The sequence below is a fragment of the Vibrio eleionomae genome, from assembly GCF_009874545.1.
Classification (GTDB): domain Bacteria; phylum Pseudomonadota; class Gammaproteobacteria; order Enterobacterales; family Vibrionaceae; genus Vibrio; species Vibrio nitrifigilis.
In genome coordinates this window covers 57672-115342 of sequence record NZ_WEKT01000010.1, presented here as the reverse complement: position 1 = coordinate 115342, position 57671 = coordinate 57672, and the positions used below count along the sequence as shown (strand labels likewise).

Here is a 57671-nt window from a genome sequence, read left to right as displayed (position 1 = left end):
GTCAACCGATTAGTGAATAAACTCTCAGAACCTGTAATTCGCAAAGCGATGCATCAGGCGATGAAAGTAATGGGGCACCAATTTGTACTTGGCAGAAATATGCTAGAAGCACAAAAGAACGGTCGTTCCATGCGTGACAAAGGGTTTACTTACTCGTTTGATATGTTGGGCGAGGCGGCGTTAACGTCGGCCGATTCAGATAAGTATTTTGATGATTATTTGATGGCAATTAAAGCTGTGGGTGAGGATAAATACGGCCTAAGCACCAGTCCTGCCGCATCGGTTTCTATCAAGTTATCGGCAATTCATCCGCGTTATGAGGTTGCGAATAAAGAACGAGTGATGACTGAGCTGTACGAACGCTTGGTTACACTACTTGAACATGCTGTGAAATATGATGTCGCAATTACTATCGATGCGGAAGAAGCGGACCGTTTAGAGCTCTCTCTTGAATTGTTCGAGAAAGTGTATCGCAATGATGTTGTGAAAGGTTGGGGTAAGTTTGGTCTTGTGATTCAAGCTTATTCAAAACGAGCATTACCAGTGTTGGTTTGGTTGACGGCGTTAGCAAAGGAACGAGGAGATTTGATTCCCGTTCGTTTAGTGAAAGGTGCCTACTGGGACAGTGAAATAAAATGGTCTCAGCAAAGTGGTTATGCGGGCTATCCGGTATACACGCGCAAAGAAGCGACGGATGTCTCATACCTGGCTTGTGCTCGGTTTTTACTCAGTGAAGCTGTGCGAGGACATTTGTTCCCACAGTTTGCCAGCCATAATGCACAGACGGTGACTTCAATTTCAGTGATGGCATCGCATCGTGATTTCGAATTCCAACGTTTGCATGGCATGGGTGATGCACTATTTAACTACGCAATCAAAGAATATGGGCAATCTGTACGCATATACGCTCCAGTGGGGAGTCATAAAGACTTGCTGCCTTATTTGGTGCGTCGATTGTTAGAAAATGGCGCAAACAGCTCGTTTGTGCATCGCTTAGTAGATGCTCGTTGCCCTGTGGACATGTTAACTCAACATCCCGTGGAGAGTTTGTTGGCATGTGACTCGCTGAATAATACGAAAATTCCGTTACCGCCGAGTATTTATCCAAATCGTGGTAACTCTCGAGGTGTGAACATTGATATTGAGAGTGAAGCCACTCCTTTTGAACACCAGGTGGAACAATGGATGCAAGCGACTTGGAATGGTTCACCGATCATTGCAGGTGAATCCATTCTTGAAAGCATGATCAAGGGTGATCATGCTTTCGATGAAGTGACTGCACCTTATGATCGACGTGTTAACGTAGGGCGGATCTATTATTCAACCCTTGATCATGTTTCCGTCGCCATCGAGAGTGCTCAGAGCGCATTTAGTGCGTGGAATGATTTAAGTGCGAGTGATAGAGCCGAAAAGTTACAGGTTTTGGTTGACCTTCTTGAAGATAATTTGCCAGAGTTCGTTGCGCTTTGTCATAAAGAAGCAGGCAAAACCATTCACGATAGCATTGATGAAGTGCGTGAGGCAGTTGATTTTTGTCGTTATTACGCCGTTAAAGGCCAAGAATTTGCATCATTGAAAGTAGCAGGGTTTTCTGGACAAGAGTTAAATTATTCGCGTTCTGGCCGTGGAGTAATGGTATGTATTAGCCCTTGGAACTTTCCTTTGGCGATTTTTCTTGGGCAGATTACGGCGGCTTTGGTGTGTGGTAATACCGTCATTGCAAAACCTGCGGAGCAAACATCCTTGATCGCCTACAGAGCGGTAGAGTTGATGTTAGCAGCAGGCTTTCCAAAAGGTGTGATTCAGTTGCTGCCTGGTATTGGTGGTGAAGTTGGTCAGGCTCTGACTTCTCACCCTGCCATTGCTGGTGTTGCATTCACTGGCTCGACAGCAACAGCGCAGCGAATCAATCAAACACTTGCTTTACGAGATACTGCACCGGTCCCTTTTATTGCTGAAACCGGTGGGCAAAATGCGATGATTGTCGATAGTACGGCACTTCCTGAGCAGGTGGTACGTGATGTGCTTCGTTCTGCTTTTGCTTCAGCAGGGCAGCGCTGTTCTGCACTCAGAGTGTTATATGTGCAACATGATATTGCTGATCGTATTGTCGAGTTGATCAATGGCGCAATGCATGAGTTAAAAGTGGGCTTGCCATATTTACATGAAACCGATGTTGGGCCTGTGATTGATGAAAAAGCGAAGAGCAAGTTGCAACAGCACATTGCAGCGATGAAACAATCACAAACATTGGTAACAGAATTAACCTTACCTGCAGAGTGTCAACACGGTGATTTTGTTGCACCGTGTGCGTTCGAAATTGATGATATTTCCACGCTCAAAGAAGAACAGTTTGGCCCTATTTTGCATATTGTGCGATTTAAGGCGAGTCAATTAGCTGAAGTAGTATCGGCCATTAACCAAACAGGTTATGGCTTAACGATGGGGATTCATAGCCGTAACGAAACGACCTATCGCTGGATAGAGCAGCATGCTCGAGTCGGTAACTGTTATATCAACCGCGATCAGGTTGGGGCAGTTGTAGGTGTCCAACCGTTTGGTGGGCAGGGGCTTTCTGGTACAGGCCCTAAAGCCGGTGGACCACACTACTTATACCGTTTTACTCAAGCGCAATACCAGTAGGGATAGGAGAATCGTTATGATGCATCATGTTACTCGAATTACAGATTCCCAAATTGCTTGGGAAAACTGGAATCTAACCGGATTTGAATACAAAAAAGAGTGTTTAACATCTTTGGTTAAAAATATTGAAAGTCAGGCGCCTAATTTGGCGAATGTACTTTCTTATCAGCTTCAACGGGCATGTGATTCTCTTTCTCAATCGTATGAGATGGTGGGTCCAACCGGAGAGACTAATGAGCTTTACACTGCAGGACGAGGGGTCGCTCTTCTTGTTCAGCAAGAGACAGGCGAAAAGGCGCAACAAGCGATAGTGGCGTTTTTAGGGGCAGCGCTTGCTGCTGGTAACAGCGTCATTGTTTGTAGCGATGACAGTGAGTTATTTACCATCCTAAATTCAGCGTTTGAACAGTCTTTACTACCTGCCAACTTGCTGTTAACTGCACCGTTAGACACGTATCAGTCTTTATTAGAAGATGATGTGAGAAGTGTAGGGCTAGTAGGAACATCGTCGATGGAGTTGACGCTCAATCGACGGTTATCTGAGCGAACTGGCGCGATTGTCAGCTTAGTATCTGAAACGGATTTGCAGGCATTACCTATTGCCCATGATCCATTTTTGGTTTTACGTTTTATTACTGAGCGGACTCGTACAATTAATATCACCGCTGTGGGTGGTAATGCGACCTTGCTAGAGCTTGGTCATGAAACCCACTAATTGAAGTTGCGTTATCCCCCTCAGTAGCGAGGGGGACAGGGAAGGCGATCTCAAATAAGAGGAATTATTTTATGGATTCGAATAGCTTTGCTATTACTTCAACCTTTATTGTCTACCTCATTTTGATGTTGGCAATTGGGGTTTATGCTTATCAACGAACGAAGAACTCTTCAGATTATTTTTTGGGGGGCCGATCTTTAGGGCCTTGGCCAGCTGCCCTTTCAGCTGGTGCTTCTGATATGAGTGGCTGGTTGCTATTAGGTTTACCTGGTTACGCTTATGCTTCTGGTTTTGAAGCATTTTGGTTGGCGGGTGGTCTACTTGTTGGTACATGGCTAAACTGGCTTTTAGCCGCAAAACGTTTGAGAACGTATAGTATTACCACGGATTCATTGACTCTACCTGATTACTTTGCCCGTCGTTTTGACGATAATTCAAAGCTTATTCAAACCATTTCAGCATTTTTCATTTTGTTGTTTTTCCTTTTTTACACAAGCTCCGGTTTAGTCGCTGGTGGTAAATTGTTTGAAACAGTATTTGGTCTTGATTATCGGATTGCTGTTGTCATCGGTACACTATGTGTTGTTTCCTATACATTATTTGGTGGTTTCTTAGCTGTAGCCTGGACTGACTTGGTGCAAGGATTGTTGATGTCAGCAGCCTTGGTTGTAGTCCCTATTATTGCTTTAGAGGGGGGCTTCAATGAGCTCTCGACACAGATGAACAACATTAATCCACAATTGTTGGATATGTGGCATTCAATGGATGGCAAACCAATGACTTGGATGGCTATCGTGTCTCTGGTTGCATGGGGCTTAGGTTACTTTGGTCAACCTCATATTTTGGCTCGATTTAAGGCGACTCGTTCAAATAAAGATATTACGACAGCACGCCGTATTGCGGTAATTTGGACGGCAATTTCAATGGTTGGCGCACTATTGATTGGTATGGTAGGTCTAGTCTATGTAACGAATCACCCATCAGTGACGTTAGAAGATGGTGAAAAAGTATTCATGTTACTGGTTAACGTACTTTTCCATCCAGTGGTAGCGGGTATCCTATTAGCCGCCATTCTTGCTGCAATTATGAGTACTGCTGATTCCCAGTTATTGGTATCTTCTTCAGCACTTGCAGAAGATTTGTATAAGCAAGTGATTAATAAAGACGCAACGTCGAACCAAATCGTTAACATGGGACGGTTTGGTGTTATCGTTATTTCTGTTATCGCTTTGATCCTAGCAATGAACCCAGATAGCTCTGTGCTTGGTCTTGTTTCCTACGCTTGGGGGGGCTTTGGTGCTGCATTCGGTCCAGCACTGTTGCTGAGCCTATATTGGTCTAAGATGAACCGTAATGGTGCTTTAGCAGGTATTGTTGTCGGTGGTGTTACCATTGTGGTTTGGAAACAGTTGTCAGGTGGTATTTTTGATTTGTACGAGCTGGTACCTGGTTTTATCTTCTCTACCATTGCTATTATTGTGGTGAGCTTACTTAGCGGTGAGCCGGAAGAAATGGTTCAGGCGCAACATAAAACTTACTTGAATCATTTAGAAGAACTTGACTAACTTCTGACGCAATTTATACAGAAGCTCCGCATTAGCGGGGCTTTTTTTGTGTCTACTTACGTCTCACAAAATTATCTATATTGTTGCTAAATTAACCATATTTTTTGTGAGTAATGTCACTCTAATATCTTCATATTTTGAGAGAATATGGCGTCATGCTTATAAGTTCACCAATTGTTAATGTTACAAGGAGATAACCATGCCTGAGGCATACTGTCACTGCTGCGGTAAAGTAACGGCACATAAGGTCGTTATGGAGCGTTCTCGAAATCGCCAAATTTCAGGTTGGCAAACACTGCAACAGTTAGTGTCTCTTATTTTAAAAGGTGAGCATTACTACCAATTAGAGCAGCAATATTATTGTCGTGTGTGTAATCATCGTTCAGAAACAAATTTCTCTATTCAACCAGGAGAAGAGCAATCTGATTATCATGATGTTAATTCTGATGTGAGAATTATTTAATCATTATTTATTATGTGGTTACTGTGATGTTTTTTCTTATATAAGCTAAAAGTGATATAAATTATTTTCTAAAGCCAAGTCGTTTATGGTAACTATTCGGTTGCCATCACATTTTTCATTTCTTGCTCTCAATAGAAGGCGAATGACGCCGATATAAGTCGTATATTATCCAAATTATCAGCTAATCTTTAGCGAAGTAAGACTAATTATAATATACGTCTATCATTTAGTGGGGAGCATTATCCATGCAGTTGAGCCTAAAGAGAAAGATGGTTATCTCTGTTATCATTGGGATAGCATTGACTACCGCTGCCCTGTTGACCGCGGGTTATCAGGCATTTAAGCAAGAAACGTGGAGGTCCATCGAGAGTGAAAGTGTGAATACCTTAAAAGCACATGCAAAAGGTATTGGCGATTGGATTTATACGAAACAGCAAACAATTGAAGGTCTCAAAGATGAAGTTCAGGCCAACCCTGAACTCGATATTGTGCCCCATCTGCGCCAAGCATTTACTTCTGGCTCTTTCGGTTTGACTTATTATGGAAATGAGAATGGTGATATGTATCGCCAAGATCCTTCCCTCAATAAAGCAGGATATGATCCCCGAGTTCGCGGCTGGTATAAGTTAGCCAAAGAACAAGGTAAAGCGGTCACAACTCCCCCTTACATTAGTGTGACCATGAAAACACTCGTGGTCACTTTAGCCGATCCTGTTTTTGTGAATGGTCAATTTACTGGTGTGGCTGCGTCTAACTTAGCATTGGACAAAATCATTCGTGATGTATTAGCGATCAAAGTTCCTGGTGATGGTTATGCCATCCTTGTTAATCGTGAGGGGACGATAGTCGCTCACCCTAATAAAGAGCTGATACTGAAAAAAATCAGTGAAATTTCTCCAGATTTAAACACCCAAGCATTGATTCAAGCTTCAGATAACAGCTCCCAGTTAGCAATCTCATTGAATGGTAAAGCGCAAATTATGATGGCGCAAAACATTGAAAATACCGACTGGATGTTGGTCATGGTGATGAACAAGGCTGTGTTAGAGCAACCTCTGCACAAAATGCTGATTTCTCAGTTAACGATAGGATTAATCATTCTTGTCATCATCGCGTTGATTACCTCGTGGTTTGTTGCGCGTCAGTTACGCGGTTTAACCAATATCACCAATGCTTTGACTGATATTGCTGAGGGGGATGGTGATCTTACTCGTCGCCTAGATGTATCTAGCCAAGATGAAGTAGGAATATTGGCCGATAAGTTCAACAAGTTTGTTAACCGTCTACACCACATGGTTAAAGAGGTGCACAATGTGACGGTTAAATTGAATGCGGGTGCCAATGAGGCGGCACGCTCTGCGACTCAACGTAGTGAACGAGTACAGCGTCAGCAAGATGAAATTACCATGGTGGCGACTGCTGTCACCGAAATGGCATCTGCAACGGCTGAAATCGCAGGTAATGCGGAGAATACGGCGAAGAACTCTAACCAATCGGTAGAACTTGGTGCGCAAGGCTTCCAACAAATGCAGCAAAGCAAGCAGTCTATTGATCAATTAGCGAAAGAACTGACTAACGCGGTTTCGATCATTAGTGAATTGGAAGTGAATGCGAATGAGATTTCAACGATCCTTTCTACGATTCGTGGTATTGCAGAGCAAACTAACTTGCTAGCCTTGAACGCTGCAATTGAAGCGGCTCGAGCTGGTGAGCAAGGTCGTGGGTTTGCGGTGGTTGCAGACGAAGTTCGTGTATTGTCACAACGCACTCATGCTTCAACCGAAGAGATTCAAACCAAAATTGCAGGCCTCCAAAAAGTGACATCAAACGCTGTTGCGGTAATGACAGAAAGTCATAATTTAGTTGAAACCAGCGTTAATGATGTGAATCAAACTGGAGAAAGCTTACATCAAATCAGTGAAGCGATTCAGTTAATTAGTGATATGGCTACACAAATTGCCTCTGCTGCTGAAGAACAATCTCTCGTGACTTCCGATATCAACACTAATACGGAATCCGTTCGTGAGGTGAGTGATCAGCTAGCATCGGATGCGCATGAAGCTGTGGAACAGGCGAAAGAGCTTCATGGATTAGCTAACCAGCTAAATAATGAGATCTCTCGTTTTAAACTTTAGCTATCGCGCAATATTCAAAAGGGTATCTTCGGATACCCTTTTTCATTTCAGAAACCCATAAAAATAGTCAATACAGGCAGTTATATTTGTCATTGCTTGTTATCGTTTTTGCGTTTTTCCCCTGATAAGATCAAACAAAAGTCATTATTGCCATGTGGTTAGTGGTTTTCTCTTTTCAAGTTGTAGGTAAAGGCATACCATTACTGCAGTTATCCCACGATGAATAAGTGGGGGTAACATACATGTTAGAATTTGTATTTATTCTCAGGGCGGGGTGCAATTCCCCACCGGTGGTATACCTTATAGGTGAGCCCACGAGCGCTCAATAGTGTTCTATTGAGGTCAAGCAGATCTGGTGAGAAGCCAGAGCCGACGGTTATAGTCCGGATGAGAGAGAATGATAGACACATCAGCATTGTGGTGTTCACTTGTGTCATAAACGAGTGAGTATTACGCATTGCTAAGTTTTTGATCTTTATCCCTCATAAGCCCTGATTCTGGTATTCGTTAGGAGTATAACCATGAATCAGTCTTCTTTACTTGCCGAATTTGGCGATCCTATTAGCCGTGTTGAAAATGCTCTTGAAGCATTGCGTGAAGGTCGCGGTGTATTGTTACTTGATGATGAGAGCCGTGAAAATGAAGGTGACCTTATCTATTCTGTTGAGCATTTAACTGACGCTCAAATGGCCCTGATGATTCGCGAATGTAGCGGAATTGTCTGCTTGTGTATGAGTGATGCCCACGCAACTAAACTCAATCTACCCCCTATGGTTGAAGTGAATGACAGTAAAAACCAAACTGCTTTTACTATTTCAATTGAAGCGAAAGAAGGGGTGACCACTGGTGTCTCTGCTAAAGATCGTGTCACCACGATTAAAACGGCAGGTCGCTTTGAAGCAAAAGCAGAAGATTTAGCTCACCCAGGTCACGTATTCCCGTTACGTGCTCGAGCGGGTGGTGTTATGACTCGTCGTGGTCATACAGAAGGTACTGTTGACCTTATGCAAATGGCAGGTTTAACGCCATTTGGCGTATTGTGTGAAGTAACCAACGTTGATGGCACCATGGCAAAGGCACCCGAAATTGTTGCATTTGGTAAGGAGCATCAGCTGCCCGTTCTTACGATTGAAGATATGGTGTCATACCGTATGGAAAAAGATTTAAAACTGGCATAAGTTTTATCTTTGAATCGCAAAAAGGCACTGATGATAGTGCCTTTTTTTATATTTTATGACGAAGTAGATTTGTCAGAATCATCAACTCTTGCTCTAATGGAAAGACTATTTCGCGTCGAAGCAAAGGATTGATAGCGATGACAACTCGGACAGTATCAGAATGGGAAATCGAATTCCCCATAATTAAGCAACTAAGAAGTTATACTCCTCTATATTGGTCTAATCCTAAGTCGACTACTCTCGAACAAGGTTTACCCTATGTTGGCCTAGATCATCAAGATATCCAACAAGCCAGTGATCGCTTAACGAGGTTTGCGAGCTATTTAGTTAAGGCCTTTCCTGAAACGGCTTCAACTAAAGGTATTATTGAATCTCCATTGGTTGCAATCCCTAATATGAAAGGTGCGCTTGAACGGTATTATGATTGTGCAATATCAGGTTCACTATTAATGAAGCTCGATAACGCTTTACCGATTTCAGGATCGATTAAAGCGCGGGGCGGCATTTACGAGGTATTGTTTCATGCTGAGGCTATTGCTTTAAAAGCAGGGGTAATAACCGAACAAGATGATTACAGCCAGTTATTTTCCCCTCAAGTCCGTCAATTATTAGGTCAATACACCATCGTAGTGGGGTCAACTGGAAATCTGGGGTTATCCATTGGAATCATGAGCGCCAAATTAGGTTTTGCAGTCACGGTACATATGTCAGCAGACGCGCGCGAATGGAAAAAAGCCATGTTACGCGATCGTGGTGTTGAAGTGATTGAATATCAAGATGACTACGGTATCGCTGTTGAAAATGGCCGCCAACAAGCTGAACAAGATCCGAGTTGTTTCTTTATTGATGATGAAAATTCGAAGCATCTTTTTCTCGGCTATGCTGTAGCCGGTGAGCGTCTTAAACAACAATTTCAAGAGCAAAAAATACAAGTTGATAGTGAACACCCACTTATCGTGTATTTACCATGTGGTGTTGGTGGTGGACCCGGTGGCGTTGCATTTGGTTTAAAAATGGCTTTTGGTGATCATGTACATTGTGTGTTTGCTGAACCGACTCATTCTCCGTGTATGCTGCTGGGTGTGATGACCGATGAGCATGAACACATTTCGGTCAACGACATCGGAATGGATAACGTGACTGAAGCGGATGGACTGGCAGTTGGCCGACCATCAGGATTTGTAGGGCGTGCAATGGAGCACCTTTTAGATGGATTCTATACCGTTGATGACAACCAACTATTTGAATGGCTTGCTTTATTAAATCAAAGTGAGCAGTTGAAGTTAGAACCTTCAGCGTTAGCGGGGATTGGTGGTCCACTTTGGTTGAGTGAACAACCGCAGCGTTGTAAGCACGTAGAGAATGTGAATCCAGATAATATTACGCATCTGATTTGGGCAACAGGGGGCGGAATGGTTCCTGACAGTGAGATGGATCACTATATGGCAAAGGCTGCTGCTGCATTGAAATAGCGGTTTGTCATTAAACTTAATGGCAAAGATGCGAAGACGTACCTTTGCCATTTTACCGGCTAATCCAATGGTATTGACCCATAAAAAATGAGTGCTTAATCACATCAGGATTATGCTGACGCCTACCAACTCTGCCTATACTTCAATCAATTTATCATCACTTTTGAAGAAGATGTAATGAGTAAGTTGATTGCACTCTGTACCACGACTGTTTTGAGCACTTTGTTATCTCTTATCGCCAACGCACAAGAGTTAAATGCTGATTTTCGTCCTCGTCCTCCGGAAATGGTGATTGATGCGACTACTCACCAGTTAAGTGGTCCTCTCAAAGACATTATTGACCAAGCAGCAAAAGAGCTAGGACATTCGGTAACTTGGAATTCTGTCCCGTTCATTCGCAGTATAAGTAACTTAAAACATGGTACGACTGATATCGTACCGAGAGTTATTCGAACTTCACAACGAGAAGAATTTATTCGCTATGTTGGCCCAATTACCAGACAAGTAAAAAATATAACCTTTGTGACATTAACTTCTGGACCTAAGATCAGCACTTATGACGATCTGTATAATTTGACGATTGGCGTTAAGCGTGGCACCGCCTATTTTAAGCGTTTTGATCAAGATAAACGTATCAACAAAGTGGTAATGAACGATGATTTTAATCTATCACGATTGCTTAAAGCTAAACGCATCGATGCGATCATTGTGTTAGATGAATCTTCATTGGACGCAGAATTTTCATTGATGGGATTTAACGCTTACAAACAAGCGAAGTATATACACGCAAACATTATAAGTAATTATTACGGTATGCCTAAAAACCATCCTTTAGCGCCCGCTTTTAATCAAAAACTCTCTGAGATGGTTGAGAACGGAGAGATTAAACGTATTTATAAACGCTATGGTATTCACCTGTCGGACTAACTGTAGCGGTTACTCAAATCAACATAGTCGCTGGTTCAGCGATTAGCTCCATTCATATCGTCCCTATTTTTGGTTTTTAGACCGAACTTGTAGAGGGTTTTTTACGTGTTTCTAACGCAAAGTTGATTTTAATCAGTGTGATATATCACCTGTCTTGTCATGTTAATGCTTACTTCACTATTAATAAAGATGTGTTTTTCTTGACTCATATTTTTATTAATGGAACTATCTGTGAAATGTTATAACATAACAATATTGGAACATATGTCTTATAAATTACTTAGCTCAACACTTTTTTCGGCAGCAGCTCTTACTGCTAGTACTTCCGCTTTTGCAACTCACTATCCTTTTACTATTGATAATTGCGGTCAGAAAAATACCTATGAACATGCGCCTGAGCGCGTGGTCACTATTGGCCAGCATGAAACCGAATTGATGCTAGCTCTTGGCCTGAAAGACAAAATTGTTGGTACTTCGGTTTGGTTTGGTCCTTTGCCAAAAGCCTATTCGCAAGATGAAAACTCTCTAAAGCGTTTATCTGATAACTCACCAAGTTTTGAAGCCGTTCTTGGTCAGAAACCTGATTTAGTCGAAGCTCAATACACGTATCATGTGGGTAAACAGGGTGAAGTGGCGACTCGTGTCAGTTTGAAGATCTAGGTGTGCACACTTGGATTTCGCCAAGCGACTGTGTTGGTAAAGGTTTAACCGATAGTTCAAACAGTGATGGTGCGCGTAGCGTGCCTTTCAGCGTAGATTTGCTGTATCGAGAAATTACAGATTTGGCAAAAATCTTTAATGTTGAAGCTCAAGGTAAAACACTTAACGCCCAGCTAGCACAACGTATCGAAAAAGCGCAGAAGGCGGCGAATAGCTCAGCCCTGAAGGCTAAAGACACCAAAGTCGTTTTCTGGTTCTCAAGTTCACGTTTAAAAGGAGATGCTTGGGTGGCAGGTAATTCTGGTGCTCCAGAGTGGATCGCTGATGCCCTTGGTCTTGATAACGTAGTGGATTCTAACCAAGAGTGGCCTGCGGTAAGTTGGGAAACCATTGCTGCTGACAATCCAGATTACATTGTATTGGCTAAAATGGACCGTCGTTTATATCCAGCTGACGATATCAAAAAGAAAATAGCCTTCTTGAAAAACGATCCTGTGACTAAACAGATGACGGCGATTAAACAGAATCACATTATTGTGGTTCCAGCAATGTCGCTTAACCCATCACTTCGTAATGTCGATGCAGTAGAACAGATTGGCCAAAAGATTGGTCAAATGAAATAAGGTATTTTCGTGGTTGTAAAATCAAAGTTTTTCACCGCGCTACTTATGACACTGAGCTTGCTCAGTGTCTTTGTTCTTATGGTCTTGGCTGCGCGAATCGGTGATGTTCCAGTATCCTTTTCTCACACTTGGATGGCCATTACAAATGGGTTGGGCTTTACGCATTATTCATTACCCGCTCTGGAGCAAGGGATCATTTGGCAATATCGAATGAGCCGTGCACTGATGGCTGCATGCAGCGGAGCTGGCCTAGCACTATGCGGGGTGATCTTACAGGCTCTATTACGTAACTCCTTGGCAGAACCTTATCTTCTAGGAATTTCAGCTGGCGCATCTACTGGAGCGGTATTGGTGATGTTGCTTGGAGTCGGTGGTGGAATCATCTCGGTTTCAGGTGGGGCGTTTCTGGGAGCATGTGCTTCATTTTTGGTGATTATGTTACTGGCGCGTGGATTATCGTTTGAGCCCAGTCGCATTATTCTCGCGGGTATTGCCGGAACGCAATTATTTAATGCATTAACGGCTTATTTGGTCAGCACCTCCGCCAATGCTGAGCAATCACGTAGCGTAATGTTCTGGCTACTCGGCAGTTTGAGCAGTGTTCGCTGGCCAGATGCGGTTATGGCACTAGTGATTGTGATTCCTGTTTTTTTGTTATTGCTCGCTTTTGCACGACGGTTAGATACGTTATCGTTAGGTGAAGATATTGCCCGCACATTAGGGACTAATGTGACATTACTGCGCGTCGTGTTATTGGTGATTACGGCATTAATTACAGCGGTTATGGTCAGCACCATTGGTGCTGTTGGGTTTATCGGTTTGGTTATCCCTCACATTGCTCGTTTTATCGTTGGTCATCAGCACCTTAAACTGCTTCCTGCTGCGGCTCTTATTGGGGCCCAGTTTATGATTTTGGCTGATATCACCTCACGAATTTTAGTGGCACATCAGGTATTGCCTATTGGTGTGATAACCGCACTGGTGGGTTCTCCGGTATTTGCTTTTATTCTCTATCGTAGCCGAGGAAAAGTGGCATGAGGATTGATGGCGAACATTTAACCATTTCTCGTGAAGGGAACACCATACTGCATGATGTGCAATTTCACCTTGATTCTGGCTGTAAGCTGGCACTTATCGGACCAAATGGCTCAGGGAAATCGACATTATTACGTACCTTAGCGGGGCTAGAGAAAGAGGCTGTATCGCATCTAGTGCTTGGTGAAGAGCGGGTGTGCGATCTGTCTAAACATCAAATGGCCACCCGAGTCGCGCTGGTAGCGCAACATTCTCAACTGGATATGGATTTAACCGTTGAAGCGTTAGTGAGGCTAGGGCGCACGCCTTATCGAGGGTTGTTTTCTTCTTGGTCTCAAAAAGACACAGAAGCGATAGAACAGGCCTTAAGACAGACTCAATTAACCGAGTTACGTCACCACCATTGGCATCAACTTTCTGGCGGCTTACAGCAACGTTGTCAGATTGCCAGAGCACTAGCGCAGCAGCCTGATATCTTATTATTGGATGAACCCACCAACCATCTCGATATTCAATATCAGTTAGAGTTAATGTCATTGATTGAATCACTACCTATGACCGTTGTGGTTTCATTGCACGATCTTAACCTTGCAGTGAATTACTGCACGGATGTTTTGCTATTAAATCATGGCAGAGTTGTAGCGTGTGGTCATCCGTTGGATGTTATTACTGCGCAGAGAATCGCTCAGGTCTATGGCGTTAAATCGAGTATTTGTCACCAAAGTGATGGTGATGTTCATATAGCATTTCAAAGACGTTAAACCGCTTTCAAACGGATTTATGAAGATAAGGAAAGGTGTCGTGCTTTTTTTGTTTGCCCAGCAAAGCTGGCAAACCCGTCCACTTGAAAGAAAGTGGAGTCACTCAGACTAAGGGGACGACAATCCGAATGGCAAGGGCGTTATTGGCCAACGATAGGGTCTGAAGGAAGCCATAGGAAGTTAGATGTACACAACTAACCGTAACCTGTTTCGGCAGCATTGGTGTGTAAGCGTGGGAAATAGCGCAAAGCCCAATGCTTAGTCAGGCCAATGCTGTGCTTGAGGGTGGGATATCTAACAGGGAGCTAGTGCAATAATTTGGAAAGCCTGACACCACATCCGGGCAAATGCCGGAAGCGTCCATCAAGAGGAGACTCAAAATGCACGTTGGTGCGAGGTGGCAGATGATAGTGAGTAAGGCTCGGCCAGTGAAGCCCAGTAATGGTGTGGAGGAGAAAACCAAGCCAACCTTTGCCAATATGTGTAAAGGAGCGAGCCATTGCCAAAAGCATGGTAAGTTGCGAAGGGGGGAAAGCATACTTTAAGACTTTGATGAATAGTTAGAATTTATCATTGATACACAAGCCGTCAGATCAACGGGACAAGTCGAATTGGAGCACTAGGAATAGTGAATACTGGTGAGACAGTTCGTATAAGGATTGATGTTGTGCCACCAATCATGGTGATATGGAGTATGCATGAGCCGTATACGAGGCCCGTACGTACGGTTCTGTAAGAGGGGTGAGGTGGTAACGCCTCATCCTACTCGTTGTCTGCTAATTACTCATTTTAGGTGTTTGCTGTTTTATAACCATTTGATCAGAGTAACTAGTCTTAAAGCTAATTTTAATGTTGCCATTTTCGTCGTCAGTCAGAATGCTCTTCGAAAACTCCTCCCTTTTCTCTCTGTGTGGAAACGTTTCTTGAGTTTTTTATTGATATATTGGAACATATCTTGAACTTATACGAACAATTAGGCAAACGATTGCCTATGTTATGGAAAAAGGGCAAGGATTGTGCCGAACGGATTATTTTCAATCGAGCGATTTATCGATGATCTCGCTCGTTTTTCAGAAACATCGGATGGGGTGACTCGGTTTCCTCTTACCGAACAAGCCAAACATGCGCGCCAATACATCGCCGACACCATGGAGCAAATAGGACTCACTGTATTTACTGATGGAGTGGGGAATATCCATGGCCAATTATCGGGAAGCGACCTTTCTAATCATAAGCCTTTAGTTTTGGGATCCCATTTTGATTCTGTGCGACATGCAGGAAAATACGATGGTGTGGCGGGAATTGCTTGCGCTCTTGCTGCCGTTGATATGCTTCTTTCTCAGGGATTATCACCATCGTTTCCTATCGAAATTCTTGCTTTAGAAGGGGAAGAAGGCTGTGAATTCAAAAGCCCATTAATTGGCAGCAAAGCGTTAATTGGGCAACTGAGTCTAGGCGAATTAAAGCAGGTAATGAACTCAAAAGGGCAGAGTTATTATCAGCAATGTGAAGCTTCTGCCCTTAATCCTGCTTCTTTACCACAGCCTTATTATCGATCTGACTCCATTGCTGGTTTTATTGAATTGCATATCGAGCAGGCTGCAACATTAGATAGAGAATCGATTCCCGTTGGTATCGTTACTGCAATCAGTGCTCTGCAACGTATTCGTATTGAGTTTCATGGGCAAGCCAATCACGCCGGAGCAACTCCAATGAATCAGCGCTCTGATGCTTTGGTGACGGCGGCTGAATTTATTCATCAAGTCCCAACTATGCTAGCTGAGTATGGTTCACCAGCAGCGACTATTACGTGCGGTCATATTGAGTGTACTCCTAATCGGGCCAATGTTATCCCCGGCTTCGCTGCCTTGGAAATCGACATTCGCGATACTTCTCAGCCATATATTGAACGCTTATCTAATGGTGTGAAACACACCGTTGAACAGCTGGGAGAATCTCCCGGATTAACCACTGTATTTTCCATTTTAGGAACTGGCGATGCGGTAACAATGGATGAATCGTTACGTCAACAATTGACGCAAAGTTGCCAGCGATTGGGCATTCCACACATGGATATTCACAGTGGTGCCGGACATGATGCGGGCGTTTTTGCGCAAATAACACCTACAGCAATGGTGTTTGTGCCAAGTGTTGATGGTTATAGCCATAACCCTAAAGAGCACACACCACTTCAATTTTTGGAACAAGGAACATCAGTTCTCTTGGACTTTCTTCATCACTATTAATAGGGACTGTTATGGTTGCTCAAGTACTTAGCGGCAAGCTAACACTTAGTGAACGTTTGGATAAGCGTTTTCAACTGGTAAAAAATAAAACCAATGTTAAAACGGAGATCGTTGCCGGACTGACGACGTTTATGGCAATGGCTTACATTTTGATTGTTCATCCTACTTTTATGAAAGCCGCCGGTATGGACGTAGGGGCGGTAACCGCTGCTGTGGCTTTATTCTCGGCTCTCGCCTGTTTTGCGATGGGGTATTTTACTAACTTACCTTTTGCTTTGGCGCCTGCTATGGGGGGGAATGCCTTTTTTGCTTTTACGCTGGTGGCTGATGGGGTGGTTAACTGGCAAACCGGGATGGGCATGGTGTTTATCTCCGGGATGACCTTTGTATTGTTAACCTTACTTGGCTTGCGTGAGTTGGTAGTCCGTATGATGCCAACCAATGTAAAAATAGCTATTGGTGCAGCTATTGGTTTATATATTGCTCAGCTTGGCTTTAAAAGTGGTGGGCTGATGGTGTTTCATGGCCATTCAATTACTCTGGGAAGTATGGACGATTATAAAGTCGTACTCACTTTAGCAGGTTTGGCACTCACCATGGGGTTAACCGCCCGTAAAATTACCGGCGCTCTGTTGTATGCCATGGTTATTATTACGGCTGTTGGTATTCCTCTAGGGCTGACACATGTGCCAAATCAGTTTGTTTCCTTGCCTCCATCATTGAAGCCCATTGCATTTCAGTTGGATATTGGCGATGCACTGAAATTTGGTTATATCTCGTTTATTTTTACCTTCTTTGTGGGCGACTTTTTTTCCACATTAGGAACGTTATTAGGTGTGTCGGATAAGGCTGGTTTGCTGGATAAAGACGGTAATTTGCCAAATATCCATAAACCATTTTGGGTCGATTCGGTTGCGACTGTTGTTGGTTCTCTATTTGGTTTAACCACATTGACCTCTTATATTGAGTCTGCTGCGGGGGTTGAAGCAGGAGGTCGTACGGGGTTAACTGCAATTGTGACAGGTTTTTGTTTCTTGATCTGTTTATTTTTAACACCAATCGCGACGATGATTCCTGGTTTTGCGACCGCACCGATACTGATTATGATCGGTCTGATGATGCTAACGAGTGTGCAGCGTTTAGATTTTTCCGATCCTACAGAACTGATGCCTGCGTTCTCAACCATTGTCTTTTGTGCTTATACGTCAAGCATTGCCAATGGTATCAGCTTTGGCATTTTGTCTTACATCGTCGTGAAACTGTTGGCAGGTCGTTATAAAGATATTCATCCTGGCCTATATATTTTGGCGATTCCTTTAGTGTACTTCTTTGCTATTAAGTGAGTGTGATGAGAATTAATCCAACCAATCCTCAAGCGCTAATTAAAGCTGCTCAGGGACACATTGCGGTCGATATATTGCTGAAAAATGTTCAGGTCGTGAATCTGTTTACTGGCGAAATCGCACCTGGTGCAGTGGGTATTTTTGAGGGCATGATTGCGTTTGTCGATTTTGACCCTGAAAACCTCAATCGTGAAACATTGGCCTATCAAGCAAAGCAGACCATTGATGGACATGGGCAATATCTTATTCCTGGGTTTATTGATGCACACTTGCATATCGAAAGTACCATGATGACGCCACGTCATTTTTCAGCTGCTGTATTGCCTTGGGGAACCACCACTGTAGTGATTGATCCTCATGAAATTGGTAATGTGCTTGGCGCTGAAGGAGTGAAATACATGGCACAATCGGTCAGTGATCTGCCGATTCGTTATTATGTGTTAGCGCCTTCTTGTGTGCCTGCTTTGCCGGGAATGGAATCATCGGGGGCAGACTTTTACGCAACGGATATCCAGCAGCTGACTGAAGCAGAGGGTATTTTTGGTATTGGTGAAGTGATGGACTTCCATGGCGTGCTAAATAACGATGCGCGTATGGTCGATATTCTTAAACAAGCCAATCAACAGCATCAGTATATTCAAGGCCATGCTCCAGGAATGTTTGGTCGCCGCTTAAATGCTTATTTATGTAGCGGCCCAACCAACGATCACGAAAGCCGTAGCGGTCAAGAAGCAAAAGATAAAATGCGACTTGGTATGTACGTAGATGCGCGTGAAAGTTCTGCCTCGCAAAATGTGCGTGATATTGTCGAGGCTGTAAAAGACTTTCGCTATCACGACTTATTGTGTTTATGTACGGACGATCGCGAAGCGTCGGATATCCTTGAAAGTGGTCATATGAACTATGTGGTAAAAACGGCGATTGATGCTGGGCTAGATCCGATAACCGCCATTCGTTGCGCCACCTTACATACTGCGCGAGATTTGGGGGTTCGTAACCTCGGTGCCGTCGCGCCGGGATATGTTGCGGATGTTCAATTTATTGAATCATTGACCGAACCAAGGCCATCATTGGTGATCAGTCATGGGCAGATTGTTGCTCGCGATAATCAATTAGTCACACCGTTTGCAAGCAAAATGAGCCCTGTTGAGGCGCTCAATACCGTCGATAACATCCCATTACTAAGTGAGTCAGACCTAACAATTACTGCACCTTTGCAAAATGGGACGGTGAACGTCAATGTCATGCACTATTTACGCCCTAATGGGTCATTAACGGAATGGCGACCGACAGATATCACCGTGAAAGATGGCAAATTACAGCTGCCTGAAGGCCATATGTTTGCTTTGGTACAAAACCGTTATGGTTTATTTGATCAGAGGACATTAGCCGTAGTGAGTGGTTTTGGGCTTCGTGAGGGGGCGATAGCATCAACCGTCTCGCATGACAGTCACAATTTGACGGCAATTTTCGACACCCCTGCTAATGCGTTGGTTGCGATTCAGCAAGTGATCGAGCAGCGCGGGGGAATCGCAAGCTGCGCTAATGGTGAAGTAAGCGCTAATATTCCGTTGCAAGTGGCCGGGCTTATGTCGCTTGAACCGTGTGAGGTTGTAGCGCAGCAAAGTGAGCAAATGAAAGCCGTATTGCGTTTTCAGGGATTAACAGAAGCGCCAAATCCGACGATGCGGATCTCTACGATGGCCTTACCTGTGATTCCTAAAGCAAAATTGTCAGATAAAGGGTTAATTGATGTAGCGAATCACTGTTTTGTACCACTGTTCATTGATGAATAATTTGAGAACGGATGAACGTGGCATTTACACTGTAAACAGCGTGAGATAAAAAGAGAGCGACTCACTGAGTCGCTCAATTGACACACTATGCTTCAGACTGATCGACTGGAAGCACAATCTTTACATACTCGCCTGGAGCGGCTGTAATAACAGGATGTTGTTCAGAACCTTGGTTATAAGGCGCAACTTTTTCTTCAGGGTTGAATTGACCCAACCACTGATTCCAGTGCGTCCACCAAGAACCATCAGTATGCGATGCTGCTGATAACCATTCTTCAGGGTTTTCAGTCAGATTATCATTGATGTAGAAGCCATATTTGTTCTTATCTGGGTGATTAATGATCCCAGCAATATGACCAGACTCACCAAGTACGAACGTTTTCTTACCACCGACATGCAATGCACCATTGTAAGTACCTTGCCACAGAGCAATATGGTCTTCTTTGGTTGAAACGAAGTAGGTTGGGATGTTGATCTTACGTAGGTCGATCCAGACTCCACCGATTTTCACACCTTTATCTTGAATCAATTTGTTATTCAAATAGAGTTCACGCAGCATGAAGTTACTGGTTTCAGCACTTAGGTTAGTACCGTCACTGTTCCAGTAAAGTAGGTCGAAGTCGACAGGATTATTCCCTTTCAGGTAATGTTCGACGTAGTAATTCCAATACAATGAATTTTCCCTTAGCAAGCTAAAGGTAACGTTCATCATACGTCCATCCATATAACCACGAACTTGGTTTTGGATTTCCACCGCACTGATAATTGGGTCGTTAATATAAACGCCAATATCCCCAGGGCGAGAGAAGTCGAGTAGAGTTGTGAAGAAAGTCGCTGACTTAATGCGTTTTTTCATGCGTTTTGCTGCGTAATAAGCAACGGTACATGCCAAAACAGTACCACCAATACAGTAACCTGCTGCATTAATTTGTTCTTGGCCTGTGATTTCTTCAATTGCAGTAACCGCTTTGACGACACCGTCAGTAATATAATCACCGAATTCAACTTTACGTTGTTCGTAACCAGGGTTACGCCAAGACATCAAAAATACGGTATGACCTTGTTCTAGCAACCATTTCACCATAGAGTTTTTGGTGCGTAAATCAAGGATATAGTATTTATTGATGTATGGAGGAACGATCAGTAGTGGTGTCGCATTTACCTGCTTGGTCATCGGTTTGTATTGGATGAGTTCAAACAGATCATTTTTATACACCACATCACCAGGTGTAGTTGCAATGTCTTCACCAACACGGAAAGCCTTTTTGTTCGTCATACGAATTTTTAGGATTTCAGCGCTAGATTCTACATCTTCTTGCAACTGCTCTAATCCTGCGATCAAATTAGCGCCATTTTTTTCAATGGTTAGCTTACGTAATTCAGGGTTAGTTGAAATAAAGTTTGATGGCGAAAGCGCATTGATGGTTTGACGAGAAAAGAACATTAAACGTTCTTTTGTTTTATCATCAACGCCTTCAATCGACTCAATCGTTTCTAAATACGTTTTACTAAACAGCAAATAAGATTGTTTAATAAAATTAGAAACCACATCAGCATCCCAAGCTTCACCAGAAAAACGTTTATCCCCTCGATCCGCATCAACAATGCTAGGTTGTGATGGGTTAAAGAATACGTTTTGCCAGATTTCTAACTGCTTTTCCCACCATTGGGTCTGCAGTTTGATCATCGCTTGAGGTTGATTAGCCGCTTGTTCTAGTAGTTTCGCTGTATCATCAAAATTCACTTCTTGTAATGCTTTGTTGACTGGAGAACTAAGAACTTCCTTGTTTGCTTCAACATTTTTCCACCAATGCACATTGGCTTCTTGGAGTTTTACAAGGTAGTCTGAAAAGAAGTTTTGATACATTTTGAGACTCCTGTGATCGGAAACCACGCTGCCGCGCGGTGAAGCGAGGCAGCGTTGTAACTAAATATCCTTACTGAGCGTTTGGAGTTACGGTTTTCAGATTTTCAGTAGTCAAGCTGTCAAAATCATCTTTGAATTCTTTAGCAATAGCTTGAATTTTATTGCTATCAGCAACAAGTTGTTCGGATAATTTTGAGAAAACGGCAAGTTGTTCGCTGTTGAATTTAGTCAATGAAGTGACGTCAGTAATTTCGCTGGCTGCTTTTACTTGGTCAAGGCCCATTTGGCTATAGGTTTGAATAGCTTTCAGTTGCATTTCAGTCAAAGTTTCAACGTTTTTAGCCATCAATTTATTGAATTTGGTGTAAGGTTCGAAACTTTTTTCTGCTTGATCAGTAAATGTTTTAAAAAATTCGGTGTACATGGATATTCTCCTGATAGTGAATAATATTTAATCCGTTAACGTTTAAATTGCTTTGACTACCACTGCTGTGCCCATACCGCCTCCGACACACAGTGAAGCCACACCATATTGATTTGAGCGCTTATGCATCTCGTAAATCAAACTCACAAGAATTCGGTTTCCCGATGCTCCCAGAGGATGACCTAATGCAATGGCTCCTCCATTCACGTTGGATTTATCGAGAATGGTTTTAGGGTCGACTTCATGAATTTTTGAAAGCTGTTTGATAACGCCTAATGCTTGTGCTGCAAACGCTTCATTCAGTTCAAAAAGATCGATGTCCTTAATTGTTAATTGTGCTTTTTTAAGCGCTTTTGTGACTGCTCCAACAGGCCCTAACCCCATGACTTTAGGGTCAACGCCATCTTGAGCGTAGCCGACAACTTCAGCCAATGGCTTCAATTTGTATTCTTTTACGGCTTGCTCAGAAGCAAGTACAACGGCACTTGCACCATCGTTGATACCAGACGCATTCCCTGCGGTAACCGTACCTTCTTTATCAAAGGCAGGACGCAGTCTTGCGAGTGTTTCTTCGGTGGTGTTTGGTTTAGGGTATTCGTCTGTGTCAAATATCACGGTGTCGCGGCGAACTTTGACTTCAACAGGTACAATTTCATCTTTGAACTTGCCTGCTTCAATAGCGGCGACGGCTTTGTTTTGACTCCATGCTGCAAATTCATCTTGCTCTTGACGAGTTAACCCTACTTCTTTGGCAACGTTTTCTGCGGTGACGCCCATATGATATTGGTTGAAAACATCAGTCAAACCATCGTTAATCATTAGGTCTGTCAGTTGGGTATGCCCCATTTTGTGGCCATTACGAATGCTTCCAGAAATCGCGTAAGGAATAGCAGACATGACTTCTACGCCACCTGCGATAACCACGTTAGCATCGCCAGCTTTGATATGAGAGATGCCATCCATTACGGTTTTCATCCCACTGCCACACACCATATTGACGCTATAAGCAGGAACAGAAACTGGAATACCTGCATAAATGGATGCTTGGCGTCCCACATTCATACCTTGGCCTGCACCCACTACGTTACCAATAATCACTTCATCAACGTTGTCGGCGGCGACACCTGATGCTTCGAGTGCCGCTTTAACCGCGACTGCACCAAGTTCACCTGCGGGTGTATTCTTCAACGCTCCGCCAAATGACCCTAGAGCTGTACGTTTCGCTGCTACGATAAATACTTTTTCCATCCAGATATTCCCCTAGTGCATGTACAAACCACCGTTGACAGACAAAGTCTCACCGGTGATATAGGCACCAGCATCGCTGACTAAATAAGCGACGGCATTAGCGATATCTTCTGGAGTAGCAAGACGTTTCATTGGGATTTCAGCTTTGATTGCATCCAGTACGTCTTCACGCATTTTGGCAACCATAGGGGTTGCTGTGTAACCAGGTGCAACTGCGTTGACAGTGACACCATATTTTGCACCCTCAAGAGCCAATGCTTTGGTAAAACCAATCATGCCCGCTTTAGCTGCTGAGTAGTTGGTTTGACCAAATTGGCCTTTGATACCATTCACTGACGTGATGTTAACAATTCGACCTGATTTCTTTTCCAGCATTGAAGGGAAAATAGGGTGAGTCACATTAAACACGCTGTTTAGGTTTGTGTTGATAACGGCTTGCCAATCATCGGCAGTCATTTTTTTAAATTGTGCATCTCGGGTGATACCCGCAGTGTTAACGAGAACATCGACGCTCCCTTCTTCCTCAAGCAGTTTAGTCAAGGTGGCTTGGCACTCATCGACTTTAGTCACATCGAGTTCTAGTAAACGAATTTGATCGTCTGAGAAGCCTTTTTCTTTCACCCATTCAACTGAGTGGTCGTACATAGGTTTGATGTATGTTGCGATGACTTTAAAACCATCGTTAATCAGTTGTGAAGAAATGGCAGAACCGATTCCGCCAGTAGCCCCTGTGATCAAAGCGACCTTTTTCATAAAAGACTCCATTCAAAAGTGTCCGGTATTGGCTGTCATCTCAAAGACTATCGCTAGCAGATGGCGATTGATTTCGCTACCTAACAAAATATTATCTTTAAGATATGACGTTCTAATATCTTTCATTCAAAAATGACAATTTTAAATATAACGTTTTGGATTTATTTAAATTTGCACATCTACTTTAAAATTAAATTTCTTTAGTTACGTTCTTAATACTAGAAGCTAGTTTTGATTCGAATCATGAGCGCACTCTCAAAACTATGAAATGCATTTCGTACTTTTTCAAGTTTTGCCCAAAATCATTTTTCTTTTGCTTATCACGAATATAGATATTCATTAGTGATTGAAGTGTTTTTGTAAGTGTTTGATATGTAGTAGTAAAATTTATTATTAGATCTAGTCGATGTTTGCGTTTTTTAGAAGGGGTAAACTTTTTTTATAAAATAAATAAAAAATAGAATCAGCAGATAATAATATGTTAAGTATCATTAGTGTTTACTTATGTATTTTTAATTAAATGAGATTAATAAACTTCATATAGCAAAATGGAATAAAAATACCTTATTATTCCTTATGTTTAATTTCTCACTTTTGAGAAACGTAACGCTTATGCGTTTATCCAATTTTTAAAATAAAATGCGTCTGAAATTAGAGGGTTGGATATTGTAAGTAACCGAATATTTCTAGTACGAATTATGCACGTAGTGAAAATAGGTATTATCGATTGGTATACAAATATGAGATTAATGGGGATAGGAAAAGCGACGTACTGCATGATTATGCAATTAGGATATAACAAGTCGCTTATTTACAAATTTATTACAGAAAAGAGAGGGTTACAATTATTATGTTAAAACTCAATACTATGTGTATTAATGGCCTATGAAGTCACCCTATGATGAACAGGTTATTGCTGATTTATTTGAGATTTGTTGTTGAAATTGGGGGAGGTAAAGAGGGGAAAGTGATTGCTTTTCGGTCATGAAAAGAGAAAGGCTTAACGAAACAACACACTTTTTTTAATTTATGTAATAAGCGTTTGATCCAACGGGGCTCAATGCTTGCGTTGACTATGATACACTCCTCAACAGTATGAGTGCGTGACATTTTTAGACCAAAGTTCACTAATCAACTTCATCTCTTTTCTCTTTATAGTTAAAGGTCAAATAATGGATTATTTTTCTAGCCCCATTGTGATTTCGATGGTGCTAATTTTTATCGGTTCTTTTGTTCAGACTGCGATTGGTTTTGGATTAGCTGTGGTGGCTGCTCCACTTTTGTTTGCTCTTTCTCCTGATTATGTTCCCGCTCCTGTGACGTTAAGTGCTTTAGTCCTTTCATTCCTTAACGCCATGAAGTTAAGGCATAATATTTCCATTGGTGGGCTTAAGATGGCATTGATTGGTCGTGCTCCTGGGTCTGTCGCTGGCGGAGTTTTACTTGTGTGGGTATCTGCTAAGGTTCTAGAACTTTGGTTAGGACTACTGGTTATGATGGCGGTATTGGTGAGCTTGTTGCCTTTTCGCATTGAACTAACGCCCAAGCGCATGTGTATTGCGGGATTCTTTTCTGGTTTCTTTGGTACCAGTAGTGCGATTGGTGGCCCTCCTATGGCGTTGTTGCTGCAACATCAAGAAGCGAATAAATTACGTGGCAACCTAGCTGCCTTTTTTGTGTTCAGTTCTATCATGTCCCTTATTGTTCAATTATGTGCAGGATTTTTAACGTGGCACCATTTATTGATCTCTTTACCGCTGATGCCAGCTGTAGTGCTTGGGTATTTGGCGGCGATTAAGTTAACAAAAAATTGGCCTAAAGAAACCATCCGCAAGTTTGCTCTCGCACTCTGTTTTATTAGTGGAGCAACCGCCATCGCAAAGGGGCTCGGGATTCTATAGCGATAAAAAAGAGAAGTTCACACTTCTCTTTTTTTGTTGTCGTTAACTCTCTAAACTATCCCACACACCAAGAATATACATGATGCCAAGCGCCCGATCATACAAACCATAGCCGGGTCTGGCCCATTCTTCTTCTCCCCATAAATGACGTCCATGATCCGGTCTCAGGTAACCTGTATACCCATGTTTATGCAGGGTCTTGATTACCTTAACCGTATCGACCGAACCATCACAGGCTCGATGTGAGGTCTCGATAAAATCACCATTAGCAAATCGTTTAACGTTACGCACATGCATAAAGTGTATACGGCTAAAGCATTGGTCAATGATAGCGGGAATATCGTTATTGATTGAGCCTAGAGAACCGGTACATATACTTAACCCGTTATAGGGGCTATCGACTAGGCTTAGTAATCGTTTGATATTAGTTAAATTGGTAATGATTCGTGGCAGGCCAAAAATAGCAAACGCAGGATCATCAGGGTGGATACCAAGTTTAATATCGTACTGCTCACAAACCGGGATCACTTGCTCAAGAAAATACTGTAGATTGGACCAAAGCTGTTCGCTGGTGAAACCTTGGTACTGAACAAACGTGTGTTCCAGTTTAGCTAATCGCTCAGGTTCCCAGCCTGGCATAGTCACATCCACATTTTGTGATAATGTTTTTATTAGCTCCATGGGATCAATATTTTGAATACGGCTTTGTTCAAAGAACAGAGCGTTAGAGCCATCCTTAAGAGGGTGGTAAAGTTCGGTTCGAGTCCAATCAAATACGGGCATAAAGTTATAGCAAACCACTTTCACACCCGCTTTAGCTAACCTTCTGAGTGTTTCTTTATAATTGTCAATGTAGACGTCGCGAGTTGGAAGTCCAAGCTTTATATCTTCATGGACATTAACACTTTCAACGACATCAGCATGAAACCCCGCTTGGCGTATGGTTGCGACTTCTTTAGTGATGCGTTCTTCGCTCCAAAGCTCACCCGCTGGCATATCGTGCAGCGACCAAACGATACCATCAACGCCCGGAATCTGTCGGATTTGGGCAAGGCTAATCTTGTCATTTCCCTCACCATACCAACGAAATGTCATTCTCATGATCATGCTTCCTAGTTTTTAGTTCTTGTGAGTACTAACCCATTGATATACAGCTTGTTTAGAACCCAAGGTCATAATGGTTTCTAATGCTCCGGTGAGTGATTCAATAAATGTATTGTCACGAGCAAATTCAGGGGAGAAAACACTGTCCAGATGCACGAAAGCGTTGACGATCGCTTGAGGTTGATCTTTATGTTGTTCCCAAATAGCAGCAAACTCATCGCGTAAAGGATCTTGTACGTCAATCGCTTGATGTTGTTCGTCGATCCCACTGACATAACGGATCCAACCTGCAAGAGCCAAATACAGTGGTGAGAGATCAACGTGATGATCTAGACCATAGCGCATTGTTTGTAGGAAGCGTTGTGGTACTTTTTGTGAACCGTCCATTGCAATTTGCCAAGTGCGGTGCTGCAGTGCGGTATTTTCATAACGTTCAATGAGTTGTGATTTGTAATCATCGAGATCAACGCCCTGAATATGCACTGCTGGGGTGATGGTGTCATCCATCATACGACGAATGAAATATTTGAATTTAGGATCGCGAATGGTTTCGGCAATGGTTTGATAGCCAGAAAGGTAGCCTAGATAAGCCATGGATGAGTGGGTGCCATTCAACAGGCGTAATTTCATTTCTTCGAATGGGAGCACGTTATCTGTGACTTCAATATTGGCAATCGAAGTGTTTTCCCACAATGGGCGGTCATTGACGAATTTATCTTCCACTACCCACTGTAAGAAAGGTTCGGTGACGACACAGGCTTCATCTCTCAATCCTAAAACTTGCTCGACTCGGTTAATATCATTTTCTGTGGTACGCGGCACAATGCGATCGACCATAGTACAAGGAAATTGAATATGATTTTTAATCCATTGATGCAGTTCTGGATCCCGAGCTTGAGCAAATTGCAGGACTACTTTTTCGAGTACATGACCATTTTCAGGTAAGTTATCACAGGTTAGTGGGGTGAATGGTGCAATGTCTTTTTGACGACGAATATTAAGAGCCTCAACGAGAAAACCCACCGCTGATTGAGGATGGGTTGGATCGGCTAAATCATGTTGGATAAACGGATGATTAAGATCGAGATCGCCTGTCGCTGGGTGATGGCAATAGCCTTTTTCTGTGATAGTAAGAGAGACGATTTTTACGTCAGGGCTGCACATGTAAGCAAAAACTTGATCGGTTTGGGTGCTAGTTAAAATTTCCTCAATGGCGCTGATAAGCTGCACATTGAGCGTGTCGTTATACCCCACGCCGACAGTGTAGAGATTATCTTGCTGTGCCATTTTTTGTGGTAAATCGCTGCTTCCCCATGTCACCCCTACAATTTTCCAATTACCGCCAAATTCTTGCATATAAGTGTCGGTAATTAATGCTTGGTGAGCACGATGGAATGCGCCAAACCCTAAGTGGACAATCCCGACTTGTGCCGCAGAGTGATTGAGTGTTAAGGGAGTATTCGCACTGGTAAGAGTAGAAAGAGATAAATTCATAATAAGACTCTATTTGGTTTGAACGGCCGTTATTGCGGCGTGATAAAGAGTGCACTGGTATTGATTAAATACCAGTGCTTACTGCCATTATTGGGCTTGTATTTCGTCTAACATACCGACTAAATCAGGATTTTCTTTGCGGAACTTGTCATAAACCGGTTTTACGGCGGCTTGGAATTTAGCCACATCACTTTGCACAAACGTAATGTTGTCCGCTTCTAGCGCTTTTTTCGATTTGCTAACGTAGTTATTCCAGTTGGTTTCTTGCTGTTTCACGGTTTCTTTTGCGACTTCGCGGATGATTTTGCGTTGCTCATCAGTCAATGAATCCCAAATACTGGTGGAGACCACTAAAACATCAGGTACCTCGGTATGTTTGTCGTAGGAATAAACTTTCTCTACTTCATAGTGGCGAGAAGAGTAGTAAGACGGGATATTATTTTCAGCACCATCGACAACGCCTTGTTGCATGGCGGAATAGAGTTCGCCGTAAGGTAGAGGAACCGGCGTTGCGCCAAGTGCTTTGATGGTATCAATCGAAACGGAAGAGTTTTGTACGCGAATTTTTAATCCCTTTAGATCGTCAGGAGTTCGAATTGGCTTTGAGGTATAAAAGCTGCGCGAGCCGGCATCTAAGAATGCCAGTCCAATAAATCCAGAATCTCGAGATGAGGCGAGAATTTTTTGACCAATCGGACCTTCGAGTACTTTGTGGTATTGAGCGTCGCTACGATACAAATAAGGCAGTGAGAGCAACTTATAATCTGACGCAAAAGAGTTGAGTGGTGCTGCGCTGACTTTAGTAAAAGCGATTGTGCCGTTTTGCACCATCTGTAATAAGCCCGTTTCATTACCTAGCGTGCCGTTAGGGTAAACTTTTACGCGAATATGAGCGCGTGCTTTAACTTGGTCAGCAAACCAGGTTAATGAGGCATGCACAGGGTGTTCTGTCGGCAATTCGTGGGCCAATTTTAGGGTTCGAGCTTGCGCGGCATTGATGTTTAGAGCGGCTAACGCTGAGATAGCGCAGGTTAGCACAACAGAATTCAGACGTTTCATGGCAGGGTCCTATTGTTATCGTTAATGTTGATATCCGGCTAAGGTTGGTAACCAAAGCGATAAAGATGGGAATAAAGTGATGATGCCTAGCGTAATCACCATAATGGCAAACAGTGGAATTAACTTAGGGACGACTTGACCTAATTTGGTGTCTGATACACTGCAGCCGACAAAAAGTGCTGTGCCTACTGGTGGAGTACAGATACCAATACAAAGGTTAAACACTAAGATGATGCCGAAGTGAATCGGGTCGATACCTAATTGAGTCGCGATGGGCAGAAATATGGGGGTAAAAATAAGTACCGCAGGCGTCATGTCCATAAAGGTGCCAATGACCAGCAAAATCACATTCATTAGCAACACGACAACGATCGGATTAGTCGACGTTTGCATCACGAAATCGGCGATAAAGTTCGGAATATCCGCGTTGGCCATTGCCCAAGACATCGCTGAAGAAGTGGCAACCATGAGTAGAACAATCGATGTGGTAACAACGCTTTCGATTAGCACTGGGAACATGTCTTTCATTTTGAGTTCGCGGTAAGCAATCCCTAACACCAGTGCGTAAACAACGGCAATCGCTGAAGCTTCAGTGGCAGTAAAAATCCCCGCCAAGATACCGCCCATGATAATCACGACCAGGGTTAAACTTGGAATTGCATCTAAAACGACTTTGGTTGCTTTCTCTTTAAAGACAATTTTTTGTTGTGGAATATGGTTGCGTTTACCGAGTAGAAAGATCCCCACCATTACGCCTAGACCCATTAAAATACCGGGAATGTAACCGGCAATGAACAGGTATTGCACTGAAGTACTACTGACTAAGGCAAATAAGATCAAGATGTTGGAGGGGGGAATCAATAAACCGGATGGACATGAAGCTACGTTGACAGCGGTCGAAAAATCAATGGGATAGTGCTGCTTTTCCTGCAGTGGTTTCATGATGCCGCCGACAGCGGCTGCTGAAGCAGTGGCAGAGCCGGATAAAGAACCAAATAGCATGTTGGCAATCACGTTTACATGTGCGAGTGAACCAGGCAGCCGTCCACCGAACAGCATCGCAAAGTTGATTAAACGTGTCGCTAACCCCCCTCGATTCATCAAGTTACCAGCAACGATAAAGAACGGCAGCGCTAATAAGCCAAAGTTATCCAAGCCATTAGCTAGCTTTTGGGATACTAAAATCATGGCTTTATCGAAAGGAAAATCGATAAAGACAGTGAGCATGGCGGCAATACCGATTGAAAAGGCAATCGGTACACCAACAAGCAGTAACACACCTAATACGCAGAATAAGACAATGACAGGAAAAAAGTCGAAAAAAGCATCGGGCGCATTCATCAAAAAATGCTGAGAAAAAAGCAGATCAAGTAAGGTCATTATAATTGTCCTTCTACTGATACGTGACCGGATTTATGAGCGAGTTCAAACCAAGCGCTAGCGATATCAGCCAGACCAAAATAACAGATAAGCAAGCCAGAAATCGGTACAACTAGATAGACGTAACCAATTAATAGGTGGTGACTACCAATCGCAATACCAGGGGAGGTTTGTCCGTGAATTAAGGTGCTATGAACGAGCTCATATCCACCATAAATAAAGGCAATAGCCGAAAAGGCAAAAATGATCAGATTGATAAAAATACTCAATCCTCTTTGGCCTCGTTCTGTGAGCCGAGATGCGAGTAATTCGAGCGCTAAGTGACGCTTAATCACATAGGTATAAGCCCCTCCTAAAATACCAATCCAAATAAGTAAATAACGAGATAACTCGTCAGTAAAACTGGACGGATCTTGTAATACAAAGCGGGTAAATACTTGCCAGACAACTGCTGTAATCATAATGACCATAAAAGCAGTTAATACGAATTGTAGGATTCGAGTTATCAAATGATTCATTGCTTGGATAAACATACCTTTCATCTCTTGTGTAATGAAAATGGGTTGTTGTTCTTTCTGCCCTGACTGCTTGTTTCTTGGCACTGCCGAAATCAAGCTCGACTGCAATTGGAACAATAAACTCAGTATCTCTAACTGGTATACTTTATGGTCTGTTAGATTATATTTGGTATGACACTGGAAATGAGGAAACGATCAAAAAATAGACCATTTAATGAAATGGTGTTTCAAATTTTGAACTTTATAGCAAAATGACAATAAAAGTGGCGAGAAATGACGCTATATAAACTCTGTCTCTCAATTTGACGGTTGGATCTCAGAATTTCATCTCTTTAGATTTAAGTTATAAGTATGACACGTATATATAATTGGTATAACAAATTAGGTTTATAAATCATGACTACTTTTCTATCTGAAGATTTCATGCTCCATTCTGAACTTGCTCGTCGCCTGTATCATGATGTTGCGGCAGATTTACCAATCATTGATTATCATTGCCATCTGCCGCCATACCAAGTCGCTGACAATTATCAATTCACTAATCTGACCGATATCTGGTTACGTGGCGATCACTATAAATGGCGCGCTATGCGCAGTAATGGTGTTGATGAACGTTTTTGTACTGGGGATGCGAGCGATAAAGAAAAATTCCTAGCGTTTGCTGCGACGGTTCCTTTTACCATTGGTAATCCTATCTATCATTGGAGTCACCTAGAGTTAAGACGCCCATTTGGCTTAGAGCACGTTATTGTAAATGCAGACAGTGCTGAGCATATTTGGCAGCAGTGTAATGAAATGTTGGCGACTGATGATTTCAGAGCACGGCGGATTATGGAAAAAATGAATGTTGAGATGGTAGGAACAACCGATGATCCTATTGATAGTCTTGATGCACATAAACAGGTGGCGGAAGACCCGAGTTTTTCTATTCGTATGCTACCGAGTTGGAGACCTGATAAGGCATTTAATATTCATTTAGTGGGATTCAATGATTATATCCATAAACTTGAAGCTGCAGCAGATGTCTCTATTCATTCCTTTACTGATGTTTGTACTGCTTTGGGGAAACGTCTTGACCATTTCCAAGCCCACGGTTGCTGCGTTGCGGATCACGCGTTAGATACGGTCGTCTATGAAGAAGCATCAGAACAAGAATTGGACGCCATTTTGACGCAGCGCCTTGCTGGTAAAGAAGTCTCACCGTATCAGGCCGCTCAGTTTAAGACAGCTATTTTGGTGTATTTAGGCAAAGAGTACGCTAAGCGAAATTGGGTACAGCAGTACCATATTGGCGCGTTACGTAATGCCAATACGCGTATGTTTAATATCTTGGGCCCAGATACGGGGTTTGATTCGATCAATGATGATTTAGTGGCTGCACCGCTTGCAAAATTACTGGATGCTTTGGATAAAGAAGAGGCTTTACCTAAGACCATTTTGTATTGCCTAAACCCAAGAGATAACGAAGTGCTTGGCACTATGTGCGGCAACTTCCAAGGGGGAAATATCCCTGGAAAAATTCAATTTGGCGCTGGCTGGTGGTTTAACGATCAAAAAGATGGAATGGTGCGCCAAATGACCCAATTAGCACAATTAGGTCTGCTGAGTCGATTTGTTGGTATGTTGACCGACAGTCGCAGTTTTATGTCTTACACGCGTCACGAATACTTTCGTCGCATTTTATGTCAGATGATTGCCTCTTGGGTCGAGCACGGGGAAGCTCCCTATGATTTTACTCTGTTGAGCCAAATGGTGCGGGGTATCTGCTACAACAATGCTAAAGATTACTTTGGTGTTTAGCTTTCACTATCACCTAAATTTTTAAGCACTTATACCGAACATGGCAAACGAGAAAGGGGTTGCCCTGATCGGTATAACGTGTCTTCCTGAAGCAAGGAGAACATAGTGAATCGCTTACTACAAATTCATCCCAATGATAACGTTCTGGTTACGCTAGCGCCACTACATCAAGGTGAAGAACTGACCTTTGCCGATACACATTTTGTTATTGAACAAGATATTCCTCAAGCACATAAAATCGCACTCCATGCTCTTGCTATAGGCGATGAGATTATTAAGTATGGTGCGCCTATAGGCCATGCAATACAGGCGATAGAGCAGGGTCAACATGTTGATCATACCAATATAAAAACCAATTTGAGTTCAGTGAGTGACTATCAGTATGCCCCTGCATTTTTTTCTGAACATGTGCAGGTGATGGATCGCCATGTTCAGTTGTACCGAAGAGGTAATGGAGACGTAGGAATACGCAATGAATTGTGGATTATCCCAACGGTTGGGTGTGTTAATGCTCTTGCTCAGCAAATGAAACGCCAAATAGAACGTGAGTTACCAAACGGCTCTATCGATGGAGTGCATGTTTTTACCCATCAGTTTGGCTGCTCTCAACTTGGACAAGATCACTTAAATACGAGGACGTTATTACAAAATTTAGTGAAGCACCCCAATGCAGGTGGGGTTCTTGTGATTGGGTTGGGCTGTGAGAATAATCAAATTACAACGTTTAAAGAGACGTTAGGTGACTTTGCCCCGCAACGTGTTCGGTTTATGACGTGTCAACATCATGATGATGAAGTGGCATTTGGCGTTCAACAGTTACGTGAACTGGCAGAAGTGATGCAACAAGACCAACGTTCAGCTGGGATGCTCAGTGAGGTACGATTTGGTCTTGAATGCGGTGGTTCTGATGGCTTTTCGGGGATTACGGCCAATCCGCTGCTCGGTCGTTTCTCTGATTATGTGATTTCTCATGGTGGCACATCAGTGCTGACAGAAGTGCCAGAGATGTTCGGCGCTGAGCACTTATTGATGGCTCGTTGTGAAAATCAAAAGATCTTTGAGCAAACGGTGCAAATGATTAATAACTTCAAACAGTATTTTATCGATCATAACCAGCCTATTTACGAAAATCCATCGCCAGGTAACAAAGAGGGGGGAATTTCGACACTCGAAGAAAAATCACTTGGTTGCACCCAAAAATCTGGTCATAGCCCTGTGTGTAACGTGCTTCAGTATGGTGAACGTTTAACTCGAACTGGGCTCTCATTATTAAGTGCCCCAGGAAATGATGCAGTGGCGACATCAGCACTTGCAATGGCGGGATGCCATATCGTGTTATTCACCACTGGGCGGGGGACACCTTATGGAGGACCTGTGCCTACGTTTAAAGTGGCGACGAATACTAGCCTTGCTCAAAGAAAACCTCATTGGATTGATTTTAATGCTGGTCAGCTTGTCGAAGGCAGCACTATGGAGGATATGTTGGAAGCGTTGATTGATAACATTGCTTTAGTGGTTAGCGGTCAACAGACATGTAATGAATATAACGATTTTCGCGAAATCGCAGTGTTTAAAAGCGGTGTGACATTATAAACATCATTTTGGGGATACGTATTAGCAGAGCTTTTAGACTGGCTCTGCTTTTTAATGTTTGATTAAGCTGTTCGATCGTTTTTATTGAGAAAAGTCAGTTAAAGGATTTTCGGCAAAAAGAAAGCGGTCATAGTCATCACTTGAAGCGTCAAATAGCATTTGTTTTGTATTTTCGATATGTTGCCAAACCGCTTGTTTTGCAGCTTTACCGTCGCGTTGAATAAGTGCTTTAACAATATGCTCATGTTCGTGATACCAGTTACGTATTTGGTCATCATGAATATGCTCATGAAGCTTTTTCCAATAAGGGTTGTCTTCTCGGTGTCGACAAAGCGTTTCAGCGACATCAACGATAGCCGAATTTTGTGTACACCGTGCAAGCTGAATATGAAACTCACTATCCCAATGAGAGTCACGACTGTACTCGTCATTTTTTGCCTGTTCTTGAATCTTCATTAGCGCCACTAAATCTTGTTTGGTGGCTTGCATTGCCGCAAATTCAGCAATATTGCTCTCAAACAATTGTCGTGCTTGAAGTAGTTCGAACGGGCCATAATTACTATTAGCAAATTGGGATGAGGTTGATTCAGAAATTGTGGTTCTATTTCCTTCAATACTCACAACACGGATACCAGAACCCTTACGTACTTCAATAAATCCTTCGACTTCAAGCATGATCATCGCTTCACGGATGACAGTACGACTGACTTCAAGCTGTTCAGCCAAAATTCTTTCTGCTGGTAGCATATCTCCCACTTTGTAACGGCCGTTACCCATTTGTTCTTTAAAGCGATTGGCTATTTGCTGATATAGCTTGTAATTCGATTCCATAATATAGAGTACTAATTTGTTATACCAATGGTATATATATTACGTCGTGTTGCATAATCGGGAAAGGAAAAACTCAACGTATAATGAAAGGATTTAGTAAAGTATGATGCATGCCGAGAACTCATGTAATGGGGTGTTCTTTGCGCTTAATGAATGTCTACGTGATAAATATAAAGTACTTTCAAATGATAAGGACTGGACAGATCATGAAAATATGGAGTACATTAATGATAATAATTATCATTAATGTTTGTCTGTTTTAAAATGAAGAGAAAGTACGTTAAAGAGTTAGAACGAGCACTTATGCTATTATTCATGAGTGGCTTATGTCTTGTTATGTTTATCTATCAGACTGTAGTTGATTCAAATGAATGGTTATTTTTGATGTCTGGTTCTCTATTTATTATTTTTCTGTTTTTTGCATTAAACGCTTCATTTCGTCTCGTGATTTATCAGCATGCACGATAAATGTAGATGCCTGAACAAAACAGTTATGCACTTCGCTCTCATCGTTACTTTGTTTTATTCTGCAGTTAAACGAATCATATATCGAGTCACCTGCCAATTTTATAATGAATATTCTAAAGCCTGAGGTAAGGACTCTTTCAGTGGATAAGATGAAGATATAAAAACCCGTCGCTCGCAGTTCAACAGAGTGATGTTCATAGCTATACCCAAATGACCTCAAGATGCAGGATTCAGAGCTTCATCAACGAGCCTAGGTCAATCTCAATCACGGCAGGAATGGTCATTCCCTTTTAACGTGATTGGGCGAAGAAATAGGTTTGTTGATGAGCTCCCGAAGGGCGAGTTTTATTCGCTCCTAGGCTGTGTTACTGATTTTCTACGTAGAATGACTATGTCTTCAAATCAGTGCCTTGCCTANCGGCAGGAATGGTCATTCCCTTTTAACGTGATTGGGCGAAGAAATAGGTTTGTTGATGAGCTCCCGAAGGGCGAGTTTTATTCGCTCCTAGGCTGTGTTACTGATTTTCTACGTAGAATGACTATGTCTTCAAATCAGTGCCTTGCCTAACAGCTAATACATTCTCGCTGAAACAGCATCTTGAGGTTACTTGGGTATAAATATAATTCCTTATAGGTATTGCCAAAATAACCCTGATAAAAAAACACAATAAATATGATGTTCTGTATTTAAATTTGTAACTAAATATTTCTTTTAATTATCTGTATATTAGCCGAATCTCAGGTATTTGCTTGCCTCAAATTATTTGTGAAAGTCCTTTTGTCTCAATCTATTAATAAATATGTCAACTTCGTTATTAGTGTCACATTAAAAAGTTTGGAAGTTGACATAACCCTGATAAAATCCTGACATAGATTATTTGAATATCATATCGTGCATGAAAGAAAACGTTATTATTTCAGTTTCATCCGTTAGCGGTACTCGACATTTTCATGTCGGGAAATGGGTTCGTCATGTGCTTCGTGGATTTGGTTATTTGATTCTTACGGCTATTTTGGTCACGGCTGGTGTTATCTATTATTTAGTTCATGAAGTCGATTTTGCGAAACTAAAGCAAAAGCAACTTGAACACCAATCGATGTCACTAAATGAAGAAGTGCTGTCATTAAAAGAGCTGAAAGATAACTTACAAGGTGATCTGCTTGAACGTGAAGAAAGAATGCAAACTGTTTCTGATCGCTTGGGGGATTTAGAAAAAGTGCTAGGGGTTGATGATTCTGATGAGGCATTAGAAACCCGATTGGATGTAGCTGCAATCACGTCTTCTGTGCGTAAAGTGATGCTATCGCAGATTCCAAGTGGAGCACCAGTAAAAGAAGGTCGTATTTCATCAGGGTATGGTAAGCGAGTTCATCCTGTTACAGGTGTGGTGAAATTTCACCGAGGTCAGGATTTTGCGGTCAATATTGGTACGCCAATTTATGCTCCAGCAGATGGAGTGGTAGAAGTGACTCGGCCAAGTAACCAAGACTCAGGTAATTACCTTCGTATTCAACACTCATTTGGTTTTACCAGTTCCTACTCTCACATGAGTAAATTCAGTACTAAAATGGGTGACTTTGTCCACAAAGGTGACCTCATTGGCTACTCAGGCAATACCGGGCTTACTTCTGGTCCACACCTACATTATGAGATTCGTTTTGTTGGGCGATCTCTAGACCCCAAACCTTTTGTTGATTGGGGATTAAACGACTTTGATACAATTTTTACTAAGATACGAGGTGTCCGATGGGAATCTTTAGTCAGCATGGTAGAGCAAAGGGTAAGCGCTCAATTACAACTCTCATCGCAGAAGGTTGTTCAATTACAGGGCACTTTAAAGTAGAGAACAATATCCAAGTAGATGGTTCAATAGATGGCCAGCTTCATATCGATAAGACCTTGGTAATCAGCGAGAGTGGTAAAGTCAGTGGTGAAGTATACGCTGAACATATCGTAGTCAACGGTCAATTCGATGGCACTTGTTATGCAGATAAAATCGAAATTTTGAGTAAAGGCCACGTCAATGGCACGATTTATAGTGATGATTTGAGTATTGAGCACGGTGGGCGCTTTAACGGTGTGACACACCCAACGCCAGAACAGCAAGTGGTTGATCTCAAAGAAGCTAAAGTGTCGTCAGAAAAGCAGGCTGCCGTAAATGAAGTGGTAAAAAATAAGCAGCAAGCCGATAGCGCCAAGTAATGTTAAAGCCTGCTCTCAATTGAAAGCAGGCTTTTATACCCAATCATGCAATGATTAAGGTACTAAATGACACTTAATAGCCTTTAATGTTGTTTGCTTCTAGCTCTGAGAAATACTTGACGGTTTTTACTTTCAATTCTTGAGTTGCTGGTTCATCACATATAATCACAGCTTTAGGATGCAGTTGTAAGGCTGAAACTGTCCACATATGGTTAACTGAACCTTCTACAGCCGCTTGCAGTGCTAGCGCCTTATTATGACCAATAACCAGCGTTAAAATTTCTTCCGCATCGAGTAGCGTTCCGACACCAATCGTTAACGCATATTTAGGCACTTGGGCCACGTCACCATCAAAAAAGCGAGAGTTCGCAATTCGAGTGTCTTCTGTCAGTGTTTTTATCCGAGTGCGAGATGAAAGTGAAGAAGCTGGTTCATTGAATGCGATATGGCCATCTGTCCCCACACCTCCCATAAATAAATGGATTTTACCGTACGATTTTATCTTTGCTTCGTAGCGAGCACATTCTGCATCGTGATCGTCGGTGTTACCATTCAGTAAGTTAATATTTTGCGGTTGAATATCAACATGATCGAAGAAATTCTGATGCATGAAAGAGTGGTAGGATTCTGGATGTGATTCCGCTAATCCTACGTATTCATCCATATTAAATGTCACTACATGAGCGAAACTAACTTTGCCTTGTTGGTAACGTTCTATCAATGCTTTGTAGGTGGTAACAGGCGTTCCTCCTGTGGGAAGTCCGAGTACGAAAGGGCGCTCTGCCGTTGGTTGAAATGCATTAATACGTTTAACGATATGATCGGCAGCCCATTGTCCTACTTGCTCGGCGCTCTGTAGAGGAATTAGTCTCATGTTACTGACCCTATAAATTGATAAATGAAATTAAGTTATTTTTTATTATAAAATAAGTAAAAAAAGTCTGCTAGTTTTTTGTGCTCTTTATCCTTGTTAACTTCTGGTTTATGCGTTTGGTTGCTTCTTCTAGGGTGTTTTTTACTGGTTTTAATTTTTAATGTAAATTAAGTATTTTTGACCTAGTACGTAATTAGTTAATAACAGCAAGCCATACTTAACACAGGTAATTTTTGAGGAACTTTTTATGTGCTGATAGTCAGAATAAAAGATGATGTTACAGGTAATCATTCTTGATTTAAGGAGAGTGGCAGATGAAAAATGAACTAGACCCTAGCCAATTACTCCATGCTTATGAAAATGTCATGGAAAATGGAACACCCACAGAATTCGGCAAAATATACGAAGGCGTGGAAGCTTTCTCGGACTATGATGGGTATAACATCTACATGCGTGGTAATGGTGTAGAGCTCCGAGTTGGTTTTCATAATACCTATCACATCGAGTATGATCAGGAGCATTTGAAAGAGAGCTTTTTGAAAAAGATTTCATTGCTAGCGAAATAGCATAAATAGACAAAGCCCCAGACAGTAAACTGCTCTGGGGCTTTGGGAGAAAGATATCATTGAGCATAGTACAACTAAGTGTTGAATACCATCCAATATAAATACTTATGGATCATAACTCTCAACGTGTCACTACACCTTCTGCTTTCTTAATCCTCTTCTGTAAGGCTAGGCTCATCTTCAGTGTAATCTTCCGACACATCGGGTTTGCTACGGCCATTTAAAGTATGGAAGCGTTTACGGCCTCGAGCTAAACGAACGTACTTCATCCAAACTCGTTCAATTTTGCTTTCTGCTGCTTCTGGGTTTGCTAACACACTTAGAAAGTGCTGTTCTTCGGTATTAGCGGATTGTAATTCACCAGACTCTAGGCCTAGCATGGTTTCTCCATAAAGGGTTAGGAGATTCTCTTCTGCTAAGGTAAAGTCACCCGATTTCGCAAACCCGCGAGGGAATTTTTTATTATCGAAAAAACGTTTTTTTCCTTGACGAAATGCAGTCTCAGACATATCAACCTCGTGTAAGTATATTGTCTTAGCAATAGCCATTGATCAGGGCGAAAGTTAGGCGTAAATTCGCCAAAAGAAAAACAAAACTTTTTTATCGTAACGATAGACTAAGCTAATGAGAAATAAGGGCAGTTTTTGAGGGTTAGATATGGATGTAAAAGTATTCCGTACGTTTCTTGAATTGGCAAAAGTTCGGCATTTTGGACGAGCCGCAGAGAATCTTTATCTTACCCAAGCCGCGGTAAGTGCCAGGATCAAACAATTGGAAAACTATTTCGATGCTCAACTTTTTACTCGGGATAGAAATAACATCAAATTAACCTCTGCCGGAGAGCGGTTGATTAATTACGCAGAAGTCATGGTAACTACGCTACAACAAGCGAAATATGATTTGTCGTTAGATGATGGAAAAGCTTTGCAGTTAACCCTTGGTGGTACTCCTAATATATGGGATGCCTACCTACAAAACTGTTTGAGTGTCGTGACAGATGCATTTGCAGGTTATGGCTTTATGGCTGAGGTGATGGGGAGAGAGCAGCTCAATCGTCACTTACTTGAACGTACACTTGATATGGCGTTTGCATTTGATCCGATTAAATCGGATGAGCTTCAATGTAAGAACGTCGCGGATATGGTGTTGGTGTTAGTTTCAACTCGTGAAGATACGTTAGACACCGTATTTGAAAATCGTTATGTGTATGTTGACTGGGGATCGCGTTTCTCTTCAGAACATGCGGATCGCCATCCTGATGCGCCAGCGCCATTTCTACGTACCTCTACAGTACGTATAGCGCTTGATTTTATATTGGAAAAGGGTGGAAGTGCCTATCTGCCTGCTTCCGTTGTAGAGCCATTTTTAGCGACGAATCAGCTATATCGAGTCAAAGGGGTTGAAGAGTGGTATCGACCTGTTTACCTAAGTTATCGTAAAAATAGTTCCTCACTTGAAGCCATTACACAGGTAGAAGAGCTTGTGAAAAATACCGATCCATTAACCGCTTATAGCTTGAAGATTGCAGGTGAAGCGATGGAGTAATCGCTTGCTAAGTATTAGATAGCGATTGTTTACATAGATGTGAATAAAATAAAGGGCGAAGTGATGACTCACTTCGCCCTTTAATCTTTAAGCTTGGTAACGATTATTTTGTTTGACGAACGATTAAGTTGTCGACAGCGACTTTACCTTGGCCTGAGAATAGAATGGATAGGCTTGCTGCAAATAGTGCTAAGCCATATTCAAAACCGCCATTTGACAAAAATAGGCCGTGGCTGATGTGAACGCTGAAAATAGCTACAATCATAGTAAATGCAGTGACAAATGCAGCAGGGCGAGTATGCAGGCCTAAAAGAAGTAGCAAACCGCCAAAAAACTCACCACTCCCCGCTAAGGTAGCCATTACAATGCCTGGTTCTAATCCAATCGAGTTCATCCATTGTGCTGTACCTGATAACCCGTGGCCACCAAACCAACCGAATAGCTTTTGACTGCCATGCGCCATGTAGATGATACCTACAGGGATACGTAATGCGAGTGGGGCAAAACCTGCATCAGAAGTCATTAGTTTCTTTAAAAACGCTTTCATCGATGATTCCTCTATGTATATCGATTGATTTGTTGTGTTGAATGAAGTGTATTGACTATTCATTAAAATGATAATTAGAGCCGTCTGACATTGATGTTCGAAAATATTGATGATGTTTTAGGGAACTTTTTGTGTCATTAAACATAAAGTTTAAAACGCATTTTTCTAATGTAAGTGCATTAGAAAACGATGAATTTCTATTGTTGAGGAATGTAACAAGCCTCCTCAAGGTAAAGTTTTCGCGAGAATGTCTTCGCTCTTAGGCAAAGTACTGATGAGAAGATAGAGTGATTCTACGTTGGCTATACAGTTTTAGATTGAGTGCCGAATGTGGCGAGTAATGGTTCTAGTAACTTCTACAATATCGGGCATACTCAGTGAATCAAGTGATGTTTATGGAACAAAGACAATTGCTAATTAAATCGCCTTTAATGTTAGATAAAGAGCAGTGCCGCCAAGCTCGGCTGAGTCGAGATGCTCGTTTTGATGGACGATTCTTTATTGCAGTTAAGAGTACTGGGATATTTTGTCGTCCTATTTGCCCGGCTAATTTACCTAAAGAAGAAAATGTCACTTATTATGCGACAGCTGCGGAATCGATGGCAGCAGGATATCGACCATGCTTACGCTGTCATCCAGATAGCGCCCCTCATTCTAACTTGTGGCGAGGAACTGAGACGACATTTTCTCGTGCAATGGCATTAATTGATTTAGGCGCTTTGAGCGAAGGAAGCATTGCCCAACTGGCTGATAGGCTAGGAATAAGTGAACGTTATTTACGTCAGCTATTTACGCAAAATTTAGGAATGTCACCGAAAAAATATGCGTTATATCAACAGCTTTTATTTGCTAAACGGTTATTGCATACGAGTTCTATGGCTATAACAGACATTGGTTTTGCTAGTGGATTTCAAAGTACACGGCGCTTTAATGATGCATTTGTAAAACATTTTCGTTTAACCCCTACGCAAATAAGACGAAGTAACAAACATAAAACAGCAACGCAAAGCGTTTTACTTTCTTACAGAGGGAAGCTGGCGTGGCAAGAAATGTTGGACTTTTATCGCTTGCGTGCGATCAAAGGGATTGAAGTGATTACTGCGGATAGCTATGAAAGAACCGCAGTATTAAACGATTCTACTGTTTGGTATCGGGTCAGTGTGACAAAAGACGCACAGATAAAGTTGGAATTTCGTTTAGACAATATTCGTGATTTACGTTTGTTGGTCAGTCGTGTACGTCGCCAGTTTGATCTCGATGCAGATACTGACTTGATCGAGCAGCATTTAGATGCGATTCAACCGGGCATTGTCGCCACTAAGGGAATCCGTATTCCCGGGATATGGAGTCGTTGGGAAGCGGGTGTTAGGGCTATTTTAGGACAGCAGGTTTCGGTAAAAGCGGCCATTGGACAGCTGAATCTTTTAGTGGCTGCGTTTAATCAGCAAACGAGTGAGTTATGGAATTTCCCGACCCCTGAGCAAGTTAAAGATGCAGATCTATCCTTTTTACGCATGCCTAATGCACGTAAAGACACTCTCGCTAGATTTGCGGTATTTATGAATGAAAACCCTGAATGCGACCCGCGGGACTGGTTAGCATTAAAGGGGGTTGGACCTTGGACAGTGAGCTACGCAAAATTGAGAGCAGATAGTGAAGAAGATTGTTTCCTCGATAATGATCTTATTGTGCGTAAAGTAATGGCTCTTCATCCCGAGCTAACGAAAAATAATGTGTCGCCGTGGGGTAGCTATGCTACGTTTCATTGCTGGCGTTATGAAGGAAACATTGTTAATGACTAATTATTATTGCCAAAATATGAGCCCCTTAGGCGTCATGACCATTCAGTGTAATGATGAAGGTTTAAGCGGAATTTGGTTTGAACAACATACCACCTTACCTGACGACTTGGGGATTGAAAATGCCGCGCATCCGTTACTACAACAGGCAAAAATTGAACTCAAAGAGTATTTTGCTGGTCAACGTCAAACATTCCATTTGCCGTTAAGTGTGCAGGGAACCGCATTTCAGCAAGACGTTTGGCAGGCGTTAAAGTCGATTCCTTACGGACAGACAACGAACTATCAAGCGATTGCTGAGCAGATTGGACGACCTAAAGCTGTGCGTGCTGTTGGGGCGGCGAATGGTAAAAATCCTCTTTCAATTGTGATCCCATGCCATAGAGTGATTGGCAAAAGTGGGAAACTCGTAGGGTATGCTGGTGGAGAAAGCCGCAAGGAAGCATTACTGAAACTAGAAAATAGCCATCTTGGCTGAGATCATATCTAACATGAATAAAGGCGACGGATGTCGCCTTTATCTTAGCTAGATACTATCGTACATAGCTTGATGGGCAGTATCTCCACCTCTTGTTTTCAATAGATAGAGGTGAAAGCAGCTATCGTTTGAATCAGCTAAAATAGGCTGCTATTGATCAGCATATGCACCGCACAACTTGCAAAATATCCCACCAAAATCACTGGCGTCCATTTTAAATGACTGCCGAAGGTATATTGGCCTTTGGTTGCTCCCATCAATGCAACCCCTGCTGCTGAACCGATAGACAGTAAGCTACCACCAACGCCAGCGGTAAGCGTGACTAATAACCAGTTTCCGTGAGACATGATTGGGTCCATAGTGAGCACGGCATACATCACAGGTATATTGTCAACAATCGATGAGAGGATACCCACCATGATATTCGCAGCGACAGGGTTCCATTGGGTGTACATCACGTTGGATGCCATAGATAAGTAACCCAGTAAGCTTAGTCCGCCCACACACATCACAACACCATAAAAGAACAGCAGAGTGTCCCACTCGGCACGGGCAATACGTTGAAATACATCAAAAGGAACAAACGAGCCGATATGGTCTAACTCTTCTTTATCGGCTTTAGCCTTTAAGCGTGCGATAGATTTTGGAAATGCCATTCTCAGGTAAAAACCATAAAACTGCAGGTAAGCTAACCCTAGCATCATGCCTATTACAGGAGGAAAATCGAACAAGGAATGAAAGGTTACCGATGTAAGAATCGTGAGTATAAATAGTGCCACAATAGGCAACCCACCGGGTTTGATATGAATATGCATGTTCATCGATGCTGGCTTTTGCTTCGGTAAGAAAAAGCACATGATGATAGCGGGTACAAGAAAATTGACGACGGAAGGGACGAAAAGGTCAAAGAATTGGGTAAATTCAACTTTCCCTGATTGCCAAACCATTAGCGTTGTAATGTCGCCAAATGGGCTAAACGCTCCACCGGCGTTAGCGGCTACAACGATATTAATACATGAAAGATTGACGAATTTTTTATTATCTCCACCTAATTTCATTACCACGGCACACATTAATAATCCGGTAGTTAGATTATCGGCGACTGGAGAGATAAAAAAAGCGAGAAAACCGGTTAGCCAAAATAAAGTTTGAAAATTGAAACCCTTTTTCAACATCCAAGCTTGCAAACCATCAAATACATTTCTCTCATCCATTGCATTTATATAGGTCATCGCCACTAATAAAAACAAGAGTAATTCTGCATACTCTAAAAGATTATGTTCGATAGCTTGTTCGACAATTTCTGAAGCGCCGTATTGGTGATAAATCCAACCGATTAGAGCCCAGATCAAGCCTGCTGCCAAAAGGACTGGCTTAGATTTATGTAGTTTAAGTTTTTCCTCTAACATTACTGCAGCATAAGCGACCACAAAAATAACAATGGAACTATAGCCTATTAGTGAATGGGTTAAAGGTGGTACTGTATTTGAATTAGAAGACGCGAAACTAAAATTCGGTATTAAATAAAGGAGAAAAGTCACCACTCCATATAGAACTCGCTTCATTGCTTTTTACTCCATTAACATTTCGTTCTAAAGAAATATTAAGGATTATTAGCATATTCATTTGTGAACTAAATCAATTTAGTTTGATCTTTAGGCATAAGAACAGTGAATTTAATTGAATAATAAAAAACATCCCTGTCATTAGTGAAAGGGATGTTTTTTGATTGTTAATTGAGCATTATGATATGCAACTAATCGTTGCTAATTGCAACTTTTTGTTTCTCATTGAGCTCAATATCAGCATTGAAGATCTCTTCGCTAAATGCGTTTTCTGATTTAGCAACGATACAGGTAACACAAGAGTCGCCTGTAATGTTCACTGCGGTACGGATCATATCCAGTAGACGGTCAACACCCATAATCAACGCGACACCTTCAAGAGGTAGACCAACTTGATTTAATACCATTGCTAACATGATAAGACCTACACCTGGTACACCAGCGGTACCGATAGAGGCTAATGTTGCTGTTACAATCACCATCAGGTAATCAGACATAGACAAATCGATGTTAAATGCTTGAGCGATGAATGCTGTAGCAACACCTTGCATTATCGCAGTACCGTCCATGTTCACGGTTGCACCCAAAGGAATCGTAAAGGATGCGACTTTGTTGTGTACACCAAGGCGTTGAGTTGCGGTTTCCATTGTTACTGGAAGCGTTGCATTTGATGATGCGGTTGAGAAAGCAAACATCACAGCATCTTCCATTTTACGGAAGAATGTAAATGGATTTAAACCTGCTAACCCTTTTAGCATCAGGCCATAAGTCACAAAGGCATGAATCAACAACGTACCAACAAGTACCGCAAAGTAGGCGGCTAAGTTCCATATTGCACTTAAACCTAGGCCAGTAAACAGTTTTGCCATTAGGAAGAATACGCCGTAAGGAGCAACCTTCATTAGCAAGGTGACCAGTTTCATCAATACTTCGTTTAAATCGACGAAGAAATCTGCAATACGCTCACCTGGTTTTCCTGCAGAACTGATTGCGATACCAAATAGGAGCGCGAATACAATAACTTGTAGTGTATTACCTTCAGCCATTGCACTGATAGGGTTCGTTGGGAACATATCAATGATAACTTTTGCCAGTGAAGGAGCTTCTGCTGATTTGAAGCTGGTTGCTGCAGTCAGATCTGCACCTGAACCTGGGTGAAAAACATTACCCATGATAAGAGCAAGTGTAATAGCGACAGCTGTTGTTAAAATGTAAAGACCAAGAGTTTTACCGCCCATGCGGCCTAAAGTGGATAGGTCTTTTAATGAGCTTGTGCCACAGACTAAAGACACAAAGACAAGTGGAACGACTAGCATTTTTAAACTAGCGATAAAGATTTTGCCGCCAACTTCAAACAGACCATTGATAATGTATGTATCAACAAAACTTGAGTCTGCAAATAGGGTGCGGATAGCAAATCCCGTTAAGATGCCGGCAATCATACCAAGGATAACTCGTGTGGTTAACGACATTGGTTTTTTGGTATTCATCATGAACACTCCTTATTATTTATTCACTTCGACCTCATTTCAAAGCGAGCGGCAGGTTATCAGGCGCTTTCATAAATCTGAAAATAAAATGAAATATAACCCTGATAAATGTGATCATCGTCACTGAAAAGTGGTATTTTATAANTATTATGAGTGGCTAAAATAAATAATATTAGTGTTTTATGTTAAAAAATGTTCAAAAAATAAAACTCTAACCTAAATATCTACATATTCATAGAAATGATTTCAATAGTATAAAGATTATCTGGTGAATACAAATTCACTTTTAAAGGCTTTTTATTTACAAGGCTGATCAGCGAGAAGTCAATCGATAGGTGTGAGGGTTGATCGTAAAGGCGGCAGCCGAAATGGTTACTGTTTCTTACTGGCTATATTGTTGGTTAATGTTGTACGTAATGTTGCTTAAATTATATTGTTATTCATTTTTTATTTAAAAATAACCCATAAAGAATACCTTTTATTCTGGTTTGGAATAAAAAATCTCCATTTATAAAAAAATATTGCAAAGATTCAAATAAATTGATCTTGAACAAGGTAGGGTGTGAGCGCATCATGGTTATGAAAAACGAGACATAGAGCACAAAATTTGTGGATGATGTCATGCCTATGCCTTTTCTACTACCAATCAATGGAGAGTTGTCTTATGAGTAATTCTACTATTGCCTATTTTATCGCAGAGACGCTACGTCAAGCTGGAGTAGGTCGAATCTGGGGTGTAACAGGTGATTCCCTCAATGGTCTGAGTGACAGCCTAAGAAAAATAGGTGAAATAGAGTGGTTAGGCACTCGTCATGAAGAAGTAGCTGCATTTGCTGCTGGCGCTGAAGCTCATCTGTCGGGAGAGTTGTCAGTATGTGCTGGTTCATGTGGCCCAGGTAATATGCACTTGATTAACGGGCTTTATGATTGTCACCGTAATAGAGTACCTGTGCTAGCCATTGCTGCACATATCCCCTCAGCAGAAATTGGCACTAATTATTTCCAAGAGACTCACCCACAGGAACTATTTAAAGAATGTAGTGTTTTCTGTGAGTTAGTTTCGAACCCAGAGCAAATGCCGTATCTGTTAGAAACCGCAATGCGTCAAGCTATTTTGCACAATGATGTCGCCGTATTAGTACTACCTGGGGACGTTGCATTAAAAGCGATGCCCGAAGGTGTAAACCCTAAATGGTCGTTACCTAAACCCGCATTCTACGCTCCGCAACAAAGTGATTTGCAACAGTTGGCTGGTTATTTGAATAGTAGTCGTAAAGTGACCCTCATGGTGGGGGCTGGTGTAAAAGATGCGCATCAAGAAGTGGTGGCTTTAGCTGAGAAACTTCAAGCACCGATTGTGCATGCGTTACGTGGGAAAGAATACATCGAATACAACAACCCTTACGATGTCGGCATGACTGGACTGATCGGTTTTGCTTCTGGTTATCACGCGATGCGTGAAGCCGATACGGTACTGTTAATTGGTACGAGCTTCCCTTATCGAGCTTTTTACCCCGATAACGCGAAGATTGTACAGATAGACAATAATCCCGCTTCTCTTGGACGTCATGCTCAAATTGATTTTGGCGTTTTAGGGGATACTCGCAGTACCGTGACAGACTTGTTACCGCTTATCAATGATGATCGTTCGAGTAAACACTTAGAAAATTGCCTTGCTAATTATAAGGAAGCGCGCAAAGGCTTAGATGATTTAGCCAATGGCGAAACTAAGCATGGTTTGATTCATCCTCAATATTTGGCACGCTTGATCAGTGAAAAGGCGGCAGATAACGCTGTCTTTACCTGTGATGTTGGTACGCCGACGGTTTGGGCTGCTCGTTATCTTGAAATGAATGGTCAGCGGCGTCTGATTGGGTCGTTTAACCATGGTTCAATGGCTAACGCTATGTCACAAGCGATGGGGGCGCAGGCGTTAGACCGTAATCGTCAGGTAGTTGCGATGTGCGGTGATGGCGGTTTTTCAATGTTAATGGGGGATCTATTATCATTGAAGCAACTTAATCTGCCGATCAAGATTGTGGTTTTCAATAATCGTTCACTAGGGTTTGTTGCGATGGAAATGAAAGCAGGGGGATATCTATCCGATGATACGGATTTACATAACCCTAGCTTTGCCAAAATAGCTGAAGCATGTGGCATTAAAGGCATTCATGTTTCAGATCCAGAACAATTACCGGGAGCGTTAAGCGAAGCATTTGATTATCCCGATGCGGTGGTTGTTGAAGTCGATACCGCGAAGCAAGAATTGGCGATGCCACCGCAGATCAAAATGGAACATGCTAAAGGCTTTAGTGTGTACATGATGAAAGCGATTATTAATGGGCGTGGCGATGAAATCATCGAGCTAAGCAAAACAAACTGGTTACGTTAACTTTCGTTGTTCTATTATTTTAAAGCACCTAATTTTTCTATGAACGTACTCAACGTTCATAAGAAAACTAGGTGCTTTACTGTATTAATAGATAAGGACGGTTGATGAAAATCATAATCTTGCATGGGCTGTATATGAACGCTTTTGTGATGCAGCCGTTGCGTCAACGTTTACAAAAATTGGGTTATCAAACCAAAGTTCTTGATTACAGTACCGTTAGTATTGATGCTAACAAACTATATTCTTCCATTGATGATGCGTTAGAACCCGAAGGCAATAACGTTTTATTAGGTCATAGCTTAGGTGGTTTGATGATTCAAAACTATCTGACCTCACGCCATCCCTCTACTGAAGTTATTTCTCATGTTGTAACGTTAGGTTCTCCTATGCAGGGGGCTTCTATTATTCGAGTGATCGATGAAATGGGGTTGAGTGGTATTTTAGGCAACTCGATTGATTTTGGTTTGGAGCCCCACGAAAATATCTGGAGTTTTCCTCAAAAGTTAGGTTGTATTGCGGGTAACACCGGTTGGGGTTTTCGTCCGTTATTCATGGGCTTTGATTCAGAATCTGATGGTACAGTGACGGTCGAAGAAACCTATATTGAAGGAATGACCGATCACATCCAAACTGCGGATACACACCTAACGTTACTCTACAGCGATGAAGTAGTGAAACAGATTGATCATTTTATTCAATTTGGAAAATTTGCCATCAAAGAGCCGCCACAGAAAAAATAAACATAATCTTTGGGCTCAAATTATTACTCTTATCAAAGAATTACGATTAAGATGTTAGTATTGTAAGGATAGGAGAGAGTGATGGATAAAATCGATGCAATGCGTACTTTCAATGCTGTTGTTGCTGAGGGCAGTTTTGTCAAAGCGGCGCAAAAGCTTGATATCTCTCCTCAACTTGTTAGCAAGTACGTGGCTCAGTTAGAGGCGCAATTAAAAACTCGTTTACTCAATAGAACGACTCGGCGTGTTCATCCTACCGAAGCGGGATTATCTTATTATGAGCGCTCTTGTCAGGTGTTGCATGAAATAGAAGACATGGAAAATGCATTGTCTAACCTGCAAACACAGGTATCTGGAACATTACGTGTCAGTGCGCCAATGTCATTTGGTATTCAACATATGGCTGAGCCTCTCAATCAATTTCAGCAGCAGTATCCCGACATTCAGATCGAGTTAATGTTAACCGACCGCAAAGTTGATTTATTAGAAGAAGGCGTTGATGTTGCGCTACGGATTGGTCGACTTCAAGATTCAACATTAGTGGCGAAAAAAATTGCCCCAATTCGCTTAGTGGTGTGTGCCGCCCCGCACTATTTTGCTGAGCATGGAAAGCCGCAGAACATTAATGAGCTTAGCCAGCTTAACTATTTGCGTTTCACGTATTCTGATGTGAAATCGCTGCTAACACCTTGGCCTGAGCATCTTTCTACACAAGATTTCGTGAGTGATTTCTCCAGTAATAATGGGGATGTTATTGTTAAATGTGCCATACTTGGGCAGGGGTATGCTATTCAACCCACTTTTTTAATGGGGGATGCGATTAAGCAGGGGCAGTTAGAAGTGTTAGATGACTTTACTATTACGCCTCTTGGGCTTTATGCGCTCTATAATCATAGAGAGTATCTTGCGTCAAAGGTTCGCCATTTTATTGACTTCTTAGCGCAATATTTTGGGCATATTCCTCCGTGGGACAGTTATTAACAGTCGTCAAAAGACACAATAAGCGCATTAATAAATTAAGGCTGGGGTTTCTCGTCAACGATGATGAATAAAAAATCTGCAATATTTCGCCTTGTTGTGCTGACAATATTACTGATTAATATTGTTGGCTTTGCTTTGGTCTCTTTTCGTGTCTATGTCAGTTTAAATCAGTACGCTTATATTCAAACGGAAGAGATTTCCGTTCGCGTGAATCAAATGGTGCATGGCATCATCGATTCCTATAATCAGGACCTTGCTCATTTAGAATCAAACTGTCGTGAATTTCTACCTTTAGCTAAACAGAGTGCCTTAGCAAGCCCCTACACACGCTCGATTTCACTGACAGAGAAACAAGAGATATTCTGTAGCACAATCACGGATGAAAAGCGTATTTTCTTCCGCCGTCCATCGGCGGAAAATTTAATTAACCTTCACTACATTCCGCAAAGTCCCATTGTAAAAAATAGCGATGTATTTTTATTGATCCTCAATAGAGGTAATGTGCATGTCAATTTTGGTATTGATACATTTATATTTAAAAACATCCTAAATACGGATATGAACTATTTTTCTCCTGCTTTTTTTATTGATGGTTATTACATCAGTGAAAAGCGTACTGAAGCGATGAATACGCCACACTTGGAGCAATACGTTCGAGTTGGTAATCCTTATATCGATCTTTATTATCATTTAGATACCGAAAATTATGTTAACTATGCTCTTATTAACTATGCATTCATGTATTTAATGGTAACTGTATTTTCGTTTATTTGCGGCTTTGGACTTAACGTTCATTTATCACGTATTGATTGGCAGGTGTTTGCTATTTCAAAAGCGTTAAAGAAAAGGCAGTTTGTCCCTTATCTTCAGCCGGTTTTCGATCGTAATCGGAATTTGGTTGGCGCTGAAGTGTTAGTTCGTTGGATACACCCTAAGGTGGGGATAATATCGCCTGATGACTTCATTCCTAGTGCAGAAATAAGTGGGCAAATTAATGATATTTTCACTCAGTTAGTCGAACAGTTAGTTAAAGCGTTTATACCGTATCAGAAGCATTTTACCGATGACTTTCACTTAGCGCTTAATGTCAGCGCTCCACAGTTAGCCCATCCCAATTTGATTAGAGATTGTAAGCATATTCTCTATCGCTTAAATAAACATAATTTTCATTTAATCGTTGAACTCACCGAACGCGTGCACATTCCACAAGATGATCTGTATCTGCAGGGAATTGTTAACATTAAAAATCAAGGTATAAAGATTGCATTAGATGATTTTGGTACAGGACATTCTTCTTTAAGTTACTTAAAAAAAATTAAAATCGATTTTATTAAAATTGATAAAAGCTTTGTCGATATGATTGGTGAAGAAGAGTTTCGTGATCATATCGTTGCTAACGTACTTGATTTGGCCGATCGTATTGGAGTTCCCGCAGTGGCTGAAGGTGTTGAAACGGAATATCAGCAATCTTATCTTCTCAAGCACAATGTTGCTTACTTTCAAGGGTATTTTTATGACCGCCCTGTCTCACTAGATATGTTTATCGAACGTTATCTACGTATATCCAAGTAATCTATCCGCTTTTTAAAACCATTGTAATAGTATGGTTATGTGATTAATGTCACAAAAAAGGTTTACTTAGCACGCTAACTATCTTATATTAGTTAGCGTGCTAAGTTTTCAAGGACTCCTCATGTTTCACGATACTGACATTTTTCGTCAATTGTCGCTTGCTGAGCGGCTAGCTCGGGTTTCTCGCCTGTGGAAAATGGCAGCTGACCGTGAGTTAGCGCCGTTAGGTTTAACTCATCCTCGTTGGACAGCGTTATGGAAATTACAGCGTTTAGGCGATCACATTAGTCAAAAGCAATTGGCTTGTGCGCTCGAAATTGAACTGCCTTCTTTGATGCGGACCTTAAATCAATTAGAAGAACAATTATTGATAACAAGACATCCTTGTGAGCACGACAAACGTAGCCGTATTGTCTGTTTGACACCTGAAGGTCAACAACTGCTTACTAAAATGGAGACCAAAATCATGCGAGTTCGTAATCAGATCTTAGCGGAAATCTCCAATGAGGAAGTTGAAACGTTATCGCTGCTACTTGAAAAAATAGCAGACAACGCGTTAAGCACTCTTAGCGATTAGTACCACCCTTTCAAAAGAGAAAAAACCATGACTCCAGATCAGAAATTTGCCCGCTGGATAAAGATTTCTTGTGCGGCATTTTTGGTAATGTTTGCCTATTTTATGTTGGCAGACTTAACCATGCCGCTTACACCACAAGCGTTAGTTACTCGAGTGGTGACAAAAGTTGCTCCACGCGTGAGTGGGCAGGTTATATCGATTAATGTAAAGAATAACCAATCAGTGCACAAAGGTGATGTACTGTTCAATATTGACCCTCAGCCATTTCAGCTTGCTGTAGAACAAGCAAAAATTAACCTCGATAAAGTGAAGCAAAATAACGCTCAACTTGATGCTTCTATCGCGGCGGCTGAAGCGACGGTTGAAGCCAATAAGGTCATGACCGGTCAAAAAGTCCGTGAAGCGGCGCGTTTAAGAAAATTGCTTAAGCGCAGCGGTACTTCTCAACAGCAATATGATGATGCCAACAGTGCTGCTATTGCAGCGAAATCCAATTGGGATGCTGCCAAAGCTCGTTTGCAAGGTTTAATTGTTAGCCGTGGTTCCGTTGATGATGAGAAAAACGTGAATGTTCGTGCTGCTCGTAACCAATTGAATCAAGCCGAACTGAATTTAGCGTATACCAAGGTTGTTGCTGAACATGATGGTATCGTAACCAACTTACAACTGAAGGCGGGGACATTTACACCTGCTGGTAGCCCAGTGATCGCTCTTGTTGATGATGCCGTGGATATTATCGCGGATTTCCGTGAAAAAAGTTTACGTCATTTCACTTCTCATAGTCATGCCTACGTAGCGTTTGACCGTATGCCGGGTGATATTTATGCGGCAGATATTACTTCAGAAGATGCAGGGGTAAGTGCGGGGCAGTTTGATGCCAATGGTCGTCTTGCGACACCATCAACCTCTAACCGTTGGGTACGTGACGCGCAGCGCATGCGTTTGCACTTGAAACTTGTCGACAATGTGGACAAAACCATGCCTGCTGGCGCAAAAGCGACGGTTCAATTAGTTCCTGATAATGGCCTAGGTGCATTTTTTGCCAAGTTGCAAATCTACTTTATCAGTATTTTACACTACGTCTACTAAGTAGGAGTTGTGATGAAATTGTGGGATCACCCAATGTCTGAAAATGATTTCAGACAGTGCTTAAGAATCGCGACAGGCTCTGCTCTTGGGTTCACTATCTGTAAGATTTTTGGCTGGAGTAATGGGGTATTCTTCACAGTAACACCAGTACTGCTATTGGGTATGGTGCCAGTGATGAATATGCATGCAGCTCGGCAGATGATAGCTTCTTCTGTGGTGGTGGCGTTAGAAATGGGACTGATTGGGGGGCTGTTTGGCGGTCACCCAGGCATGATGACCATTTTGGCTTTCTTCATGTTTTTGCTTAACTTTGCTTGTATGTCGAAAGGCAGTTTGTTCTTATTCGGCGCCAATAGTGTCTTGAACTTAAGTATCATGCTGCATTTTGGTAGTTATCAAGCCACGGACATGAATGATTTTATCGAAGTGAATATGATGGCGGCATTCTTATCCATCGGCATCGCTTACTTGATGATGTTTGTTTTCCCCGATGTCGAGCCAAGGCAACCAAGACCAGCACCAGAGCCAAAACAATCGCATCGCATGCGTCATGAAGCGCTTATGGGAGCAACCATCGCGACGGTTTCGTTTCTAGTATTTCAGATGGCCGATCTTAAAGACTCGATGTCTGCTCAGGCAACGACTATTTTGATGATGTTTCCAATGCATTGGAATGGTGCGATGGGCTATGCTCGTAAAAGGGCAATGGGGACGATTATGGGGGTGTCATTTGGCATCTTTTGCCAAATCATCTTATACGATTGGTCTGACATGCTGCTATTCGTCGTGCCTTTGCTTTGGATTGGCGTAATGATATTTGGTTATATGCACGTGAAAGAAAGCAGTGGTTCAGGGGCTGGCTTTGGTGGCATGACAACCCTAGGTATCTTATTTGGTCAATATTTAAGTCCGGGCGGCGATTTAGTGTTTAGTGCGTTGTATCGGGTGAGCAGCATTCTGTTTGCCATTGTCGCTACGCTCTTAATTACTTATGCTGTGCACATTCTCCTGAATCGGTTTGAATCGACACGCTTTACTAATTAGTTTGACCCGTCCTAAGATAGGTTGACAGTTTTTAGGCCAGCTTCAGTAGCTGGCCTTTTTGTTTTTCTATCGCATGGCTTGAGGTTCATTGGGTATATGTTACATTTCCTTCTTCGCCCGTGATAAACGGGAAATAAGGATATTAATCATGACACAGATGACCCAAGCCTTTGTAAATTCAGGCGTACGTTACACCCCACATTATTTTTCTTTGCCTCTGGATTACCAAAAACCGGATGGTAAACAACTCACCATTTTTGCTCGCGTGGTTGAAACTGCTGCTGGCGATAACAGCCACAAACCATGGCTAGTGTATTTTCAAGGTGGTCCAGGTTTTCCTTCTCCTCGCACAGATGCGAGCTCCGGCTGGATGAAACGAGCGTTACAGCAATTTCGTGTGTTGCTGCTTGATCAACGTGGCACCGGTTTGAGTACGCCAGTGACCCACGAAACACTCGCTAATCTTGCACCAGAAGAGCAAGTTCATTACCTAAGTTTTTTCCGTGCAGATAACATTGTGCGTGATGCTGAGAGTATTCGTCAGCAGTGGAATATCGACAAATGGGCGATTATTGGTCAGAGTTTTGGGGGCTTTTGTTCTCTCACATATCTATCTCTATTCCCACAAAGTGTATTGCGTAGTTATATTACTGGCGGTATTCCATATATTAACGCCAGTGCCGATGACGTTTATCGAGCGACATACCCTAATACATTCCAAAAAAACCAAGCCTTTTTCCGTCAATTTCCAGAGGCTCAAGAGCAATGCTGTGCTATCGCTGATTATCTACTGGAACATGATGTGCGTTTACCCAATGGGCAACGCTTTACCGTAGAGCAATTTCAGCAAATCGGTATTCATTTCGGTATGAGTGATTCGTTTGTGCCTACGTACTTTACGATAGAAAGTGCGTTTGTCACTGTTGATGGCCAAACTCAACTTAGCTACAGTTTTTTAAATGCGATGCTGATGGATCAGGTATACCAAACCAACCCTATCTATACCATTTTACATGAGTCGATTTATTGCCAGGGCAACAATGATGCTTCTCGTTGGGCGGCTCATCGAGTACGCCAAGAGTTTGATGAATTTAACTATCGTTCGGGTAACCCTTTCTACTTTACCGGTGAAATGGTCTATCCATGGATGTTTGATCAATTCGAGTGCCTAAAACCGCTACGCGAAGCGGCTAATAAACTTGCTGAAAAAGAAGATTGGACGCCTTTGTATGACGAGAGTGTGCTGTCTGGTAATCAAGTGCCAGTAAGTTGTGCAAGCTATGCGGAGGATATGTTTGTTGATATCGATTTAACGCGCAAGACATTACAGTTGATGCCAAATACTAAAGCTTGGATTACAAACGAATATGAGCACAATGGGCTTCGTGCTGATGGTGAGAATATCCTTGATCGCTTAATCGAGATGGGAGAGCAAACGGCAGCTGAGTTAGGATTACCTTTGTTATAAAAACACCGCCTTTATGTGTAAATCAATGCAGCTTAATCGATGATTAAGCTGCATTATTGTTTGGATTCCAATTCCATTACGACTTCCTTCTATGACCGGATGTAATTAGCTATCACGACCAAGGAAACGTTTAGCAACAATAGTGTGCCCATCGTTATCTTCAACGGCGAAAGTCACAGCGTGAGGTTGGTTGCCTTTGTTTGATACACTGATTGAACCATTGTCAGCTGTTTTTAAGTCGCCACTCTGAGTTAATGCCGTTGCCCCATCGACGTGTACTGGGTAACCAGAAACCGCTTGGCCATCTTTAGTTACTGTTACCATAGCTTTGTTGGCATGGCTGAATACGTGCAGTTGTAGATCTGCAGCAGATGCTGCAAAAGTGGTTGATAACGCAGTGAGAGCGAGGGCAGTTGTTAATGTTTTCATGTTGTACTCCTTTTGTACGAAGGTTATGACTTAGGTTTTATTAGTTATCGGTATTAGCTGTTACGGCCTAAGAAACGTTTTGCAACTATGTTGTTGCCATTATCATCAGTGACAGTAAATTTCACAGACTGTGGCTGATTACTTAAATTTTTCACTGATACTGAACCATTTTCTGCAGTTTCTAGATTGCCGTTGGTTGTAAGGGTGCTAGCACCTTGAACAGAAACTGGGTATCCAGAAACGGGTTGACCATCTTTAGTTACGGTCAAGGTCGCATTATTGTTATGGCTAAATACGTGCAGTTGTAGAT

Annotated in this window: 49 protein-coding genes and 1 riboswitch (2 of these 50 cut by a window edge); of the genes, 32 read left to right on the top strand and 17 right to left on the bottom strand. The window is 42.1% G+C overall.

Going from position 1 to position 57671, the window contains the following annotated elements:
- The 15 genes from putA to ade all read left to right on the top strand — a co-directional run.
- Positions 1-2643, top strand: partial view of a bifunctional proline dehydrogenase/L-glutamate gamma-semialdehyde dehydrogenase PutA gene (gene putA / locus F9817_RS08210; RefSeq protein WP_161154477.1) — the 3' portion only. Its footprint begins 477 nt before the window's first position; only the last 2643 of its 3120 coding nucleotides appear in the window; its start codon lies off the left edge, out of view; it ends in the stop codon at positions 2641-2643.
- Positions 2644-2659: 16 nt separating this feature from the next.
- Positions 2660-3358: a 1-pyrroline-5-carboxylate dehydrogenase gene (locus F9817_RS08205; RefSeq protein WP_161154476.1), complete on the top strand. Its 699-nt coding sequence runs from the start codon at positions 2660-2662 to the stop codon at positions 3356-3358.
- Between the two features lie 71 nt (positions 3359-3429).
- The gene (gene putP / locus F9817_RS08200) at positions 3430-4923 is read left to right on the top strand and encodes a sodium/proline symporter PutP (RefSeq protein WP_161154475.1); all 1494 of its coding nucleotides are present in this window, start codon (positions 3430-3432) and stop codon (positions 4921-4923) included.
- Positions 4924-5122: 199 nt separating this feature from the next.
- Positions 5123-5386: a hypothetical protein gene (locus F9817_RS08195; RefSeq protein ID WP_230389733.1), complete on the top strand. Its 264-nt coding sequence runs from the start codon at positions 5123-5125 to the stop codon at positions 5384-5386.
- A gap of 245 nt (positions 5387-5631) precedes the next feature.
- Positions 5632-7521 (top strand): methyl-accepting chemotaxis protein, encoded by a 1890-nt coding sequence (locus tag F9817_RS08190; protein ID WP_161154474.1) that lies wholly within the window; start codon positions 5632-5634, stop codon positions 7519-7521.
- A gap of 256 nt (positions 7522-7777) precedes the next feature.
- Positions 7778-7924, top strand: a riboswitch (FMN riboswitch).
- Between the two features lie 118 nt (positions 7925-8042).
- On the top strand, positions 8043-8699 hold the full coding sequence (gene ribB, locus F9817_RS08185) for a 3,4-dihydroxy-2-butanone-4-phosphate synthase (RefSeq protein WP_161154473.1): 657 nt from the start codon (positions 8043-8045) through the stop codon (positions 8697-8699).
- Between the two features lie 137 nt (positions 8700-8836).
- Positions 8837-10171, top strand: coding sequence for a D-serine ammonia-lyase (dsdA, locus tag F9817_RS08180; RefSeq protein ID WP_161154472.1), 1335 nt, complete (start codon positions 8837-8839; stop codon positions 10169-10171).
- A gap of 177 nt (positions 10172-10348) precedes the next feature.
- Complete coding sequence (locus F9817_RS08175) at positions 10349-11098, top strand: substrate-binding periplasmic protein (protein WP_161154471.1); 750 nt, start codon at positions 10349-10351, stop codon at positions 11096-11098.
- Positions 11099-11362: 264 nt separating this feature from the next.
- Entirely contained in the window at positions 11363-11758 is a 396-nt protein-coding gene (locus tag F9817_RS24270) for an ABC transporter substrate-binding protein (protein ID WP_202436387.1), read from the top strand.
- Between the two features lie 2 nt (positions 11759-11760).
- Entirely contained in the window at positions 11761-12381 is a 621-nt protein-coding gene (locus tag F9817_RS23810; protein ID WP_345789715.1) for an ABC transporter substrate-binding protein, read from the top strand.
- A 9-nt stretch (positions 12382-12390) separates the two neighbouring features.
- Positions 12391-13419 carry an iron chelate uptake ABC transporter family permease subunit gene (locus F9817_RS08165; RefSeq protein ID WP_202436386.1) on the top strand — a complete coding sequence of 343 codons (1029 nt, stop codon included), beginning with the start codon at positions 12391-12393 and terminating at the stop codon, positions 13417-13419.
- Positions 13416-14177: an ABC transporter ATP-binding protein gene (locus F9817_RS08160; RefSeq protein WP_161154470.1), complete on the top strand. Its 762-nt coding sequence runs from the start codon at positions 13416-13418 to the stop codon at positions 14175-14177. Before F9817_RS08165 ends, F9817_RS08160 begins: the two co-directional genes overlap by 4 nt.
- Positions 14178-15193: 1016 nt before the next feature.
- Entirely contained in the window at positions 15194-16423 is a 1230-nt protein-coding gene (locus tag F9817_RS08155; RefSeq protein WP_161154469.1) for a hydantoinase/carbamoylase family amidase, read from the top strand.
- An 11-nt stretch (positions 16424-16434) separates the two neighbouring features.
- Positions 16435-17766 carry an NCS2 family permease gene (locus tag F9817_RS08150; protein WP_161154468.1) on the top strand — a complete coding sequence of 444 codons (1332 nt, stop codon included), beginning with the start codon at positions 16435-16437 and terminating at the stop codon, positions 17764-17766.
- A gap of 5 nt (positions 17767-17771) precedes the next feature.
- Positions 17772-19562, top strand: coding sequence for an adenine deaminase (gene ade / locus F9817_RS08145; RefSeq protein WP_161154467.1), 1791 nt, complete (start codon positions 17772-17774; stop codon positions 19560-19562).
- A gap of 85 nt (positions 19563-19647) precedes the next feature.
- Here the strand turns inward: ade and phaC are convergent, their stop codons facing one another.
- From phaC to F9817_RS08125, 4 genes are all read right to left on the bottom strand, one after another.
- Positions 19648-21429 carry a class I poly(R)-hydroxyalkanoic acid synthase gene (gene phaC, locus F9817_RS08140; RefSeq protein WP_161154466.1) on the bottom strand — a complete coding sequence of 594 codons (1782 nt, stop codon included), beginning with the start codon at positions 21427-21429 and terminating at the stop codon, positions 19648-19650.
- A 70-nt stretch (positions 21430-21499) separates the two neighbouring features.
- Positions 21500-21853 (bottom strand): phasin family protein, encoded by a 354-nt coding sequence (locus F9817_RS08135; RefSeq protein WP_161154465.1) that lies wholly within the window; start codon positions 21851-21853, stop codon positions 21500-21502.
- 42 nt (positions 21854-21895) lie between these two features.
- The gene (locus tag F9817_RS08130) at positions 21896-23101 is read right to left on the bottom strand and encodes an acetyl-CoA C-acetyltransferase (RefSeq protein ID WP_161154464.1); all 1206 of its coding nucleotides are present in this window, start codon (positions 23099-23101) and stop codon (positions 21896-21898) included.
- Positions 23102-23113: 12 nt separating this feature from the next.
- Complete coding sequence (locus F9817_RS08125; RefSeq protein ID WP_161154463.1) at positions 23114-23854, bottom strand: SDR family oxidoreductase; 741 nt, start codon at positions 23852-23854, stop codon at positions 23114-23116.
- Between the two features lie 1172 nt (positions 23855-25026).
- On the opposite strand from F9817_RS08125, the gene F9817_RS08120 reads away from it, so the two are divergent.
- Positions 25027-25755 (top strand): sulfite exporter TauE/SafE family protein, encoded by a 729-nt coding sequence (locus F9817_RS08120; RefSeq protein ID WP_161154462.1) that lies wholly within the window; start codon positions 25027-25029, stop codon positions 25753-25755.
- 42 nt (positions 25756-25797) lie between these two features.
- Here F9817_RS08120 and uxuA read toward each other — a convergent pair whose 3' ends face one another.
- The 5 genes from uxuA to F9817_RS08095 all read right to left on the bottom strand — a co-directional run bounded on the left by uxuA (position 25798) and on the right by F9817_RS08095 (position 31394).
- Positions 25798-26856: a mannonate dehydratase gene (gene uxuA, locus F9817_RS08115; RefSeq protein ID WP_161154461.1), complete on the bottom strand. Its 1059-nt coding sequence runs from the start codon at positions 26854-26856 to the stop codon at positions 25798-25800.
- Positions 26857-26874: 18 nt separating this feature from the next.
- A complete protein-coding gene (locus tag F9817_RS08110) occupies positions 26875-28353 on the bottom strand; it encodes a mannitol dehydrogenase family protein (protein ID WP_161154460.1) in 1479 nt (492 codons plus the stop codon).
- Positions 28354-28440: 87 nt separating this feature from the next.
- Positions 28441-29412, bottom strand: a complete 972-nt coding sequence (locus tag F9817_RS08105; RefSeq protein WP_161154459.1) for a TRAP transporter substrate-binding protein — start codon at positions 29410-29412, stop codon at positions 28441-28443.
- Between the two features lie 21 nt (positions 29413-29433).
- Positions 29434-30753, bottom strand: a complete 1320-nt coding sequence (locus F9817_RS08100) for a TRAP transporter large permease (protein ID WP_427916701.1) — start codon at positions 30751-30753, stop codon at positions 29434-29436.
- Positions 30754-30791: 38 nt separating this feature from the next.
- Positions 30792-31394, bottom strand: coding sequence for a TRAP transporter small permease (locus F9817_RS08095; protein WP_345789714.1), 603 nt, complete (start codon positions 31392-31394; stop codon positions 30792-30794).
- 312 nt (positions 31395-31706) lie between these two features.
- Here F9817_RS08095 and uxaC point away from each other — a divergent pair, with 312 nt between their 5' ends.
- Entirely contained in the window at positions 31707-33110 is a 1404-nt protein-coding gene (uxaC, locus tag F9817_RS08090) for a glucuronate isomerase (RefSeq protein WP_161154457.1), read from the top strand.
- A 105-nt stretch (positions 33111-33215) separates the two neighbouring features.
- The gene (locus tag F9817_RS08085; RefSeq protein WP_161154456.1) at positions 33216-34703 is read left to right on the top strand and encodes a UxaA family hydrolase; all 1488 of its coding nucleotides are present in this window, start codon (positions 33216-33218) and stop codon (positions 34701-34703) included.
- 81 nt (positions 34704-34784) lie between these two features.
- Here the strand turns inward: F9817_RS08085 and F9817_RS08080 are convergent, their stop codons facing one another.
- On the bottom strand, positions 34785-35534 hold the full coding sequence (locus F9817_RS08080) for a GntR family transcriptional regulator (RefSeq protein WP_161154455.1): 750 nt from the start codon (positions 35532-35534) through the stop codon (positions 34785-34787).
- A 1364-nt stretch (positions 35535-36898) separates the two neighbouring features.
- Between F9817_RS08080 and F9817_RS08075 the strand changes: the two genes are divergently transcribed.
- Entirely contained in the window at positions 36899-37846 is a 948-nt protein-coding gene (locus tag F9817_RS08075; protein WP_161154454.1) for a M23 family metallopeptidase, read from the top strand.
- 8 nt (positions 37847-37854) lie between these two features.
- The gene (locus tag F9817_RS08070) at positions 37855-38205 is read left to right on the top strand and encodes a bactofilin family protein (protein ID WP_329604867.1); all 351 of its coding nucleotides are present in this window, start codon (positions 37855-37857) and stop codon (positions 38203-38205) included.
- Positions 38206-38278: 73 nt separating this feature from the next.
- Here F9817_RS08070 and nagB read toward each other — a convergent pair whose 3' ends face one another.
- Positions 38279-39079 carry a glucosamine-6-phosphate deaminase gene (gene nagB / locus F9817_RS08065; RefSeq protein ID WP_161154452.1) on the bottom strand — a complete coding sequence of 267 codons (801 nt, stop codon included), beginning with the start codon at positions 39077-39079 and terminating at the stop codon, positions 38279-38281.
- A 314-nt stretch (positions 39080-39393) separates the two neighbouring features.
- Here nagB and F9817_RS08060 point away from each other — a divergent pair, with 314 nt between their 5' ends.
- On the top strand, positions 39394-39645 hold the full coding sequence (locus tag F9817_RS08060; RefSeq protein WP_161154451.1) for a DUF3081 domain-containing protein: 252 nt from the start codon (positions 39394-39396) through the stop codon (positions 39643-39645).
- A 149-nt stretch (positions 39646-39794) separates the two neighbouring features.
- Here F9817_RS08060 and F9817_RS08055 read toward each other — a convergent pair whose 3' ends face one another.
- Complete coding sequence (locus tag F9817_RS08055; RefSeq protein ID WP_161154450.1) at positions 39795-40154, bottom strand: MaoP family protein; 360 nt, start codon at positions 40152-40154, stop codon at positions 39795-39797.
- Between the two features lie 148 nt (positions 40155-40302).
- On the opposite strand from F9817_RS08055, the gene F9817_RS08050 reads away from it, so the two are divergent.
- Complete coding sequence (locus tag F9817_RS08050) at positions 40303-41190, top strand: LysR family transcriptional regulator (RefSeq protein WP_161154449.1); 888 nt, start codon at positions 40303-40305, stop codon at positions 41188-41190.
- A gap of 103 nt (positions 41191-41293) precedes the next feature.
- Here the strand turns inward: F9817_RS08050 and F9817_RS08045 are convergent, their stop codons facing one another.
- Complete coding sequence (locus tag F9817_RS08045; protein ID WP_161154448.1) at positions 41294-41737, bottom strand: DoxX family protein; 444 nt, start codon at positions 41735-41737, stop codon at positions 41294-41296.
- A gap of 410 nt (positions 41738-42147) precedes the next feature.
- On the opposite strand from F9817_RS08045, the gene F9817_RS08040 reads away from it, so the two are divergent.
- Both F9817_RS08040 and F9817_RS08035 read left to right on the top strand, forming a co-directional pair.
- Entirely contained in the window at positions 42148-43539 is a 1392-nt protein-coding gene (locus F9817_RS08040) for a DNA-3-methyladenine glycosylase 2 family protein (protein WP_427916700.1), read from the top strand.
- Positions 43532-44014: a methylated-DNA--[protein]-cysteine S-methyltransferase gene (locus tag F9817_RS08035; protein WP_161154446.1), complete on the top strand. Its 483-nt coding sequence runs from the start codon at positions 43532-43534 to the stop codon at positions 44012-44014. Before F9817_RS08040 ends, F9817_RS08035 begins: the two co-directional genes overlap by 8 nt.
- A gap of 137 nt (positions 44015-44151) precedes the next feature.
- Here F9817_RS08035 and nhaD read toward each other — a convergent pair whose 3' ends face one another.
- Both nhaD and F9817_RS08025 read right to left on the bottom strand, forming a co-directional pair.
- Positions 44152-45579 carry a sodium:proton antiporter NhaD gene (nhaD, locus tag F9817_RS08030; protein ID WP_161154445.1) on the bottom strand — a complete coding sequence of 476 codons (1428 nt, stop codon included), beginning with the start codon at positions 45577-45579 and terminating at the stop codon, positions 44152-44154.
- 191 nt (positions 45580-45770) lie between these two features.
- Complete coding sequence (locus F9817_RS08025; protein ID WP_161154481.1) at positions 45771-47069, bottom strand: dicarboxylate/amino acid:cation symporter; 1299 nt, start codon at positions 47067-47069, stop codon at positions 45771-45773.
- 664 nt (positions 47070-47733) lie between these two features.
- Here F9817_RS08025 and poxB point away from each other — a divergent pair.
- The 8 genes from poxB (at position 47734) to F9817_RS07985 (ending at position 56932) form a co-directional block, all read left to right on the top strand.
- Positions 47734-49461 (top strand): ubiquinone-dependent pyruvate dehydrogenase, encoded by a 1728-nt coding sequence (poxB, locus tag F9817_RS08020; protein ID WP_161154444.1) that lies wholly within the window; start codon positions 47734-47736, stop codon positions 49459-49461.
- A 104-nt stretch (positions 49462-49565) separates the two neighbouring features.
- The gene (locus tag F9817_RS08015) at positions 49566-50201 is read left to right on the top strand and encodes a PGAP1-like alpha/beta domain-containing protein (protein ID WP_161154443.1); all 636 of its coding nucleotides are present in this window, start codon (positions 49566-49568) and stop codon (positions 50199-50201) included.
- An 81-nt stretch (positions 50202-50282) separates the two neighbouring features.
- On the top strand, positions 50283-51182 hold the full coding sequence (locus F9817_RS08010) for a LysR family transcriptional regulator (RefSeq protein WP_161154442.1): 900 nt from the start codon (positions 50283-50285) through the stop codon (positions 51180-51182).
- Positions 51183-51242: 60 nt separating this feature from the next.
- On the top strand, positions 51243-52754 hold the full coding sequence (locus tag F9817_RS08005; RefSeq protein WP_161154441.1) for an EAL domain-containing protein: 1512 nt from the start codon (positions 51243-51245) through the stop codon (positions 52752-52754).
- 121 nt (positions 52755-52875) lie between these two features.
- On the top strand, positions 52876-53331 hold the full coding sequence (slyA, locus tag F9817_RS08000) for a transcriptional regulator SlyA (protein ID WP_161154440.1): 456 nt from the start codon (positions 52876-52878) through the stop codon (positions 53329-53331).
- A gap of 27 nt (positions 53332-53358) precedes the next feature.
- Complete coding sequence (locus F9817_RS07995) at positions 53359-54420, top strand: HlyD family secretion protein (protein WP_161154439.1); 1062 nt, start codon at positions 53359-53361, stop codon at positions 54418-54420.
- A 12-nt stretch (positions 54421-54432) separates the two neighbouring features.
- On the top strand, positions 54433-55464 hold the full coding sequence (locus F9817_RS07990) for a DUF2955 domain-containing protein (RefSeq protein WP_161154438.1): 1032 nt from the start codon (positions 54433-54435) through the stop codon (positions 55462-55464).
- Positions 55465-55612: 148 nt separating this feature from the next.
- The gene (locus F9817_RS07985) at positions 55613-56932 is read left to right on the top strand and encodes an alpha/beta fold hydrolase (RefSeq protein ID WP_237476205.1); all 1320 of its coding nucleotides are present in this window, start codon (positions 55613-55615) and stop codon (positions 56930-56932) included.
- A gap of 105 nt (positions 56933-57037) precedes the next feature.
- On the opposite strand, the gene F9817_RS07980 is transcribed toward F9817_RS07985, so the two are convergent.
- Together F9817_RS07980 and F9817_RS07975 are read right to left on the bottom strand one after the other, a co-directional pair.
- Positions 57038-57361 (bottom strand): hypothetical protein, encoded by a 324-nt coding sequence (locus F9817_RS07980; RefSeq protein WP_161154437.1) that lies wholly within the window; start codon positions 57359-57361, stop codon positions 57038-57040.
- Between the two features lie 53 nt (positions 57362-57414).
- Positions 57415-57671, bottom strand: partial view of a hypothetical protein gene (locus F9817_RS07975; protein ID WP_161154436.1) — the 3' portion only. It continues 67 nt past the right edge of the window; 257 of the gene's 324 nt are visible here — the last part of the coding sequence; the start codon falls outside the window, past its right edge — the gene reads right to left on this strand; the stop codon is at positions 57415-57417.

Bases quoted from the DNA above. Each gene is read 5' to 3' on its own strand.
- F9817_RS08205 (WP_161154476.1), top strand. From the start codon at position 2,660: ATGATGCATCATGTTACTCGAATTACAGATTCCCAAATTGCTTGGGAA.
- putP (WP_161154475.1), top strand. From the start codon at position 3,430: ATGGATTCGAATAGCTTTGCTATTACTTCAACCTTTATTGTCTACCTC.
- F9817_RS08195 (WP_230389733.1), top strand. From the start codon at position 5,123: ATGCCTGAGGCATACTGTCACTGCTGCGGTAAAGTAACGGCACATAAG.
- F9817_RS08190 (WP_161154474.1), top strand. From the start codon at position 5,632: ATGCAGTTGAGCCTAAAGAGAAAGATGGTTATCTCTGTTATCATTGGG.
- ribB (WP_161154473.1), top strand. From the start codon at position 8,043: ATGAATCAGTCTTCTTTACTTGCCGAATTTGGCGATCCTATTAGCCGT.
- dsdA (WP_161154472.1), top strand. From the start codon at position 8,837: ATGACAACTCGGACAGTATCAGAATGGGAAATCGAATTCCCCATAATT.
- F9817_RS08175 (WP_161154471.1), top strand. From the start codon at position 10,349: ATGAGTAAGTTGATTGCACTCTGTACCACGACTGTTTTGAGCACTTTG.
- F9817_RS24270 (WP_202436387.1), top strand. From the start codon at position 11,363: ATGTCTTATAAATTACTTAGCTCAACACTTTTTTCGGCAGCAGCTCTT.
- F9817_RS08160 (WP_161154470.1), top strand. From the start codon at position 13,416: ATGAGGATTGATGGCGAACATTTAACCATTTCTCGTGAAGGGAACACC.
- F9817_RS08150 (WP_161154468.1), top strand. From the start codon at position 16,435: ATGGTTGCTCAAGTACTTAGCGGCAAGCTAACACTTAGTGAACGTTTG.
- ade (WP_161154467.1), top strand. From the start codon at position 17,772: ATGAGAATTAATCCAACCAATCCTCAAGCGCTAATTAAAGCTGCTCAG.
- phaC (WP_161154466.1), bottom strand. From the start codon at position 21,429: ATGTATCAAAACTTCTTTTCAGACTACCTTGTAAAACTCCAAGAAGCC.
- F9817_RS08135 (WP_161154465.1), bottom strand. From the start codon at position 21,853: ATGTACACCGAATTTTTTAAAACATTTACTGATCAAGCAGAAAAAAGT.
- F9817_RS08130 (WP_161154464.1), bottom strand. From the start codon at position 23,101: ATGGAAAAAGTATTTATCGTAGCAGCGAAACGTACAGCTCTAGGGTCA.
- F9817_RS08125 (WP_161154463.1), bottom strand. From the start codon at position 23,854: ATGAAAAAGGTCGCTTTGATCACAGGGGCTACTGGCGGAATCGGTTCT.
- F9817_RS08120 (WP_161154462.1), top strand. From the start codon at position 25,027: ATGGATTATTTTTCTAGCCCCATTGTGATTTCGATGGTGCTAATTTTT.
- uxuA (WP_161154461.1), bottom strand. From the start codon at position 26,856: ATGAGAATGACATTTCGTTGGTATGGTGAGGGAAATGACAAGATTAGC.
- F9817_RS08110 (WP_161154460.1), bottom strand. From the start codon at position 28,353: ATGAATTTATCTCTTTCTACTCTTACCAGTGCGAATACTCCCTTAACA.
- F9817_RS08105 (WP_161154459.1), bottom strand. From the start codon at position 29,412: ATGAAACGTCTGAATTCTGTTGTGCTAACCTGCGCTATCTCAGCGTTA.
- F9817_RS08100 (WP_427916701.1), bottom strand. From the start codon at position 30,753: ATGAATGCGCCCGATGCTTTTTTCGACTTTTTTCCTGTCATTGTCTTA.
- uxaC (WP_161154457.1), top strand. From the start codon at position 31,707: ATGACTACTTTTCTATCTGAAGATTTCATGCTCCATTCTGAACTTGCT.
- F9817_RS08080 (WP_161154455.1), bottom strand. From the start codon at position 35,534: ATGGAATCGAATTACAAGCTATATCAGCAAATAGCCAATCGCTTTAAA.
- F9817_RS08075 (WP_161154454.1), top strand. From the start codon at position 36,899: ATGAAAGAAAACGTTATTATTTCAGTTTCATCCGTTAGCGGTACTCGA.
- nagB (WP_161154452.1), bottom strand. From the start codon at position 39,079: ATGAGACTAATTCCTCTACAGAGCGCCGAGCAAGTAGGACAATGGGCT.
- F9817_RS08060 (WP_161154451.1), top strand. From the start codon at position 39,394: ATGAAAAATGAACTAGACCCTAGCCAATTACTCCATGCTTATGAAAAT.
- F9817_RS08055 (WP_161154450.1), bottom strand. From the start codon at position 40,154: ATGTCTGAGACTGCATTTCGTCAAGGAAAAAAACGTTTTTTCGATAAT.
- F9817_RS08050 (WP_161154449.1), top strand. From the start codon at position 40,303: ATGGATGTAAAAGTATTCCGTACGTTTCTTGAATTGGCAAAAGTTCGG.
- F9817_RS08045 (WP_161154448.1), bottom strand. From the start codon at position 41,737: ATGAAAGCGTTTTTAAAGAAACTAATGACTTCTGATGCAGGTTTTGCC.
- F9817_RS08035 (WP_161154446.1), top strand. From the start codon at position 43,532: ATGACTAATTATTATTGCCAAAATATGAGCCCCTTAGGCGTCATGACC.
- nhaD (WP_161154445.1), bottom strand. From the start codon at position 45,579: ATGAAGCGAGTTCTATATGGAGTGGTGACTTTTCTCCTTTATTTAATA.
- F9817_RS08025 (WP_161154481.1), bottom strand. From the start codon at position 47,069: ATGAATACCAAAAAACCAATGTCGTTAACCACACGAGTTATCCTTGGT.
- poxB (WP_161154444.1), top strand. From the start codon at position 47,734: ATGAGTAATTCTACTATTGCCTATTTTATCGCAGAGACGCTACGTCAA.
- F9817_RS08015 (WP_161154443.1), top strand. From the start codon at position 49,566: ATGAAAATCATAATCTTGCATGGGCTGTATATGAACGCTTTTGTGATG.
- F9817_RS08010 (WP_161154442.1), top strand. From the start codon at position 50,283: ATGGATAAAATCGATGCAATGCGTACTTTCAATGCTGTTGTTGCTGAG.
- F9817_RS08005 (WP_161154441.1), top strand. From the start codon at position 51,243: ATGATGAATAAAAAATCTGCAATATTTCGCCTTGTTGTGCTGACAATA.
- slyA (WP_161154440.1), top strand. From the start codon at position 52,876: ATGTTTCACGATACTGACATTTTTCGTCAATTGTCGCTTGCTGAGCGG.
- F9817_RS07995 (WP_161154439.1), top strand. From the start codon at position 53,359: ATGACTCCAGATCAGAAATTTGCCCGCTGGATAAAGATTTCTTGTGCG.
- F9817_RS07990 (WP_161154438.1), top strand. From the start codon at position 54,433: ATGAAATTGTGGGATCACCCAATGTCTGAAAATGATTTCAGACAGTGC.
- F9817_RS07985 (WP_237476205.1), top strand. From the start codon at position 55,613: ATGACACAGATGACCCAAGCCTTTGTAAATTCAGGCGTACGTTACACC.
- F9817_RS07980 (WP_161154437.1), bottom strand. From the start codon at position 57,361: ATGAAAACATTAACAACTGCCCTCGCTCTCACTGCGTTATCAACCACT.